Below are 57671 nucleotides of genomic sequence, written 5' to 3'. Positions count from 1 at the left end.
AAACCGCAGCCTTGACAGTCCATAGGCAATACAGGCGGAAGAAAAAACAGAGCCTGCCGTCGAAAGCAAGGAAATGGTAAAAGAATTTTTAAAGAAGACCGAAAAACGGATACCTCCAAATCCTTTCCAGCCGGTGGAGTAATTAGACGGAAAAAACTCTTTCGGAAACAAAGACCCGGCATTGGCAAAGATTTCATTACTGGGCTTAAAGGAGCTCATTACCATCCACAGCAGCGGATAAATCATAATAAATCCCAATACCACAGCCACTACATGAAAAAGTATGTGCCTTATTTTTTTTGTATTTCGCATATTTAACCAAGCCTTTCTCACAGCCTGCAAACTTTGAGCCGCAGGCACAAATTTGCGTCTGGCTGTATTTATTCCTCCTCTGAAGCACGGTATACCCAGCTGCCGGAGGACCGGAAAATCAGAACTGTAAGCAACGCTACTACAATCAGCATAAACCACGCCATAGCAGAGCCATAACCCATTTCCGAATACTGAAAGGAACGCTGATACATATAAACCGTATAGAACAGTGTCGAGTTCAAAGGTTTTCCTCCGGTAATAACATAACTCTGGGTAAATGCCATAAACGCATTGATGGTCTGCTGCACCAGATTAAAAAATATAACCGGAGTAAGCATGGGAAGGGTAATTTTAAAGAACTGCTTCATTCTCGAGCATCCGTCTACTCTGGATGCTTCATATAGGGTTACCGGTATTTGCTTTAGTCCTGCCAGAAATACCAGCATGGAAGAACCAAACTGCCAGACCGACAGTATAATCAGTGTCCAGATTGCAGTCCTGGTTCCGCTGAGCCATCCGATATCACTGGCTATGCCAAACTGCTGCAGCACACTGTTAATTACGCCGTCAGAAGCAAACATACGCCTCCACAGAACCGCAACCGCAACACTGCCTCCCATAATGGAAGGAAGATAATAAACCGCCCGGTAAACGGAAGTCGCTCTGCTGGTCCTTTGAAACAACATGGCAATCATAAGAGCCATGATCAGTTTTAACGGGACAGATACAATCGCATAAAAAAAAGTAACACCAAAGCTTTTCCAGAAAGTCGGATCCTGTGTAAACATTCTGATATAGTTATCCAGTCCGGAAAACTTTGGTGTGGAAAGAATATCATAATTGGTAAAGGAAAGTGCAAATGAGGCAATAATGGGAATCAGGGTAAAGGCAAACAGACCGATGATAAACGGCATGATAAAAACATACCCCGCTACCTGTTCTTTTTGTAAAAAAGTTATAATTCGCTTTTGGTTTTTAATCGGAATCCCTCCTCTCTAAAATTTTTATCACCAGGTTATTTCAAAATCCTGTTATCTAATCTATATACCATATAATTAATATAATTATAGAGAGGAATCTGGCTATAATAACAACCATGCCCCCCTGCACGCCGCAAGTTTGGGCCGAGGATTTCACACTAACAACAATGCCCTCCCAACGCGCCGCAAGATTGAGCCGAGGATTTCGCAGGCACTAGTGTGAAAATTGCTTTTTAATTTTCACACTAGTCCCTGAAATCAGAAACGAGTATTAATTATATGGTATATTCTTACTTATTTTACTGTCCCTTTTTAGCAAGAATCTCATTAGCTTCTTTCATAAATCTTGCCGCAGCGTCCTCCGGAGTCGATTCACGGTAGCGAACCGAATCCGTCAGGTCACCCAAAAGGGTAATAACTTCATTGGAACCGGCAGGATACGGAGGATCAATGGGAGTTGCAACTTTCGTTACCTTGGCAATATAATCAAACTGCTGTTTCTGGACTTCATCCAGGGAAGGTTCCATATATTTAGCCATTTTAGAGGAAATAGGCACTCCGCGTTCCGCTTTTAAATTATCCTGAGCCGTCTCTGAATTCGTAAAATAATTAATTACATCCACTGCCGTTTCCTTATTTTTTGATGCTTCCGTCACACACCAGAACATGGACGGCCTTAAGTACATACTTTCCTTAGCCGCATCGTCGGTTTTGGGATACATTGCAATGTCTATCTTATCCTTATTGGCACTTCTGATTGCTGAAATCTGATTGGACCCCGGAAATGTGATCCAGGATTTTCCGGTTGCCATAGGACTTCCTTCCACACCGGCTGTGGAGGCTTCCTGTAAAACATCTATGGTAAGACCCCAGTCACTGTTGATTTCTTCATCAATATCCTTAAAATATTGAAGCGCTGTCTCTTTACTAATGCCAAGCTTGCCGTTCTTGCTGTCAAACAGGACTTCCCCTTTATCCCTTGCCATCATCTGTACGGCCCATTCACTGGCGGGCATATCCGTGGATACACCTAACTTTTCTTTGATTTTCTTGGCCAGCTCTTTGATCTCACTGTAAGTAGGATGCTCTGATATCGTAAGTCCTGCCTTCTTTAGCATATCCGCATTATAGACCGAGCTTACAGCGTTTACTCCGGCAACCACGGCATACAAAGAACCATTCATTTTACCTGCCTCCAGAACACTGTCATTAACATCTGCTACCTTCAGTGCGCCGGAACTTACATAGCTGTCCAGATTAGCAAGCTGTTCCTTTTCCTGATATTGTGCCACATAGGCATAGTCCTGCTGAATGATATCCGGCAGGTTATCGGAGGCTGCCTGGGTAGCCATCTTATCCCAGTAACCGCTCCAATCCGAAAATTCGGTTTCAAAAGTTACATTCGGATGTTCCTTCGTATAAGCATCCAGTGCAGCTAACGTGGTATCATTGCGGACCTGATTGCCCCACCAAGCAATCCTGATCTTTTGGGTTTCATCCTCCGCCTTGGAGCTGTTACCTGCAATCGCACCACTTTGTGTCTTCTCACTTTTCCCGCAGGCACTAAAGCTGCCAATTACCAGTACTGAAACGAGAAGCAGGGCTGCCCCCCGTCTGAAAATAGTTCTGCTTTTTACCATAACCAATCCTCCTCTGATAAAATAAGGGATGAGCACAATGGCTTTACCCGGTTAAAATATTAATCTATTATTGAAAAATACAATAATAATCCTGTTTAAAAATCACCTGAACCCTTTACTCCAATGCCTCGCAAAGTGCCACCAAAGCCAAGGATTGTCCATATGCCATAGGAGCGATCATAATATTTTTATAATGTCCTTTATCCATTCCGATTCCGGTTCCGGCGGACACATTGAATACGGTGCCGTCACTGCCGATGTTTCTGCATATTGCTTCTATTGCCCTATCGGCTTTTATTTTGCAGGAGGCATCAAGAATTCCAAGCTTTATTCCTTTTAACATACCGGTAGCTATAGCTGCCGAACCGGATACTTCTTCGTAGCTCTCTTTGTCATCCAGAACCGTATGCCAAAGCCCGCTATCCCCTTGTAAAGCCATCAGACTGTTAACCTGTGCTTTGAACGTATCTTCCAGATACCTCTTTAAACCTGCGTCCATATCTCCGTGAAAGGCCTCAATAAAATCTACAATACCAAAAGTAAACCAGGAGTTTCCACGGCACCAGAATACTTCCCCGAAATTATTATTTTCTTTAAAGGTCCAGCCATGATAGAATAAACCGGCTTTTTTATCGTACAGATATTTAATATGTAACAGTACCTGATGGATCGATTCTTCAATCCAGTCTTTCCGGTTATATTTATGCCCCATTTTATTTAAGAAGAGCACCGCCATAAACAGCGTGTCAATCCATAACTGTTCTTCATGCCGTGCAGAGGCATTCCGGTTACCAATGGAACTGGTAACATGCTCAAAGCCATTTTCTTTTGTTTTAGGCAATTCATTCATTAGCCATTCTGCCCTTTCCATACAAAGAGCTTCATAATCTGCATTTTGAAATTTGTCCAAAAGATCTACTAAAGTAAGAAAAGGCGCCGTTGTATTAATATTAGCAGAGGGAAGCCCTTTTTTTATGTTAGCTTCAAACCAATTCTTAAAAAAATCCATGTACTGATCCTGCCCCTGTAGAAGCTGCAGTTTATTAAGGCCATACAATCCAACTCCCTGAGGCCAGTCCCATTCTTCAATGCCGAAATCACGTGCGACAAGACCGGTCTTTCTGGCATTTTCCGATGTTGTTTTATCACTGTCATAATCAGCGCCGCCCAGATTCATTAATTTCTCAACTAGGAGATTGATCTTTTCCTGTAATTCATTTGCCATTTAATCTGATATTCCTTTCTTTCCCATTTTCCATATGGATAAATCCCATCGGTTTACCTTTACAAAGATACCGTAAAAATACATAAAAAGAAATAAAAAAAACTTTGTTTTATGTTCAAAAAAACGACCTGTTATAAAAAAAGACTTTACCCAGTTATGAATAATTAATATACTGTTTTTAAATATGCAAACTGCTGAAAGGATAAACACATGAAGATAAGTTCCCCCTTTTTGAGTTTCAGAAATCTCCCTTTAAAATATAAATTGATTTTTATTACCCTTCTGGTCTCTCTGGTCATAAGCTGGGAATCCATTACGGGTTTACAGCATGTTATAAATAATTCCAATAAACTGATCTATGAACAGACTGCCAACTCCATGGGATATCTCTCCAAGGAAATAGCAAATGCCCTGGATACCGCAGAGAGTATCTCATTATCCATTTCCGTGAACCAGACCCTTCAGAAAAATATTTATATTTTAAATAACTCCTCTTATCTGAATATCCGTTCTGCTGCACAAAAGGAAATTCTCAAAGTCATATATACCAACTTTAATGCGGATGTAATTGCTACCTCTGTTCTGCCCGAAGCCAGTGACAGAATTGTCTGGGGGCAGAATTCTTCTCCTGAAAGCCCGGAAATAATAGCTGCCGCTAAGAAACTTGCACGGGAGAAAAACGGTTCCCCGGGGTGGCTGTCATCCGGAAGAAAGGACGGAAGTATATTATGTGTGCGCCAGATAAATCGAATCAAGGCTCTCTCACTGGAGCCCCTGGGTATTGTAATGATCCGGGTCAATTTAAACCGCATTGTTCGTGAAACTGCCAGAAGGGTTATGGGAACCCCTTCCTATACCATTAACATCCATGACGGTAATGTCCTGCTCTACCCCTCCGAACTGGTTGAATCGATTGCTGTTTTCCCGCCGCCTTTAGAAAATGAAACCAATACCTACTCCATCCAGAAATTTGCAGATAACAGGTACTTTGTGACCCGGATACCAATTGTGACCTCGTCCGTAAACTGGTCCCTCACCCTGGGCGTTCCCTATGATGATCTGTTTTATTCCGTAAAGGAAGCAAAAACGACCTATATTATCCGCATTATTACAGCCTTAATCCTTACTGTTTTTCTATCAGGGCTGTTATTCCGGGAAATTTCGGTGCAATTTAACTATTTACTGGAAAAAATGCGGCGGGTACGTTCCGGTAATCTGGAACCCTATCCATTTCCGAAAAAAAATCAACAGGATGAACTTGGCCAATTGAATCAATATTTTGATCAGATGACAGCTGATTTCAAAAAAGTAATCGATGATAATTATGTAAAAGAGCTTCTCCTGACCCAGACACAGCTAAAATCACTGGAACAGCAGATTAATCCGCATTTTCTTTACAATTCCCTGGATACGATTCATTGGTTTGCCAACCGCAGCGGGGAAAAAAATATATCCGTCATTGTTCAGGCCTTAGGAAATCTTTTGCGCAGCAGTCTTTCGGATAAACAGGATTTGATTCCTCTGGAAGAGGAGATAAAGGTTCTGGAAAATTACCTGCTGATTCAAAAGATACGCTTTCCTGATACCTTATCTGTTTCATTGGAAATTCCGGAAGAAACTCTGGCTTTTTTAATACCGAAGATGTCCATTCAACCATTGGTCGAAAACGCTGTAATCTATGGACTGGATGAAAATATTGATGGCTGCCATATTATAATCCGTGCAGAATTAAGGCAGGATTTCCTGCATGTAGAAGTGGAAAATAACGGTTCGGAAATAAATGAAGACATACTGGAGCTATTAAAAGAGCAGAAGGTAGCCGCCAAAAGAAACGGAGTAGGACTTACTAACATTGACAGCCGGATAAAGCTGCTATTTGATGCTTCCTATGGTCTGCAGTTTAAGAACGGCAAAAACTCTGTAACCGTATTCTTTGATATTCCTGCCAGAACGGAGTAAAGAAAAAAATAGGACAAAATACAATTTGAGAGGAAAGAAACCTTATGTTTACCATGATTGTTGCAGATGATGAAAAAGTCATCAGAGAATCCATAGTTGAATGTATTGACTGGGAATCCATTGATGTTAAAATAGTCGCCAGCTGTAGTAACGGCGTGGAGGTGATGGACACCATTATGGACGAGTCTCCCGATATTGTATTGACTGATATTAAAATGCCGGGCTTCACCGGCTTGGAACTTATTGAGAAAATAAGCAAAATGGATCCGGATGTGGAATTTATTATCCTGTCCGGCTATAAAGAATTTGACTTCGCCAAACAGGCCCTGCAGCTAGGTGTCAGATGTTATCTGTTAAAGCCCGCAGGTGAAGAGCAATTAATAACGGCAGTAGAAAATGCCAAAAGTAATTTTTTGCGTAAAAAAAACCACAGCTCCCTGGAAAGGGAACAGAAACGCCTCAGTGAACAGGCCGAAGAATATCACAGACAGCTTCTTTTGTATGATATCTTTGTTTCCGCTGTAAATCCTCTGGAAGCCTCTCATTACATAGATGTTAAAAATAAATCCGGCTACTTAATCGCTTATTTTACTTTTGTTGAAGAAAACTTCTTAATACCCTTTGCAGATGCCGTCTATGGGCTTTTGAAAAAGGCAGATGCCGAACCTATCATTGATTTTTTATATGTAAGTCATTCCATGGCGGTAATTTTAAAGGATAGCAGCGGACTTTCCGACAAGCTGCGACGCTTTAGTGAGACTGCATGGTTCACCGGCCAGACAATACGAATCACCTTTACCGGTAAGTTCTATGAATCCTTATCGGAAGGGTTAGGGCAGCTCACCTCCAATCTTATGAGGTATCCTAAAATTTACAGTATTAACCGACTTTTACACGTAAGAGAATTATACAATGCGTGCTTGTCCTTTGAAAAGATACAATATCTTACCGACCAATTACTGAATTTGATGGACAGAACAAAGGAAGAAGAAAAGATAAAAAGGCTTTTGAAAAACTTCTTTATGCCTATTGAGGATATGGAGCTTCTCCATAATTATGGAATTCATCTCCTGTCCCAGTTAATACGCAAATTGCCGGAAACTTTGTTTCATAAATCAGTGTACTACGATTTACTGGAGAAATTATCGGTATGTGATGATATCAAGACATACCGTGAAATCCTTACAGAACAGATTTTACTGCTGCTTTCGGACAGCAGAGATAAGAACTCCATTGTGTCCCAGGTGAAGCACTATGTGGAAGAAAACCTTTCCGACCCTGATATATCCCTTAAAAAAATAGCCCGGGAACAAATTCATATGAATGTGGATTATCTGAGCAGAATATTCGCAAAAGTGAACGGAGAAAAATTCTCCCATTATCTGAACCGCAGGAGAATTGAGACTGCCAAAGTCCTTCTTTTAAAGCAGGATACTGCCGTTGCTTTTGTTGCTGATAAAGTCGGCTGCGGAAATAATCCCAGATATTTCAGCCAGATATTTAAAAAATACACCGGCTATACTCCTTCGGCGTTTGTGGAACAATTTTCGGGAAAATAAAGAAATAAATTGGGCTAAGTATTTAAAGCAGCTTCAAATTCCAATAATTTCTGCTAATGCTCCTTAGCCCATACTTTTTATATGATACTTGCTTTTATCGGCATTAGAGGCACGGTAATCCTCATTATAGATTCATTATCCGGATTAAAGGTGCATGATATTATTTTACCGCGTCTCCTTCTTCTCCGGCAGCAGTAACTTATCCAGGACATTTTTATAGATTAAAACAATCTGGGCATCGATATAGCAATATTTATTAATAATATATTCATAGGTTTTCTGAAGAAGGATGAGGCTGATCAGAATGATTCCGGCAGCCGTTACGATAGGATGCAGTCCAAGGGTAACCAGGTACAGGACAGCCGCCAGTACGTAAACCACAAATATAATATAGGTTTTTATGATACGGACTGCTATCACCAGAGATTCATTTAACCGGGTCTGCATGTTCTTAATATCTCCTTTGTCCCTTCTTTCCACTCTCCTGTAGATATCCTGATATATCTCATCACTGTCAAAAAATTTCTCCTGCAGGCTTCTTTGACAGACATAAAAATACTTATAGTAGATATTTTCTCCGAATTCTCTGCTGATTAATTTACGAAATACGCTGGCCACTAATAACTTCCTCTCCCTGATAAAAGTTTCACTCCTAGAATAGTATCTGTAAGTTCCCTGATTGTAGCCTTGGTAAATTCTGAAAATCCCCAGAAATAAACAAGTCCAAATATTCACAAATTGTTCATAAAACATCCATACAATAATCATATATGTCCGATATAATACAATCATAGCAATTAAATAACAGCAAATTACAAGAAATAAATTTTTAAATTGTTTTACTTAAAAACGCTAACAAGATAATTTTTTTCATAAAACTAAGCCTGGTAGTAACCCTCCCCCCTCTACCGGGCTTCTCCTCTGTCTATTTCAATGCTTCTTTATTCTAATTTCCAGCTATAAAATATAAATTTCTACTTTTCTTAAGCCTCTTTATTTGATATAATGGCAGGTAGAGCAAACAAGGCCCTACTCCTGGACAACCTTGTAAATATAAAATTTTGGAGGCAGAATTATGTCTAAAGTTGTTGTTATGGACCACCCGTTGATTAAGCATAAAATTGGTATCATGAGGCGGAAAAATACTTCTACGAAGGAATTTCGAGATCTGGTATCGGAAGTTGCAATGCTAATCTGCTATGAAGCCACCAGAGAGCTTCCTTTAACGGATATAGAAATAGAAACTCCCCTCGTAAAAACAATTGCCCAAGAAATCGAAGGCAAGAAACTCTGTATCGTTCCTATCTTAAGAGCCGGTCTTCATATGGCTGACGGTATCTTAAATCTTATTCCCAATGCAAAAGTAGGTCACATTGGCCTCTACCGCAATGAAGAAACCTTAGAACCTGTTGAGTATTTCTGCAAACTCCCTGTTGATGCCAGTGAAAGAGAAATCTTTGTTGTAGACCCTATGTTAGCTACCGGCGGCTCCGCATCTGCAGCTATTACTCTTTTAAAGGAAAAAGGAATATCCAAAATCCACTTCCTATGCCTGATTGCCGCTCCCGAAGGTGTAAAGCGCCTGTCACAGGCTCACCCTGATGTGGATATCTTTATCGGTTCCCTTGATGAACGCCTCAACGAACATGGTTATATCCTTCCCGGTCTCGGAGATGCCGGCGACAGAATATACGGTACGAAATAATTATATACAGCATAATAAAAAAAAGTGCTTATACCTTTTGCTTTCTGCAAAGAATAAGCACTTTTTTCATTCTTTTCTTATAACTTATTTTTTCAGTCCGAATTTATACACTGTTACATAATCATATTCATTACCGGCCTTTAAAAAGCAGGAAGGAAATTCAGGCTTATGGCAGGAATCCGGGAAAAACTGTGTTTCAAAACATACGCCTGCACGTTTTCCATAGACGAAGTTCTTCTTTCCTTCTTCCTTTCCCTCGATAAAGTTTCCGGTATAAAGCTGCAGACCCGGCAGGTTCGTAAAGACTTCCATTAATCTGCCGCTCTCATCGCTGACAAGCTCTGCCACCTTCTCAACCTCCGTGCCGCTGATACTTAACACGTAGTTATGGTCATAGCCTCCTGCCTGCTTAAGAGGCTCATAATCTGCCTCAATATCCTCTCCGATAGTCTTCAATTTACGAAAATCCATAGGAGTGCCTTCCACACTTCTTATCTCTCCTGTCGGAATTAACTGTGCATCCGTAGGAGTAAAGCTGTCAGCCTTCAGCTGAACCTTATGGCTTAAAATAGAACCGGAAGCATGTCCGTTCAGGTTAAAATAAGAATGGTTTGTCAGGTTGCAGATGGTATCCCTGTCAGAAACCGCCATATATTCAATAACCAGCTCATTATCATCTGTTAAAGTGTAAGTTACACTGATATCCAGATTTCCCGGCAGACCCTGTTCCATGTGGGGACTTAATCTGGAAAATTCCACGGAATCCGCATCCTCTTCCTCAAAGGTTTCTGTTTCATACATAAACTTGTTGTAGCTCTTGGAACCGCTGTGAAGGTTGTTCTCTCCGTCATTTTTCTCAAGAGTATAGGTTTTTTCATTAATCACGACGGATGCACCGCCAATACGGTTAGCATTACGTCCGATAAAGGAACCATATCCCGGACTGTTGCTTTCATATCCGCTCACATTTTCATAGCCAAGTACCACATCGTCATATTTACCGTCCTTGTCCGGGACGATAATATTTACAATATTGGCACCATAATTTGTCAGGCTGACTGACATTCCCTTTTTGTTGATCAATGTATAAAGAGTGGCTTCTTCTCCCTCAGAAGTCCTGCCAAAAGAATGTTTTTTAATGCTCATAATGCTTCTCCTTCTGTTCTTTTATACCTATAAGAATAATCTATCTGTCTAAAAAGTTCAAGCATATCTTTTACAGTTTACCAAGGAAAAGTTAAATATGGGTAATTGACAGGCTTCTTTGCCAATGATATACTTTATAAGTCTTAAAGATAGTAAGTGGTCACAATCTGATCGTTGTGACATAATAGGGAAACAGGTCAAATTCCTGTGCGGTCCCGCCGCTGTATATGAGGAGTCTGCTATTCTCGTAAAACTGTCCGCAGTTTTACAATCACTGGGTTTATCGGCCTGGGAAGATTTGTAGCAGATGTGGATTCATGAGCCAGAATACCTGCTTATTATCCGTACCACCTAAGTTCCACGGAGGATGGAAGAAAAGGTACTTTTTTGTGCTGCTCTTCTCTCCCTTTATCATGTAAAGGGATTTTTTTGTGCTCTTATTTTGGAACAGAATACATTTATGAAAGAGGAGAATTCTATGGGAAACAAAAAAACCATGAAAAAATCGATTATCGGCGTTATTATTTTTGTAGTAGTAATTGCCGCCATGGCTGTTTTATACAATGTCTTTAAGCCGGACACTGCCGAAGGCTCAAAGCATATTGTTGCGGAAGTCGTTCTGGGGGATGGAACCAGCAAAGCCTTCGATATCAATACGGATGCCGAGTACTTGAGGCAGGCTTTGGAAGAGAAGAAATTAATCTCCGGAGATGAGACCGAGACTGGCTTATTTGTAAAGGTCGTTAACGGTGTTACCGCTAATGATGACAAAAAAGAATGGTGGTGCTTTACCAAAGGCGGCGAAGCTGTCAATACAGGAGTTGATACCACTCCCATCGCTGACGGAGACCACTTTGAAATCACGCTGACAACCGGCTATTAATATGCACACCAACGTCAAAAATATTACCCTGATCGGCTTGCTAAGCTCCATACTCTTTGCCCTGCAATATATTTTGCAGGGTATTCCCAATATTGAGCTGGTATCCCTTCTGATTCTGGTATATACCTGTGTGCTTAAGAAAAAAACTCTCTTTATTATTGCAGTATTTGTCCTGCTGGAAGGGGTTTTTTACGGCTTTGGAATCTGGTTTATCGGTTATTTGTACGTATGGTTTCTTCTTTATCTGATAGGAAGGCTCCTGTGCCGAAAAAACAATCCTGCCGATTTACCCTCCCTTACCTGGGCTCTGGTTTCAGGGGCCTTCGGCTTAAGCTTTGGTGCGCTGTTTGCACTGATAAACTTTTTTATAGGTTTTGTAAGCGGCGGTATAAGCGGCGGATTAAGCAGCGCCTTTGCCTATTGGGTTAGCGGCATTGTCTTTGACCTGATTCACGGTATCAGTAATTTTTTTGTAGCCCTCTTCCTGTTCAAACCTGCTTATAAGGTATTAAATACCCTTATGAAGAGCTACGAACGCAATTAATGGACATGCTTTCAGTATCCATGCCAATCATAGGATTGCTGTTAGAAGTATATCGCTGATTGATGTATTGTCAGAACCTTTGTCATGTAATAAAAGCAGATTAACAAATCAGAATAAATACAGAAAAAAGTTCCATCGCTTTCCTTAAGGCACTGTCTTAAAAAACAATGCGGGAAGAAAAGTGATGGAACTTTATATATATTCAAAATCCAGCGGCTACCTTAGCGGAAATGACATTGCCTTGATAAACTCCTCTTCAAAGGATGGCTGCAGAGCCAGTTCTATATGCTCTGCCCTTTGGCTTACCTCTTCCGCTTCTTCCAGGGACATTTCCTCCAGAAGAACCTTTGCACCGCCGGTTATTACACCATTTCCGATATATTCGACCCTATCTTCCCCAACAGAGGGCAGCAGACCCACTTCAATCGCCTTTTTTACAGAAAGTTTTCCACCGAAATTACCTGCGAGGTATATTTTATCCAGATTCTCAGCCTGTAAACCTGCCTTTTCCAGCAGTATGGCTGTTCCTGCCCTTATGGCCCCCAGTGCCAGCTGGAATTCCCTGATATCCTTTTGGGTAATGGAAACCTCCCTGCCCTTCTTTTCCCATAGCCGGTAAAGGTTTTCTTCTCCGGCCCTTCCAAGAAGTCTTCCGGTTTCATCAATCTTACCGTTGCGGTAAAGCTCGCAGATACAGTCAATAAGCCCTGAACCGCATATGCCCGTCGGAGAGGCTTCTTTGTTTTCTTCTCCGATAAAATGCACTGTCAGCCGTCCCTCACGGTATTCAGCCGAGGTTATGGCTCCCTCCTCCGCTCTCATGCCGCAGGAAATATTCCCTCCTTCGAAGGCAGGCCCTGCTGCCGCTGAACAGGTTATGAGCCTGTTTCCGTCACAGAGAACAAGCTCTCCGTTGGTACCGATATCCATAAGAAGTACTTTCTTTTGTTCTTTATAAAGCTCTGTACTTAAGATACAGGCCAGGGCATCTCCACCTACATGGCCGCTGATACCGGGCAGTACATAGACATGTCCTCCCGGATGCATGGTAAGTCCCGCTTCCCCCGGATTCAACCGGATACCGCTATAGGTTCCACTCTGAAAGGGAGCCCTGGCAAGGTCTTTTAAGGAACGGCCGAGCAAGAGGTTCGTCATGGTCGTATTCCCTGCCATTACCACCTTATCTATCTGAAAGGATGATATTCCCTGCCCTGCGGCAAGCTCCTTTATAAGAGTATTGGCAGCATCCTTTACCAGCTTTTGAAGCTTTTGCGCATTCCTGTCATCCTCAAGAGCAAAGGTAATGCGGGATACCACATCCCCTCCATACATTCTCTGGGGATTTGACATCCCTTTGCTTTGTAACAGCACCTTCTGCTGCCTGTCATAAAGGGCAGCTTCTATGTTGGTGGTTCCAATATCCATTGCCACCCCATAGGAAGCCCCTTTCAATGTATCCGGCACAGGCAGGTTCTTCCCCGAAGCTACAGTAGTACCGGCATTTACCCTTTCTAATATTACACAGGAATCCTCCTTTGGATAAAAGCAGCAGGCCAGCCTTATTCCTCTGGCCTTTTCTTCCTCTGTCAGAAACTGTTCCTCCTCTGCCAGGAACCTTCTGTCATTTCCTTTGCTTACAAGGACCTTGCATTTACCGCAGGTTTTTCTTCCGTTACATACTCCGCCCGTATCAATTCCTGAATTTTGAGCCATTTCCTGCAGGCTTATTCCCTGCTCCGCCTGGACTTTTTTATTTAATGGCAGAAAAGTTATTATCATCATTACACCCATGCATACCGCAGACATCCTTGCGGCATTCCTAAATAAGTAGTGAAAACTAATTAGAACTAAAAATAAATTAAGAAGTAAAAACAAATTAAGTTGTAAAAGCAAATTAAGAAGTAAAACCAAATTAAGAAGTAAAACCAAATTAAGAAGTAAAACCAAATTAAGTTGTAAAATTTTTTACAAAAAAAGGTTATCCCGAAGGATAACCTTTAAATCAATCTCGTTTAATACAATATAGCTATTTTCTGTATAAAAAATTAAAAATTAGATTCTTAAAATTTATATATCAAGAAAAAGGTACACTGAAACTTGATGATTATAATTTTGTTACGTTGGTTGCCTGAGGTCCCTTAGCTCCCTGAACTACATCAAAAGCAACTTCTTGTCCTTCTTCTAAAGACTTGAAGCCATCCATGTTAAGTCCTGAGTAGTGTACGAATACATCGTTACCCTGCTCGTCGGAAATGAAACCAAAACCTTTTTGATTGTTAAACCATTTAACTGTACCTTTGTTCATGTTAATTCCTCCAAATAAAATAATCTACATTTATAGTTCATTGCATCTTCTGCAACAAATTCATCATAACACTTTATTAAGGTTATGTCAAACATTTTTTTGGAAATTTCTATATGGTTTCTCGTTAAACTTACCAATAAAGTTTAAATTGAGATAATAATGGAATTGTTATATAATTTAACAGTATCATAACACATTTTTTTAAGCTATGATAAAACAAATATTGGGAGATAAAGAGGAGAAAATCATACGATTTGACTTAATTAGATAGGTTACATGATTCCGGTAAATAATCCTGCAGTACTGTTACACTGATTCTTAATAAATACGCATTAAAAGGGAGTTAACTATGCCAGAATTATTACTTAAGGACAAATTAAAGGAATTAAGGACCTCTAGGCACTATACCCAGACAAAAGTAGCAGAGTACCTGAATATGACACGGCAAGGGTATGCACACTATGAGGCTGGAATACGCACTCCCGATTACAGAACATTATTGAAACTGTCCAAGCTGTATAACGTTGATATAGAGGTTTTTATTAACTCAACTACGGTGCCTATGTACGATGAATATTTTCATGAGGATACAAATTACCTTAATAATACCGCAAAGGAGCAACCGCCGCAATATAAACCCCGGATAATACAGCTTACACCGGATGAAAAACGGCTTTTCGCCCTTTTTCGCAGACTTAACGATTGTGAAAAAAAGCAGTTATTGGCTTTTCTGGAGAAGAAAATCAATAAGAAAAAATAAGTAAGCCACAGTAAGGAGGTTTGAATTAAATTGGATTATTATTTACTGCTTATCTATTTCATACTTGTAAACACCTTTTCTTTTCTGCTTATGGGAATTGACAAATACAAGGCTAGAAAAAATAAATGGAGAATAAAAGAGAGTACACTTTTTCTTTCATCTGTAATCGGAGGCAGCCTTGGTTCACTCCTTGGAATGTTCTTTTTCCGTCACAAAACCAAACACAAAAAGTTTTTATTGGGTATGCCCTGCATATTACTAATACATATATGCTTATTGCTGTATTGGTTTCACTGACAAGCTACCATTTTTAAGCAACTGTTTTCCTATTAAGCCAGACAAAAAGAAGCTCCATGTCCATACTGCATGAAGCTTCTTATTTTTTCTGTCAGCACATAGCTGACTAACTGTAAAACATGCATCCCGCATATCTGCCTGCGGTACTGCTTAAATAGTAAGTTTAAAAATGCAGCGCATTGTTCAAATTATTCCTTAACTGTAATGCCAATTCCCAATTCAGTCAGCTGCTTAGCATCCACCACATTCGGAGCTTCTGTCATAAGGCAGGAGGCATCCTTCACCTTGGGGAAGGCGATTACATCACGGATACTGTCCTCCTTAGCCATCAGCATAATAAGGCGGTCCAGTCCATAAGCAAGACCAGCATGAGGGGGAACACCGTACTTAAAGGCATTTAAGAGGAAGCCGAAACGCTCATAGGCTTCTTCCCTGGTAAAGCCAAGTACTTCAAACATCTTTTCCTGGACATTGTTCTGATATATTCTCACACTGCCGCCGCCGATTTCTGTACCGTTCAGTACGATATCATAGGCTTTGGCACGTACCTTTTCAGGGTGGGAATCAAGAAGCTCCAAATCCTCCTCCATAGGCATGGTAAATGGATGGTGCTTTGCCGTAAATCTTCCTTCTTCCTTGGAATATTCCAGAAGAGGAAATTCCGTTACCCATAAGAATTTGTATACATCCTTATTCAGGAGGTCAAGGCCTCTTGCCAGCTCTAAACGTAAATTTCCAAGTACGTCAAATACAACATCGTCCTCATCTGCCGCAAAGAATAAAAGGTCTCCGGGCTTAGCCTGCATTTTTTCCGTAAGTGCCTTCAATTCCTCTTCCGTCATGAACTTGGCAAAGGAAGACTTATAGGTACCGTCCCCATTGATGCTAAGATATGCCAGGCCCTTTGCACCAAAGTCCTTTGCAAACTGAACCAGGGCATCTATTTTCTTTCTTGGCATCTCTCCCTGGCCTTCCGCATTGATACCTCTTACGGAACCGCCCTTATTAATAGCATCGGTAAACACGGAAAAACCGCATGACCTTACCGTATCCGATACGTCCTTTAACTCCATGCCAAAACGGATGTCCGGCTTATCGGAGCCGAATCTTTCCATAGCTTCCTTATAGGTCATCCTCTGAATGGGCAGCGGAACCTCAATACCGATGGTCTCCTTGAACATTCTCTGCAGAAGCCTTTCGTTTACTCCGATTACATCGTCCACATCCACAAAAGAAAGCTCCATGTCAATCTGTGTGAATTCCGGCTGGCGGTCCGCACGCAAATCTTCATCCCGGAAGCATTTTACAATCTGAAAATACCTGTCATAGCCGGAGCACATCAACAGCTGCTTGAATAACTGGGGTGACTGGGGCAGAGCATAGAAATTACCGGGATGTACACGGCTGGGTACCAGATAATCTCTGGCGCCTTCCGGTGTGCTCTTTGTGAGCATGGGAGTTTCGATTTCCAGGAAACCTTCTTCGGAAAGGAACTGCCTTGTAAGGGTAGCCACCTTACTTCTCATAATAAGGTTCTTCTGAAGATCCGGTCTTCTAAGGTCAAGATAACGGTATTTTAAACGCAGCTCTTCCTTTGTCTTACTGTTTTCCTCAACGGGGAAAGGAGGAGTATCCGCTTCTGAAAGTATCCGAAGGCTTTCAGCCCTTACTTCAAGCTCACCGGTCTCCAGATTTTCATTGATTCCGCCGGAACGAAGCTCAACCTTTCCTTCCACTGCAATTACGAATTCACTTCTCAGCTTTTCTGCTTTTGCAAAATCCTCCCGGCCTGTATCCCCTTCTTCAAATATAATCTGAAGAAGCCCGGAACGGTCCCTTAGATCGACGAATATGATACCGCCTTTATTTCTGCTTTTTTGTACCCATCCCATAACCGTTACTTTTTCACCGGTCATAGCCTTTGTTACCTCGGTACATCTGTGGCTTCTGTGCAAGCCCTTCATCGACTCTGCCATGATATCCTCCTGATATTCCTTACTTTAATTGCTATACAAATATTTTTTTACTCTTCGTAATCCACACAGATACGGCTGCCTACAATACTGCGTACAAAGGATGCCGCTTTTATATGCTCCTCATGATTCTGGTAAAAGTCCAGAGCTTCCTCACTGATAAAGGTACTGTCCAGCATCAAATCGCAGTTACCGCTTCCGGTAGGCAATGTCTTTGTTATTACTTTTAAGGACAGTATACCGGGTATTATTTCCTTTAAGGCTTCCAGCTTTTTCTTTGCTTCTCCGCCCAGCTTGTTTCTCTCTTCCTCTGTCAGCTCTTCTTTATACTTCCATAAAACAAGATGTCTTACCAAGTGCAAGCTCCTTTCTTTCTGCTTTCCTGCCGTTTTGCAGTGCAGCCATAAGCCAGTTGAATACTTCTGTAGTTACAGGATTTCTGCCGCCTTTCAAAAAGGGGCAGAAATTTTTAATTTTACATATCCTTTAAGAAAGCAATATAGCCCTTGTAGGTCTCATAAATGTCGACCTTGCTGGTGATTTCCCAGGGAGCATGCATATTGAGAACTGCAACACCGCTGTCTATTACTTCCATATTATAGTTAGCCATAATATAAGCAATGGTCCCGCCGCCGCCTTCATCTACCTTGCCAAGCTCCGCTGTCTGGAAGGACACCTTATTATCTTCCATTATCTTACGAAGCTTTGCCATAAATTCCGGATTGGCATCATTGGAGCTGGATTTTCCTCTGGAGCCGGTATATTTGTTAAATACCATTCCCTGACCGAAATAAGCAGCATTTTTCTTCTCCATTACCGCAGGGTAATTGGGATCAAAGGCAGCACTTACATCAGAGGAGAGCATATGTGAATTGGACATGGCACGTCTGACCTTTAATTCAGAATACTCACCGGTCAGGGCTGTCATCTCGGCAACCGTATTCTCAAAAAACTTAGAGTGCATACCGGAGGCTCCGACACTTCCGATTTCTTCCTTATCGACCAGGATGCAGGCACAGGTTCTGTCCGTCTCTTTTACGTCAAGAGTAGCCAGCAAGGAGGTATAGGAGCATACTCTGTCGTCCTGTCCGTAGCCCATTACCATACTCTTATCAAGACCGTAATCCCTTGCCTGTCCGGCAGGAACGATTTCTAATTCCGCAGAAAGGAAGTCATCCTCTTCGATATCGTATTTATCCTTTAATATCTTATTTATATTGGCTTTTACGGCATCTTTTTCTTCTCCCTTTAAAGGAATGCTGCCAACCAATATGTTTAAGTCCTCGCCTTCGACTACCTTGGCACCTTTCTTCTCAAGCTGTGCCCCTGATAAATGTATTAAGAGGTCTGTTACGCCGATAACCGGATCCTCCCTGTCTTCACCGATTACGATATTTAAAATGGTTCCATCCTTCTTCACCACTACACCGTGAATAGCCAAAGGAAGTGTGACCCACTGGTACTTCTTTATTCCGCCGTAATAATGGGTATCCAGTAAAGCAAGCTCCGTATCTTCATACAAAGGAACCTGTTTTAAGTCCATTCTGGGAGAATCAATGTGGGCTCCAAGAATCTTTAAGCCTTCCTCCAAAGGGCGGCTTCCGATTACAAAAAGGGCGATTGCCTTATCCATATTGGATATGTACACCTTATCCCCTGCCTTTAATTTTTTTCCCGTCCGGATATATTCCTTTAAATCCTGAAAGCCTTCTTCCTTTGCCAGCTTAATGCTCTCTCTGACACATTCCCTTTCTGTCTTACAGTTGGTGATAAAATCCTTATAACCTTCACTAAAAGCAGCAATGTCCGATAACTGCCCGTCTTCATATTTTAACCATGCATTCTTGTTAGTCATTTATTTTCCTTTCTATATTCAATTATTTTTTATTCAATCTATCCGTGGTTCATTATAATGCTTTTATGCCGAAATTTCAACCGCACAGACCCTTTAAACTCAGACAGCCGCTTTCATTTATAAATGCCTGCGTTATGAATCTGGTTTATTTTAAATTACTCGTTATATTTAAAATTTCAATTTAATCAGTATCACAAGCAGGCTCGTGATATGTATATGGATTAGATTAAAAATGCGTTGCATTTTTAATCTTTCTATTTAAGCAGTATCACAAGCAAGCTTGTGATATGCATGGGAATTAGCATCTCACGGCAAACGCATAAGACCAAATAATGGATATGCACAGATGACCAAGGAGGTTGTTTTGGAGATTTGTCTCAAGAGGTTCCTTATTCCACTTAAGGGGCAGGAAACGTGACTAGGTAAAGCAGTGCCACTGTTTGAGCTTGATAGCTGACACAGCCAAATTTGTTACAGCGAGTTTGGCACTGATCTACCTGCCAGTTACGTTTTCTGCCCCTTTAGTGGAATAAGGGTTCTCGCGTAACAAAACTCCAAAACAACCTCCTTGGTCATCGTCCGCTTTCATAAACTTATCATGCGTTTACCATGATTAGTATGTCCCATCATGGAGGATATTTTTCCAGCTGAAATTCTTTTTATTAATCTGTCTGGCATATCTGTCGATTTCTTTAAAGCTATCGGTATAAACGATACTTAAGAAATGAAGGAACAGCTTCATATCGAAATTCTTTACTTCTTCAATCATAAGCTGAATTGCCGCCTCCTTGTGATAGGAGCAGCGGTACCTTCTGTCGGATATCAAGGCTGCATAGACATCACAAATCCTCAGTATCCTTGCTCCCAGGGGAATCTGGTGTCCTTTCAGATTACCTGGATATCCGGAACCGTCATAATTTTCATGATGGTAGAGCACTGAATTTAGTACTTCTTCACTATAACCATATTTACGAAGGATATCGTACCCAATATCCGAATGCATACGGATATATTTCATTTCTTCTACGATCAGGGTATTTCTGTTACTGCCATACAGGTATTTTCCAAGCCTTAGCTTTCCGATATCATGTATAAATCCCGCATTTTTCATAGTATAGCAGAAATTTTCATCACAGCCTGCCTCCTGGGCCAGCAAATAAGCTATCTTACTTACCAGTATACCATGGTCAATGGCCTCCTCCAGATCATCCGTCAAAATATTACTAAGCTCCACATCTTCTTCTGCCATTACTTCTCGGGCTGATTCCAAAACAGACGCCTCCTTTCTCTAAAGCAGATGTTCATTTTCTGCCAAAAAGCTTTTCTTTCTCTCAATCATTTCATCGACTCTCTCCAGATAATCCTTAAGGCTTTTTACATTCTCCACCCGCTCGATACGGTTCTGATCGTGAAATACGAATTTTGACTGTGCCCCTGCTCCAAGAGCTACAATCGTCTGCTTTTCTTCCATTATGAGAATATTATAAAGGCCTTCCTTTCCCATTCTGGCATAGCCGGTATTCTCCAGGTTTCCCGCCATATTCTTCTGTCGGTAGAGGTAATAAGGCCGGTAACCTTCCTTCTGTGCAAAGTCCGCCGCCAGCCATGCCATTTTGGAAGCTTCTGCAAAGTCCGCTGTCTCATATTCCTCTTTTTTTACATTCAGCCTGGAAGCTCTTTTTAGAGCAAGAGTATGAACGGTAAGGCTTTCCGGATTCAATTTCCTGATTTCCTCAAGCGTGTATTCCACGTCTTCTTTTCTTTCTCCCGGAAGCCCGATTATAATATCCATGTTGATATTGTCATGGCCTGTTTTTCTTGCAAGGGCAAAGGCTTCCTCTATCTGCCTGACAGTATGCCTTCTGCCGATTAAATCCAGGGTCCTTTGCCGCATGGTCTGGGGGTTTATGGATATCCTGCCTACCCCATGGGCCTTTAACAGCTTCAGCTTTTCCTCCGTGATACTGTCCGGCCTTCCGGCTTCTACGGTGTATTCCATTGCTGCCGAAGGGTTCAAATAGTCATCAATACAAGAAAGCAGCCTGTTTAGCTGTCCTTCACTTAAGGTCGTTGGCGTTCCTCCTCCAATATAAAGGGAGGTAAGTTTTTTATTCTTAAGTACCGTTGAGGCATACTGTATTTCTTTCATCAAAGCGTCCAGATACCCTTCCACCAGCTTCCCGTATTTTTCAATGGAAAAGGAAGTGAAGGAGCAGTACAGGCAGGTACTTGGACAAAAGGGAATTCCAATATAGATGCTGTAGCCATTTTGATAGTCCATATCCTTTAACAGTTCATTTTCTCTTCCTGCAACGGTAAGGCTTAATTCCGCCTTCTTTTCAGAACAGTAATATTCCTCTGTCATGTACCGGTAAATATCTTCCTTTGCTTCTCCTGCCTCAAGCTTTTCCAGCAGGATTTTCGTGGGTCTTATTCCTGTCAGGGTCCCCCAGGGAAGCTCTTTTCCCGTCAGACTGTTCAAACAGCGGTACACCATTCTCTTTAAATGATTTCTGATTATCTTTTTTCTGGCAAGGATATCCCTTTCCTCTTCTGCCTCTTTTACTCTAACTTCCTCTTTGTACAACTGTCTCTCTTCCGTTTCGGCCAGAACACAAAGAGAAGAATCCACAGTATCCACGGTAATGGTAACGGATTCTTTTATAATAGCATTATCTGTATTTTGTCTTATAACCTTTACTTCTTCTTCCGGGTAAAAGGCTTTTACCAGAGGATAGACATCGTTCTCATAATCATCCCCATTTAATTTTATCTGAATCACCCTTGCCTCCTAAAATAAGGATTATTTTCTTTCTCATGGCCAATGGTTGTCATCATGCCGTGTCCCGGGTAGACCCTGGTATCCTCCGGCAGAGGAAGAAGCCTTTCCTCTATGCTTGCCAGGATGACCGTATCGCTTCCCGTAGGCAAATCAGTTCTGCCCACTGAGTTGCAAAATAAGGTGTCCCCTGAAAAGAGGGCCTTTTCCTCCGGTATATAATAGCAGACACTGCCTGCGGTATGTCCGGGTGTGTGGATAACCTCTATGGAAAAACCGGCGAGATTCAGTATATCCTTATCCTTCAGTACTCTGTCCCTTTTTGCGGCAATATCCCGGTTCAGCAGAAATGAGCCGTTTAAGTCAGGGTCTTCCATCAATTCCGCATCCGTCTCATGAATATAATACGGGATGGAATAAGTACTTCCCACCTCTTCCACTGCCATAATATGGTCAAAATGCCCATGGGTCAGTAGAATCGCCACAGGCATTAGCTGTTCCCCCGAGAGCTTTTCTATAATACGGTCCGCTCTGTCGGCAGGGTCTATAATAATTGTTTCCTTTGTCTCTTTATTAATCAGAAAATAGCAATTCGTACTTACAGGACCCAGTACAAGATTCTTTAACTCCATTGGTAACCTCCTTCATTTCCATATAAGCCGATTTCTAAATTTTTTTCTCTCCCAAGTGTTAAAGACTGGAATTCATGTCATTTTTATACCGGGAAGAAGCCAAAAAGGTATAATTCAGCTTATAAATCAGCCTGTGGTACGCTCAATGTCAAGTACACTTTCGATACTTCTGAGCTTACCTACAATATAGCGGAGCTGCTCCACACCATTAATTTCAAAGCCCACGCTTATGGTAGCAGTTCCCTGTTTACTGGTTCTTACAGTCATAGAGGTTACGTCAATCTTATTTTCCGTCAGTATCTTTGATACATCCACCAACACACCGTTGCGGTTATTGGCATAAATCTTAATTTCAGCGGCATAGAGCTCTCCCTGGGCTTTCCCCTGGGGCACATTCCATTCCGCTTCAATCAGCCTCGCCCTGTCTTCTTCAGACAGGTTCATCAGGTTCACGCAATCTGTCCGGTGAATAGACACGCCTCTTCCTCTTGTAACAAATCCAACAATTTCATCTCCCGGTACAGGGCTGCAGCATTTTGAAAAGCGTACCGCCACATCATGAATGCCTTCTACCACTATGCCGCTTTTATATTTCTTGACATCCGGCTTATTTTCCTTCACTTCCGTTATGGAATCTAAAACCTTATCATCGGTGATTTCTTTTTTATGCTTCTTATCAAATTCATCCTTCAGCTTGTTGATGACCTGGCCTTCCTTCAGTCCGCCGTGTCCAACTGCCGCATAGATGGAATCCCAGTCCCTGAAGCCATACTTTGACAAAACCTTGCTCATATATTCCGACTTCATCAAATCACTTAAGACAATCCCTTTGGTTTTGCAATAGGAAACAATCATCTCTTTTCCTTTTACAATGTTATCTTCCTTTAATTCCGTCTTAAACCATTGGTTGATCTTATTCTTCGCCTGGGTGCTCTTAACCAGGGAAATCCAGTCCCTGCTGGGTCCCTTGGAGTTCTGGGAGGTTATAATCTCAATTCTGTCTCCGTTTTGGATAACATAATCAATGTTGACTAATTTTCCGTTGACCCTTGCGCCCACCATCTTATTGCCGACTGCACTGTGAATACTGTAGGCAAAATCAATCGGGGTGGAGCCATTGGGAAGATTCTTAACATCACCGGTAGGGGTAAAGCAGTATACACTTTCAGAAAACAAATCCAGATCGCTTTTAAGAAGGCTTAAGAATTCCTTATTATCAGACATATCCCGCTGCCATTCAAGAATCTGCCTCAACCAGGTAAGCTTTGCTTCCTCCGTGTCCTGACTGTTCTTGCCATCCTGGCCTTCCTTGTATTTCCAGTGTGCAGCAATACCGTATTCCGCGGTGCGGTGCATCTCATAGGTTCTTATCTGTATCTCAAAGGGCTGGCCTCCCGGGCCAATAAGGGTGGTATGAAGGGATTGGTACATATTGGGCTTCGGCATGGCAATATAGTCTTTAAATCTGCCGGGTATGGGCTTATACATCTCATGGATGACACCCAGTGCCGCATAGCAGTCTTTTACGGATTCCACAACAATCCGCACGGCAAACAAGTCAAATATCTGGTCAAGGGTTTTATGCTGGTTCACCATTTTCTTATAAATACTAAAGAAATGCTTTACCCTGCCATCTATTTTTGCTTCGATTTCAGCCTGCTTTATATGAAAACGGACTTCTTCCACGATCTGATTGATAATTTCTTCTCTTTCGCCTTTTTTGGAGTTTATCTTCTCCGTTAAATCCTTATAGATTTCCGGCTCCAGATATTTTAAGGACAGATCATCCAGCTCTATCTTAATCTTCGATATACCAAGACGCTGTGCAATGGGAGCATAGATATCCATTGTCTCTCTGGCTTTTTCCTTTTGCTTTACGGGGGTCTGGTACTGCATGGTACGCATATTGTGCAGCCTGTCGGCAAGCTTTATCAGGATGACCCGGATATCCTTTGCCATGGCAAGGAACATCTTGCGCAGATTTTCGGCCTGAATTTCCACCTTGTCTTTGGAATAACTTAATTGAGTCAGCTTTGTTACACCGTCTACAAGTAACGCTATCTCTTCATTGAATTCCTTTGCCAGTTCCTCGACCGTGCAGACAGTGTCTTCCACCACATCATGCAGCAGCCCTGCCACTATGGTTTCCTTATCCAGTTCCAGCTCCGCCAGAATGATGGCCACACAAAGAGGGTGTATGATATAGGGCTCGCCGGATTTTCTCATTTGATTCTGATGGGCCTTTGCTGCAACATGGTATGCCTTTTCAATCACGGAAATATCTGCGGAAGGATGATAGCTTTCCACGATTTTTATCAGCTGACCGTACAACTCATCGGGACTTGTAAAATCAGCAGGAATAATTGACTCAGTATTCTTTTTTTTATATAAATCTTCATCCATCAATTTATTATTCGCATTATCTTCCATGAAATCACCACCAGTTCTTAAATTATCTCTTAATTATAAACAAATAACGAAAAAAAATCAATTCCTTTATTATTTTGGCATATTCTGTCGGTCAAGATTGACCTCTGCCCTTATTTTTCTTAACCCTTATGCAGGGAAATCCTAATAAAACAATAACTCTGCCCTATGGCCTATTGGGCGTGATTTCCAAAATCTAAAAAAGGACCTCTGCAAATAGTCTTCACGGTTTCTACCAAAAGATTCAACTATTTACAACAAGTCCTTTATTGTCAAGCCGTTGGTTTCCGGCTAACAGTACCTTTTATTTGCCTTCATATTTAATAACAGCATCTATATCATATCCCTTTAACTTGTCACGTCCATGAAGTCCTTCGAGTTCCATCAGGAATATAATTTTAACTACAATACCACCCATGCCTTCGATTAATTTAGTTATTGCTTCAATGGTTCCGCCGGTAGCAATCAAATCATCTATGATGGCAACCTTCTGGCCCGGCTTAATGGCATCCTTATGCATTTCAATGGTTGCTGTGCCGTATTCCAGCGCATATTCCATTTCAACGGTCTCGCAGGGAAGCTTACCCTTCTTACGTACAGGTACAAATGCTTTGTTCAGGTTGTAGGCAATGGGCACACCGAATATAAAGCCTCTGGATTCCGGTCCCACTATGACGTCAATGTCTTTTCCCTCTAATAATGCCTGCATCTGGTCAATAGACATTTTTAAACCTTCTTTATCCTGCAAAACACTGGTTACATCCCTGAATATAATTCCTTTCTCCGGAAAATCAGGTATACTCCTGACATAATCTTCTAACTTCTTCATGGTATCTGCCTCTTTCTTATTATATTATAAATTGTTAAATAGGTGATATTTTATCTGCCGGTAAGTACCATTTCCCGATACTTAACATGAAGTGTCAAAAATTTTGATTCCTGTCCGGTATTTTGACACCTGAGTCGAAATATTCTTAAAAACCCAACTTATATTATATCATTTTAACAAGTTCATTTCAAATAAAATCGATAGCCAACAACATATGAATCCAGTTAATGGAAAGGCACGAGGACAGGTACTGCCTTGCAGGGCTGGGAAATTGGTTGGGAGTTCGCTCTTCGAGAACCTTTATTCCACTAAAGCTGCAAAAAACGCAGCTGACAGTCAAAACAGCGCAAAACTCACTACGCTCAAACAATTGCGCTGTTTTTCCTAGCTGTGTTTCTTGCAGCTTAAGTGTCATAAAGAACCTCTCAAGGCAAACTCCCAACCAATTTCCCAGCCCTGCAAGGCAGTACCTGTCCTCTGGGTATCTATAATTTTTATTTTAACCATGATAACCATCTCTATTAAAATTAGGACGTACAATATAGAAAGCTGTTACAGGCATCCCACCGCATCGGCTCTGCACTGCCTGCAATGATGCATCTGAAGGATGGTCTGCCCGCACTCCTTCCGGAGCCTTGCAATCTCTTCCAGAGACGTTAGGGGAAGGTTCTCAAAGCCGCTGCCCCTTACCGGTATAAAGGGCATGATGTTCACGATGTAACAGCCCAGGGCCTTTACTTTTTCGGCTATCTCTGGGATATGCCTGTCATTGATACCCTTCAGTGCTACAATATTGACCTTACAGACAACACCGCCTTCAACTAATTTCTTAAGGCCTTCCAGTTGATTGGAAAGCAGGATTTCTCCTGCCTTCTCCCCAATGTATTCCACCCCTTCGTATCTGATATACCTGTAGATCTTTGCTGATATCGCCGGGTCCACCGAATTTAAGGTCACGGTCACATGGCTCACTCCAAGGGCTGTTATTTCCCCGGCATAGCGGGGAAGCATCAAGCCATTGGTGGACAGGCAGAAGGTAATATCCTTATCATATTGCCGGATAAGCTGTAAGGTGCTCTTCGTTTTCTCAAAGTCACACAGGGCATCTCCCGGCCCTGCAATGCCCACTACCGACAGGTTTGGCTGTTCTTCTTTCACCTGCCGGTATCTTTCCAGTGCTTCCTTGGGAGTAAGGATTTTGGTCGTGACGCCCGGCCGACTTTCATTGACACAATCGAATTTTCTTACGCAGTAATTGCATTGGATATTACATCCCGGTGCAACAGGAAGGTGTATTCTGGCATTTTCATGATTACATCCGTTATAGCATGGGTGTGATTTTGTCTTTTCCTCTGCTTTGATATCAGGAAAAATAAACTCCGGTAACGGAGCTGCCGCAATACCGGCTGCTTGTTCAGTCCTCATATAATTTACCTCCTTGCTGCGCAAGCTTTGCGCTTTCTGGTCCTGTTATTTTGCCTTTGACGGATATACCTTTACTTTCATACAGTCCTTGTATGTTTCGACGGAATATCTTAATTTTAATTCCGTCTGCTCATTTTCCAGCCATTTGGGAACATGGTCGCAGATAATTTCCAGGAGGCTGTACTGCTTGTTTTTTAAAAAGGGCAGCAATATCTGCTTGGAATTATAGGAAGTATGCCCCTTCATCACCTCACGCAAATCGGTGTGATAAATACCGGGTCTTAACTCAAATACCGCATTATGCTCCAGGGGTACTTCTTTCGCCGTCCGCTGGTGCTTAAGACATTCCCTGAGGTCCTCCAGAAAGATTTCCGGAACCCCCGGGATTTCCAGCATGGATACCTGCTTTTCTTCAAAAGCGATATAGTGGATTCCCCGTATGCGTTCTACGACTATTACCTTGCAGTCCTTCAGCCAATCACAGATTTCCCTGATTGCTGCATGCAGTGCCATGGAGTCCACTATCTTTTCCGTCCGAAATTCCATATATCTGATAATCGTCCATTCACACTGAATCCTGGAATACACCCGGATAATTCCGTCCCTGTCGAATCCGGATGTATTTCCGCACGAATTGACCAGTACAGCTATTTCCATAATTCCCCTCCATGCTCACTTTTTTCAATCTGGTTCCATCCTTTATCCTTTATCCTTTTCCCTTTATCCTTTATTTATCCTTTATTCTTTATCCTTTCCCCCCCTAGTCAGCCAGTCTATCAGCCTGCCTGAAATTCTAATTACATGCAGGAGGCACCGCAGCCGGAGCAATCACTTCCGGGGCTGCATTTTTTCTCTTTATAGCTTCCGTCATATAGGAAAAGGAATTTGGAATCATCGATGGGAAAGGTGAGCTTTTCTACGGCATTGTCAATGGTTACCTGATTTTCCTGAAAGGAGATAACCACCGGTACTTTCACCATATCTCCCGTCATCATATCCAGCCTTAGCTGCTGGTATATGACATTTCTCCCGGCAGCCGATATTTTATTGACCACAATATCACTGTTCGTACTTAAGGACTTCAGGCTTCCGTCCGGGTAAAACTTTACGGAATTAAAATCCGCATCCATTCCCATGGCATTCTGGTCAAAGGCAATGATTGTGCCTATACTGGTTTCAACAGAAACCGGCACTGCCGGTTCAAAAGATTCAACAGCCCCGTTTTCATACAGGCGAAAGCCAATCCGGACTGGATAGGCTCCTGCGGGGGTCTTTATTTCAATTCTTTTTCCCGGCCACAGAATCAGGCTTTTGGGATTTCCGTTCTGATAGAATCGGAGCCCTATTATCTTTGTGGTAAACCCGGCAAAGGGGAAGCGAAATTCCACCTCCTCCAAAAGCTGCTCTTCATCCTTTTCCGACCATCCGAAGCCAATCTGCCCGTTTAAGGGAAACACGCTGTCTATTGCTCCATTCTCATAAAAGGTGATTAATTCCGCAGGGATTAGTCCAAGGGGAGTTAAAACCTCCGCCCGTTCATCCAGAGCTATACTTTTGACCTTCCCGCTTTCATAAAAGGATATTGCCTTGTTCTCCCTGCTTCTCTCATCGGGTTTATGAAATCTCGGAATAAACCGGTGCTGCCCTATGCAGATTTCATTGTATTCCTCCAAGATGCAATCCTTTATCTTTCCCGAAAGATATGTTGTATAGCTTGTTATCCCTTTCATATTGTATTTTTCCTCAATAACCATAGCATCAGCCTCCTTTTGCCGAAAAGCCTGACCTTTCCCTCACAGGGTTCAGGCATCTTTACAGACTGCTTTCATAAATTTCGCTCCCTACCCGTTAAACAGCTCCTCTGCCGCTGCTGCATTTTCCTTGGCTGTTCTTTCCACGGGTGTTATCTTATAGACGGCAACAGCCTTTTTGTCATGAGCCGAACGGTAATTTTCCACCAGCGAGGAGGATATTCTGCTCTTATAAAAGCCAGGCATAAATTTCTCCACAATGGCCTGCAGGACCTCCGCACATTCCTTGAAATCCTCCACCTTTTCCGCCTTTCCAAAGAGCATAACACTCATGTAGGAGGTGTCGGCATGACAGGGAACCTGATCCTTTACCGTTCCGAACTCTTCATATACCGTAAAGCTTACATTACTATTATTAAGCAGGAGCTCCGTCTTCCTGCCAGAGCTTAAGCCATGGAAATAGATGGCTCCGTTTTTCCATATATAATTCACCGGAACACAGTACGGATAGGCTGCTCCTGCTATTCCAAGCACACCGGTTCTGGTTTTTGTCAGAAATTCTTCTATTTTGCTTTCCTCTGTGCAGATTCTCTGCTGATATCTGATCTGTTCCATATTACCCCCATGCATAAAGCAAGCCTGCTTGCAATACTGGTTAACTAAAAAGATTGAACATGTGACGTATTTTTTTATCCGGCTCCAATTGTATCCCCATACATTTGGCAAATTCCTTGGGAAACTGCTAAAGCAGCAGTGAATACTGCTTTTCGGATTATCACTCCAATTCTCATACATGCTTTAAGCCTGCTTCCAGTGCTGTTATTACTTCCTAAATCAATTCTTCATCATAACGGGCTGCCAGTTTTGATAAAAATAATGTCATCCACTTATTATCCTGCTCCATATAATCTGTACCGGCCAGAATTTCTTCCGCCCCCTGCACATATTGGGAGGGTTGCATTTCATCCCGGCAGTTTTCTATCAATTCCGTTATTATTTCCTTGGTATTTTCCAAATGGAATTGAAAGCCGAATACCCTTTTCCCATAAGCAAACGCCTGGTTTTTACAGGCTTCATTGGATGCTAAGAGCACTGCTTCCTCCGGCAGATCGGTAAAGGTGTCGCCGTGCCATTCAAAGACCACCGGATTTTTCGGTAAATGGGAAAAAAGCGCAAGAGCCAGGGCCTCTTCCGTGAAGGTTACAGGAAACCAGCCGATTTCCTTCCATTTATTTTGTACTACCCTTCCGCCTATCACGTCCGCAATCAATTGTCCTCCCAGGCATAAACCGATAACCACCTTCTTGCTGTCAATGGCTGCCCGGATAAATTCCTTTTCTCCGGCAAGCCAGGGATATTTCTCTTCCTCATAGATATTCATGGGCCCGCCCATAACCACAAGCCAGTCAAACTCTGCTGCATCAGGCAAAACCGGATTCTCATACAGCCTGGTACAGATTACCGGATAACTGTTATTTTGGGCCCAGGCAAGAATCGTACCGGGATTTTCAAAGGGTACATGCTGTAAATAATGTATTCTCATAGAAAGCTCCATTCCTCTAATATCTTAAAGATAAATTGGTATTAATACTTAAAAAATGCATCCCATTTTTTAATCAATCCCCATTTCATTTTTTTACTCCTGAACACTATACATCAACGGACAGCCCGGAATACAACCGGTTTACTGCTTCTCTTATTCCGTCTTCTATTAAATTATAGGTCGTATACACGTCGATGTTTTTCTCTTTCAGCGCCTCGGAGGGACAGATGCCTATTCTCATGCAAATAACACAGTTACAATCTTCAATTGCCTTGATGAGCTTATAGATTCTTCCATCCTCCTTGTCTTCCAGGCTTCCGTGGCAGTACTGTTCAATGGGCCTGCCTTCCAGGAAGGTAATAACACCATCCTCAAAATCATAGATATAAAATTTAGCGGCATGCCCAAAATGCTGGTCCGTCAGGGTTCCGTTCCTGGAGCAGACAGCAAAGCGGTAATGGACGGAATCCGGTCTTCTGTCTTCCTCCCTGTTTCCCGCAGGCTCATCAAAATCCAGAGACAGCCTGGTATTGAGGGTTTCTACTGTGTCGGCATTACAGGGCTTGCAGTAATAGGACTGGGGCAGTATAGTTTCACATTCCCGCCTGAGACCGTTCAGTTCATCCCCGCTGTAGGCTTCCAGTCCGTTGTAATCCTGCTTTCTCCCTGCCGGTTGCAAAAGAATATTGGTCAGTTTGCAGCCGCAGTCCCTGGCCATGCCAACAAGGTCGGGGATTTCATGATCATTTCTCCCTTTTATGGCTGCGATATTCATCCGTACCGATATGCCCATGGAGGCCAGATAAGTAATGCCTGAAATTTGATTCTGCAGCAGGATATTGGAGCCTTCCTCCCCATAATACCTCCGTCCCAGATAGGTAATATAATTATAAAACTTCGCTCCTGTCTCGGGACTCACGGTATTAACCGTTACCGTAATAAAATTAACTCCGAGAGAAATCAGGTGGCTGGCATAGATAGGAAGCAGCAGGCCGTTAGTGGACAGGCACAAAAGCATTTCCGGATATGTCTGGCGGATTGCCTTCAAGGTCTCCTTTACCGTATCAAAGTCGGCTAAGGGCTCCCCCGGGCCGGATATGGCAGCTACCGTAAGGTTCGGAATGGTTCTTTTTGCCTCATAGAGCCGCTCCATTGCCTCATTGGGAGTCAGCACTCTGTTACAGGAAGCTTTCTGGCTGTCACCGCAGCAATGGCCCCGGAAGGAATCCTCTGAATAATCTATATTGCACTCGGAAACCATTGGCAGGTGGATAACAGCACTGTGAAAGTCATAGTTATTAAAGCAGGGATGCCTGCTTTCATGCTTACTGTTATTATTTGAATTGTATGCCTTCCGGTTATCCAAAGCTTCACCACCTTAACATAATGACAAGTCAGTCAGCAGGTAACGCACATTACCACACATTCAGAACAGGTTCCCTGTTATGCTTATATTCCATATCGGCAAACCAGGCATTTGCTATTTCCTCTGCCAGAAGCATAGCGCCCCTGTAACCTACGATGGGGTGGCGGTATTTGCCCGCTCTGTCGTACACCGGGAAGCCCACCCGTACCATGGGAATATTGTAATCGATGGATATGAATCTTCCTTTGGAGTGTCCCATAATCAAATCCAGTTCAAGGCCCTCGTTTTTAATCCGGTTCTCCAGCTCCCACAAATCCGCATTCATAATGATTTCCATTTTATAATCCAGCTTCTCTTCAAATTCCTTGATTCTGGGATCATTTTTATATTTGGAATTATCATCCCCTAACAGGAGCAGCACCGGCTTCATCTCCATATCCAGACAGAACTGGGCCAGGCTGATGACAAGGTCGGGACTTCCATAAATGGCGACCTTTTTATCCGCCAGGAACATATGGGTCACATCCGTAATGGCATCAAGGGCAATCCCTCTTTCCACTACCAGGGACTCCGGAATCGGCTTTCCGGTAATGTCACTGACTTTCTTTAGAAAAGTGTCGGTATTACGAATACCGATGGGTGTGGGGCCTATAACGGCAGGGACTTCGAATTCATTCTCCAGATATTCTGCTGCCTTGCCCCCCTCATAGCGGTTAAGGGCAAAGGTCGCCCTGGCATTGGCCGTATCTGCAAGCTCTTCTATGGTTGTTTCACCATGGGATACATGATTTCCGCCCGGCATTAAGGGTGAATCAAAGGATTCAATTTCAAATAATACATTGGCTTCAACCTCCATTACCGCTAACAGGTGCTTCAATTCTGTTACATCTCCGGGGTTTACCCAGCCTGTAATCAGGTTAATCTTTTCGGAAGGTGTGGTTTTCTTAGCAAAATACTCCACAAATTCCTTCACTGCAATATCATAGCCCGTTATCATGCTGCCTACAAAGCTGGGAGAATGGATGGGTATTAAGTGAACCTCGCGCCCTGCAAATTTATCCTTTAGCAGGGTACTATTCAGCTTTCTTACAACACCGTCAATATCATCACCGATAACCTCCGTGGAGCAGGTGGAGATAATGGGAACCACCTTAACCTGGGGATATCTCATAAGCAGAACATCAACCGCTTCTTCCACACGGTTTAAGGCGCCGAATACTGCACCGTCTTCATGAAGGGAAGAGGAAGCCAGTTCAAAGCTCTCTTTAAAGTGCTGGGAAAACAACAGCCGGACAAACATGACACAGCCCTGTCCGCCGTGGACAATTCCGATACAGTCCTTGATACCGATACTGGCAAACTGAACGCCCGCCGGCTGGCATGTAAATATCGGATTGATTATTCCTGCACGCTCTTTGTTTTTCACGTCACAGTTCATAACACACCTCGCTTCTGCGCTGCTTTTAGTGCCTCCCAAGTTTGTGGTTGCAGCGCCGACACAAACTTGCCTCAGCTAATAAAGGGGGTCGGTCAGTTCCTTGTTCAGGGAGCCGGTAATCAGGAGAAAATCCAGACGTTCCTTTAACCCTTGCATCACTTCCTTTAAATTAGCCTTGTCAAGCTCTGATACCCAAGGAAAGAGCCTTTTATAGCTTTCAGCCAGATAAGCTGCATCCGCATAATAGCAACGTTCTTCCGGGGTATCCTTGCTTACAGGCTCACCGCACAACAGCTGCATTGTCTTTTGAATAATATTTTCATTCTGCCTTTCCCGGTCCCATGCACGGGAATGGAACTGCCACAGACATTTCTTCATAATAAAGTCAAGTAATACTTCTACCCTTTCCTTCAATAACGCTTCCTCCATCACAATTCACCTCCCTACATTGCCGTAACTTCCTGCACTGCTTCACTTTTTCTCGGGAATTCCGGGTACACTCTTTCCTTTATACGCTTTAAGGCATCATAATTCCCTGTATACTCACGAAGAACAGTGGAATTTTTCACTTCTTCGTTTAAGTTCACATCGGAGAGCAGGCGCTGGGTCATAAAGCCTTTATCAGTGGGGATTTCATCCTTACTGATATCCAGAAAAGCTAATTCATGGATGGGAGAATAGATGCCGTTATAGACATCCCTTGCAAATCTCACCCAGCCTTCAAAGCCCTTCCAGGGTCCGTTATGATAGGCATGGGCATTGAGGTAGGGAACACGTATCTTCTTGGCCACTTCGCCCGGCCTCTTGCCGGTGAATATGATATCCGGCTGAAGCTCCTCCATTGCCTCAAGCCCCTCCAGCTCATTGGGGTCATCGATGGCAAGGGCACCTTCCTCACATCTTGAGATTCCCTTTTCCATATCTCCCTGATGGCCGAATTTGGTATATACGGATACCACCTCAAGGCCCATTTCTTCGTGGATACAGTTTGCCCAGTGCCAGAGCTTGGAGCCTCCGGGCCATAAGCAGACTTTCTTGCCTTTTAATCTCTCCTTATACCATTCCAGCTCCGGTTTCCACCTCTCCACCTCTTCCTTTATAATCGCCTCCGCCCTGTCCTCAATGCCAAAGAACATGGCAATCTTGCGCAGGGAGGAGGAAAGAGGTTCAAAGCCAAAACCGTCGATATCCAGGCGGGGAATGCCGTACCGTACCCTTAATTCATTGCAGATATACTCTGCTGACCTGGCACATTCCAGGACATTCAGCTGAGCCCTGTGCATGCCCCTGAGTCCGTCGTAGCTTCCATTGCCGGTGAAGGTGGACAGTACCTGGATACCCATTCTCTTAAAGAAATCCTGCATGACCTCCTGGTCTCCCTGAATGTTGTATTCACCGACATAATTGATAACATAATCACTGGTAATCTCCGGCTCAAAGGTACCCACCTTCTGGTTAATCCAGGCAATGTTTATCTTATGGTGCCCTCCGGACTGGCTGGGACCGCCGAAGCCGGGAGAGTTGCAGACAAAGATATCCACCTCCGGCATTTCTTCCATTACTTCTGCCGCTATGGCATTGATATCATCCCCAATCAGTGCCGAAGCACAGGTCTGGTAAACGGTCATTCTTTTAATATTAGGAAATGCCTTAAAGGCCTCGATGATATTCTTTTTCAGAATCTTCTCCGCGCCGAATACGATGTGAGATTCCTTCATATCCGTTGCAAAGGTGTATTTTAACTGGAAGTTATCGTTGTCACTGAGATACCTTTTCGTCTGCCAGGTGTCGTAGGTACAGCCCACCGGCCCATGGCTGATATGAATCACATCCTTCATAGGTGTGCCGATAACATGCTTTGCTCCGCAGTATGCACAGCCTCTTTCTGAAATGGTTCCGGGGATTGTATTTAAATATCCAAGAGGAAGTGCATCTGCCAGGGTCTCACCATGCCCTTTGACAACGGCATGCTTTTCTCTTTCCGGTATACACTCACTGCATTTAAACAAATGATACGGCATATTATACCTCCTTACATAGTGCTAGTTGATTGCATCCTCACCCTGCTCATCGGTTCTGATACGAAGAGCATCCTCAACGGGACAGACAAAGATTTTACCGTCGCCGATCTGCCCTGTCTGGTTTATCTTAATAATAGTATCAATTACGGCGACCGCATTTTCATCGCTTACCACAAGGCAGAGATAGCGCTTGGGGATATATTTCATGCCCACGCCCTTGTTCTGTTCCAGAATCCCTTTGCGGTATTCGATATTTACTTCACCGTCTATGCCTTTTTGTTTTCCCCTGCCAAGTACCGGAATGGCGGTCATACTGGTTATGCCAAGCTGCACTAAGGCTTCCTTTGTTGCATTTACTTTCTTTGGCCGGATTATTGTTATAATTTCCTTCATACCCTCACCTACAATCCTGTCTCTCCGGTTCTTACCGTCATGACCTTATCGACCGGAGTAATAAATACCTTGCCGTCACCGAAATTCCCCGTGTAAGCTTTGTATTTGATAATTTTCAGCACTTCCTTTACCGCTTCATCCTCCACCACAAGCATTAGGATTGTTTTCGGCAATTCATCATAGTGGACGGAGCCTATGACGATACCGTTTTGTTTTCCCCTTCCGAAAGCATTAATCTTCGTCATGGAGTTAAAGCCTGCTTCAGCCAGTGCATCGGCAATGGTATCTGCCATTTCGGGCCGTACAATTGCTTTTAACATTTTCATATGAAATGCTCCTTTCCCATAAATCCGCGCAGTTCCCAGGCATATTTCAAGCCTGCCAGTGATTCTGCTTTAATAGAAACTTGAATAATGTAGCATTTTTTCAAATTAATCTGAGATTCCGTACTTCACTACCATTTTTTCCAGTTCATCCATGGTGAGGGGCTGGGGTATTACAAAATTCTTATTCTCGATGATTTTACGGGCCAGTTCACCGTATTCCTTTGCCTGATTTTCATCGGAATTATACTCGACAACAGTCTTCTTATTGAACTCTGCCTTCTGCACAATGTTATCTCTTGGCACAAAATGTATCATCTGAGTTCCGATGGAGGCTGTAAATTCCTCCAGGAATTCTCTTTCCCGGTCCACCTTGCGGCTGTTGCAGATAATGCCCCCAAGACGTACACCGCTTTGCTTTGCATATTTTAAAAGTCCCTTGCAGATATTATTTGCCGCATAGATTGCCATCATTTCTCCGGAAGCAACAATGTAAACTTCCTGGGCTTTACCGTCTCTGATGGGCATTGCAAAACCGCCGCATACAACGTCGCCTAAAACGTCATAGAAAACGAAGTCCAAATCATCGGTATAGGCACCGTTGGATTCCATCAGGTCAATGGCTGTGATAACACCTCTGCCTGCACAGCCGACGCCGGGCTCGGGACCGCCGGACTCTACGCAGCGGATGTCATGGTAACCGTTCTTTATAACCTTTTCGTTGGTTACCTTTTCAGCACCCTCCTCACGTAACACATCCATGAGAGTTTCCTGGGGTTTACCGCCTAAGATAAGACGTGTGGAATCCGCCTTGGGGTCACATCCGTGAATAAAAATTTTCTGGTCATAAAAATGAGCCATTGCAGCAGCCGTATTCTGCTGTGTTGTGGACTTACCGATTCCGCCTTTTCCATAAAACGCTATTTTTCTCATTGTTGTTTCCTCCTTTAGATAATTTTTGTTTATAATAAAAAAGAGGCATTATATTCATGAAAATGAATATAATAACCTCTTTGTTATTCCAACTGCATATTACCCATATTACCTGTGACAAATCCAATTGCATTTCTTAACGTTTGTCTCAGTTATCCTTTGGCTCTATCCCTGTTTGATTCCGGAGCTTTATGTTTTTCACTGATTTTATCTGAAAATTAAGTATAGTGTTACTATATTATCCGACGAACTTATCGTCAATGTAAATATATCCTAAAATATTTTCTGCAATTGACTATTGTTATATAGAACTTTTACATAGCGTTTTTATTTTGTCACATCTAGTTATATTTGTCACAAAGGAAGAGATAGATTAAGGGGAAATAGGACGTGGAGGCTGCTTAGTGTTTTTTCAAAATTCCTATAAATAAAAACCATGCAGATAAAGGGATTCACTGAACTGCTTCCCGTCAAGTAGATGTTAAAAAATAATAATTTTAATATTACTTATCTACCTAGAAGAGAGCATATCATTTATCCCAAATACATGCATGGTTTTTAATTTAATCAGGGGAGTATTATTTGCAGCAGCCCCTTCTATCGAAAGCTCAGATATTTAACAGCACTAAGCTGTGATTTCATGTTTTGTTTCTATATACTTGAACCTTAGTTCCAGATGATTTTCCCGGTCTCCTGGGTATCATAGCAGCCAAGGAGCTGTAAATCCATCTTAAATTCATCCGATGCCAGTATCTCCATAATCCTTTTATAGGGCTGTTTATCGGCATCTACCAGCCGCATGACCAAATCATAGCACTCCGTCTGGAGGGGAATGAAATCAATCCCTGCCACATTCATAAGGCCTGTTTCACTCCCGATACCAAGGTCGGCCTCTTTGTGGGAAACCAGGCTGGCGACCGCAAGATGGGATTTACATTCATGATGGTACCCTTCGATATAGTCACCGATCATCCCCATGAGCCGCAGCTTTTCATCCAGCAGCACCCTGGTACCGCTGCCTCTTTCCCGGTTTACAATCGTAATATCCCTTCGTTTTAAATCGGACCATCCGGTAATTCTCTTAGGGTTATTCTTCTGCACATAAAAGCCCTGCCTTCTCTTCCCGATTCTAATCGTCAAGGCCGGTATGCCAGGCATCATCTTTTTAATGTAGGAAGCATTATATTCATCCAAATCGCCGTCCCAAAGATGGGCGGTAGCAATATTGACACGTCCCTGGTACAGTGCATAGATGCCATTATAGCTGGCAAGATAAGAGCGGTAAAGCTGCATGGTATCGGAATATGCCCCCAGATGGTTTGCCAGTATATCCAGGGATATATCCTGCCCGCATATGATAAATTCATTGCCTCTGATATTTTCATCCACAGCCTGGTAGGTATTCTGCTTTTTTACCGCCTTGGGCATTGCTGCAGCACTGGGGATATCCCTCATAACTGACACAGTCTTTTGGGCCGTTCCGCTTAAATAAGTGTTTACTTCATTTCTGGTAACCCTTACCTGCTTTCCGACCTTTGACGAATTCAAATCTCCCCGTTTTATCAACTCATAGACAGTATTTCTGGATATTTTTAAGATATCGGCAACTTCCTGGGCACTAAGTAAGTCATTCTCCATAAGCTTTCCTCCGTTTAAATCACTCTCTGAAACACAATGGGTTAAATTGCTTGTCATTTCCGGTATTTATCAGACAATTAACGTTTATAGTCGTTTTATTATGTTTTGTATCAATTGTACTCAAAAGTAATTTTGTTTATCGTATCATACTATACTGCCTGTGACAAGGTTATTTTAAAACATTCCCCAAAGGATTTCCTTCACTTTTCGGAAGAAAATTATTGCTTATCCAAAGAAAACCAATTAATTCTCAGAAGAAATTTATTGCTTTTCTAAATGATACACATCACTTCTCAAGAAGATATTTATTGCTTTTCCAAATGATACTCATTACTTCTCCAGAATATATTTATTGCTTTTTCAAAAATATTCATCACTTCTCCGGAAGATAATTCTGTATGATTATCTGAAGGCTGCGGCTTCCGTTATATTCATTTACAGAAGGATAGTAGGTCAATGAAAGCTTTAGCTTATTATCTCTATTTTGGAAGGCCCTGTCCACCTCATTCTGGCCGTAGGCATCAGAAAGCGCCTCAAGAAAGCCCTCCGTATCACCAAAGTACAGGGCATCCATTTCCTTGCCATACTGATTTCTTACCAAAAGCTTTATGACATTTTTGTTCTTTCCAATGACTGCAAGCTTTATTACCTTCAGGCTTCTGTCTGCAAACAGCGGCTTTTCATTTCCCTTTCCAAAGGGTTCCAGGATTTTAATTTCTTCTATCAGCTCCTCTGTAATTAATCCCAGGGGAAGCACTACATCAATTACTACCTTGGGAATCAGGTCTTCTTCCGTCAGCGTGGTATTATTATTTAAGCTGATGCGAAAGGGCTCCACTGATTCGAAGGCAAGAGACATACCGGCAGCCATGGGATGTCCTCCGAATTTCACCAGGTACTTACCGGAAGCGGTAAGCTCTTCGTACATATTATACTTTTCTATGGACCGCCCGGACCCCTTTACCATCTCATGGGCACTGGTTAGTACAATAGCCGGCTTATTATATTTTTCTCTTATTCTTCCTGCTATGATGCCGGCAAGGCTTTCATGGCAGTCCTGCAAATAGACCACCAATACCCTGTCTTCCTTTAGGGCGGAGCTCTCTATCATGGAAACCGCCTTTAAAATGCCTTCTTCCGTCATCTGCTTCCGCAAATCATTTAGACCTTTCAATTCTTCAGCCCTTTTATCCGCCTCTTCCTTACTCTCCGACAGCAGGAGCCTCAGACCCTTTTTCGCAGTATCAAGCCTTCCTCCCGCATTAAGACAGGGGCCGATAACAAAGCCCAAATGGTAAGAAGACAGGTTCTCTACAGCAATTCCGTTCTTCTCCATAAGAGCCCTAAGACCTTGATTCTTTGTCTTTCTAAGAAGCTCAAGCCCTTTCTTTACCAGGATACGGTTTTCCCCTGTAAGCTCCATTACATCACAAACAGTAGCAATTGCAACAACTTCCCGCAAAGGTACCAGCTCTGCCTCTCCTATCTGTCTGCTTTTATAAAGGACTTCCATCAGCTTATACGCTACTGCCGCTCCGCAAAGCTGCTTAAAGGGATAGGGACATTCCTCCTGCTTGGGGTTTACAACAGCATCTGCCTCGGGCAGCAGATATCTTTTTTCCTCTTCCATTACAAAAGGAATATCATGATGGTCCGTCACAATAACCGTCATCCCAAGACGTTTTGCCTTCTTTACCTGTTCCAGGGCAGCAATTCCGTTATCACAGGTTATTATGGTATCTATCCCAGCTTCATAAGCCCCGTCAATTATATGCTCATTAATTCCATAGCCGTCCTTAATACGGTCGGGAATCTCATAATCCACCCTGGCTCCGCACAGAGTTAATGCCTTATAGAGTATATAGGTAGAAGAAACTCCGTCCACATCATAATCTCCGACGATCCGGATGGGAAGAGAGCTGTCTATCTTATCCTCTAATATTTTGCAGGCTTTCGTCAGATCCTTCATAGTGTAGGGACTGTATGTATTTTGATAGTCAGGATTCAGATAAAGGTCTATGTCCATTTCCTCTGTAAGGCCTCTGTTTACAAGTAGTCTTGCAAGGCATTCACTGATGCCATGTCTTTTCATAATGGCTTCAAAATCTGCCTTTTTATTCCTAAGTACCCACTTTTCCATGGTGTATCCTTTCTGTTAAGCTAGAAAACCGGGAAATGCCTGTACCGGGCTGCGAATCAGATTCAGACAGCCGGACAGGCATTCTTCCGGTTCATATATACATCAAAGAGTCGCTTCCAGTTCCTCTGCTTCCTCAGAAAGGGCTGCCTCTGCTGCCTTTATCATAAGGGCACATTCCACACGTTTTCTTTCCAGCTTACAGCCGATATCATATGCATCATTGATACTGCCATGGAACTTATAGGCATTGGCAGCACAGCCTCCGCTGCAATAGAACTTGGCAAAGCAGTCCTTGCATTTATCCTTGGAATATACATTACAGCCTCTGAATTCCTCCTGCAGCTCTATTTTCTTAATCCCTTCAAAGACAGTTCCCATCAGGTACTCTTCTTCCCCTACGAACTGATGACAGGGGTATAAATCTCCCCAGGGCGTTACTGCCAGGTATTCCGTTCCTGAGCCGCAGCCGGACAGGCGTTTTGCAACACAGGGACCTCCGGATAAATCTATCATAAAGTGGAAGAAATTAAAGCCATCTCCCTCCTGTCTCTTTTTCAGAATATAGGCTGCCAGTTTATCATACTCTTCATAGATTTTCTCCACATCCTCTTCCTTTATGGCATAGCTTTCTTCAGGAAGCGCTACCACAGGCTCTACGGATATCTGTTTAAAGCCCAGCTCTGCCAGATGCTTCACATCTTCGGAAAAGTCCAGGTTATTATGGGTAAAGGTTCCTCTTACGTAATAATTGTTCTGATTTCTGCTTTCCGCAAGCTTCTCGAATTTGGGAAGAATGACATCATAGCTGCTCTTTCCGTTTCTTGCAGGGCGCATAAGGTCATTTATTTCCTTCCGTCCGTCAATGCTTAATACCACATTTCCCATTTCCTTGTTGGCGAATTCCATAACCTCATCATTTAAAAGAATACCATTTGTAGTGAGTGTAAAACGGAATTTCTTATTATGGATTTTTTCCTGCTCTCTGCCGTATTCCACAAGCCTCTTTACCACATCAAAATTCATTAAGGGCTCACCGCCGAAGAAGTCCACCTCAAGATTCTTCCGGTTACCGGAACTGGCTATAAGGAAATCCAGTGCCTGTTTTCCCACTTCATAGCTCATCAGAGCACGTCTTCCATGGTACTCTCCTTCTTCCGCAAAGCAATATTTGCAGGCAAGGTTACAGTCATGGGCTATGTGAAGGCACAATGCCTTTACTACGGTTGAGCGGGATTTAAACTCCGATATGTAATTCTCGTAAATATCCTCTGTAAAAAGAGCTCCTTCTGTTATCAGCTCCTCCACTTCGCTTACTGCTTCTCTCACCGCAGCTGCTACCGTGCCTTCCTTTTTGCCGTATTCTTCAAACAGGCTGGCATACTCCTGTTTTTTATACTTTAACGATAATGTATTGATGATGGTTTCTTTCTCTTGTTCTGAAACCATATGCTTTCCATCTTTTTTCATTTCTTTATACAGCTCTATAATGTCATAGATCAAATCATCTACCACATGAATCATGCCGCTGTTAACATCCAGCACGATATTATATCCGTTGTTTTTATACTGATGAACCAATTTTTCCTCCTTCTATGTGCAATTCCATACACAAGGAATAAGCAGCGACCATAAGACGCTGCTTAGTTTCTATTTATGCAGTATCATAAGCAAGCTTGTGATATGCATGGGTGATTTATGGCAGTGCCACAACTGTATCCAGATGCGGCATGCAATGTAATCGGGTTTGCAGGATTGCTTATAAATATTTATAAGCAATTTTTCATTACTATGTATATTATACTTGCGTATAATTACTGATTCTCACAGCTCTGGTTTCCTACTGTGCAGGATGTCTTACATGCTGACTGGCAGGAAGTCTGGCACTCGCCGCAGCCGCCCTTTTTCATGGATTCTTTCAGGTTTCTTGTATTTAAAGTCTTAATACGTTTCATGATGTTCCTCCTTCTTATTCCTTGATATTTTATCATGTCAATATCCGCATCTATTATATCATATCCAAATGAAGATGAAAAGATTTTTTTTACTGCAGGCTTGCCTGCAGTACTGCCTAAATGAAAAGATGGAATGCCTTCAGGATAACATGCCGCCCAGCATTCCCCCAAATATACAGAGCAGCATTACGGTAAGGACCCTGGATGCCTCCATTCCCATTACGGAACCGGTAAGAACGGATATGAGAAACAGAATTACAAAATACAAGGCTCCGATTAACAGCCCCCAGAGAAACCTTTTCTGGGAAGCACTTTTACCAAACAGGAAGCCTCCTAAAAAGGTTGATAAAATATACGTGACTGTAATACCGCCGCTTAAAATCTTATTTGAAACATCCATTTTCAGCATTAGTAAGGACAGCACTAACAGCATAAGCCCTGTTACGACATAAGATAATAACAGATTCTTTAATATTACGGTAACCCTTGAATTCCGGTGAAGTACTTTGTCCATGAAACACCTCCGATTGCTTTATACAGTAATATATTAAGTTTTTCCTTTGTATATGCTTAAGACTGCTAAATTTAAGGTTGTAAAGTTAGGGCAAAAAGGTTAAAATGCTTGTATTGACAGATATGTTGAAAAAGCATTCAACTCTGGTTGTATGTAGAAAGGTGGTTCTTATGAATTATATTGATTTGCATGTACATTCCAATGCCTCAGACGGTACCTTGTCGCCCACAGAGGTTGTTGAGCTTGCAGCTTCCCTGTCCCTTTCTGCCATTGCTTTGACTGATCATGATACCTTATCCGGAATCGAGGAAGCCCAGGCAGCCGCTCTGGTAGTGTCCAGCTCTGCAAACCCCTTAAGGGTTATCCCTGGTGCAGAAATTTCTGTAGCTTACAACAATAGAGATGTTCATGTACTGGGTCTATTTCTTGATACCGAAAACAGCCTCTTAAAAGAAGCTCTCCATACCGCCCTCCTGAAACGGGATGAACGGAATGAAAAGATGACCGCCAATCTGCGCAGCGCAGGAATTGATATTACCGTAGAAAAATTAAAGGCTTCGGAAGGAGAAGCCGTTCTTACAAGAGCACATTTCGCCAAATATATGGTGGAACACAGATATACCAAGACAACCAAGGAAGCCTTTGACAAGTATTTAAACGATTCCTCTCCTTATTATGTTCCAAGGGATTATCTTTCCCCCGAAAAGGCTATCTCCCTTATCCATCAGGCAGGAGGCCTTGCCGTTCTCGCTCATCCTCTTCTTTATAAATACAATCTGGAACAGCTGGATGAGATGATCGCCCTCTTTGCAGAGTATGGCCTGGACGGCATCGAAGCAATCTATTCCATGAATACCGGCTTTGATGAGGGTATTGTCAGAAGGTTTGCCGGCCGTTATAATCTTGTCATAACCGGCGGCTCTGATTTCCATGGTAATAACAAGCCGGATATTGCTCTAGGCTCCGGAAAAGGCAACCTGCAAATACCGGAAGCCCTTTTAGAGCCTTTGGAAAACCGCTTAAAAACAAGGCCCCTGTAATCACAGGGACCTTTTATATTTCTCTTGTTTTCTTTGTTGTTTTATTCCTTTGTTTCTTTTGCAGTGATTGCGGACTGAGGCTTTTCAATCTCTGCAATGGCAGTTTTCTTCATAGGGATACGGCAGTTTTTGTTATTGCCGAATTCTACAATAACAACATCCTCCATTACATCGATAACAACTCCGAAAAAACCACCGGAAGTCAAAACGCTGTCACCGTTTTCCAGCGTAGACATCATTGCATCCATTTTCTTTTGCTGCTTTTTCTGGGGACGGATTGCCATAAAGTAAAAGATACCTACCATAACTACAATCCACATTACCAAGGTAGCTAAGGGCATAGCTCCCTGAGCGCCTCCTGTTAAAATTCCAAATTGCATATTGTTCCTCCTACAAAATAATTATTCTTATTTTTATTCCTCGCCTTGGGCAAAGCCATTCAGCTTGTTTTTCTTGTATTCCGCATACCTTTGTTCTTCAATGGCACCACGGATTTCTTCCATCATATTATTATAAAAATAAAGATTATGGGTTACCATAAGCCTTAATCCCAGCATTTCCTTTGCCTTTAGCAGGTGTCTGATGTATGCTCTGCTGTAGTGCCTGCATACAGGACAGCCGCATCCCTCTTCAATAGGGGCAGAATCTAATTCATACTTTGCATTCAACAGATTCATTTTACCATGATTGGTATAGGCGTGTCCATGCCTTCCGTTTCTGGCCGGGTAAACACAGTCAAAAAAGTCAACACCTCTTTCAACGGACTCCAGTATATTCTCCGGTGTTCCCACTCCCATCAGGTAAGTTGGCTTCTCCAAAGGCAGGTAAGGCATTGTCTCCTCTATTATATAATACATTTCTGCATGACTTTCACCTACTGCCAGCCCTCCTAATGCATATCCATTCAAATCCAGCTCCGATATCCTCTTGGCATGCTCGATGCGGATATCCCTATAGGTACCGCCCTGGTTAATACCAAAGAGCATCTGGTTCTTATTAATGGTATCCTCAAGGGTATTCAGCCTGTTAAGCTCTTCCCTGCAGCGGATAAGCCATCTGGTTGTCCTGTCCACAGAATCCTGCATATAGCTTCTTTCTGCCGGATGGGGCGGGCATTCGTCAAATGCCATGGCAATGGTGGAAGCGAGATTCGACTGTATCCTCATGCTCTCTTCCGGTCCCATAAAGATCTTTCTGCCGTCCACATGAGAGTTGAAATAAACTCCTTCTTCCTTGATCTTTCTAAGTCCGGCCAGAGAAAATACCTGAAACCCGCCGGAATCCGTCAGTATGGGTTTGTCCCATACCATAAATTTATGAAGTCCTCCGAGTTTTTTTATAACCTCATCCCCCGGTCTGACATGAAGATGGTAGGTATTGGATAATTCTACCTGGGTTTTCATCTCCTGCAAATCCTGAGTGGACACTGCTCCCTTTATTGCAGCTGTTGTTCCGACATTCATAAAGACCGGGGTCTGTATTGTGCCATGTACGGTGTGAAATTCTCCCCTTTTGGCTCTTCCGTCTTTTGCCAGTAACTTGTACATTGTATTCTCCGTTCTGTTTTTCCTGTAATTCCATTTAAGTAAGAAAAGTCTGCTGTTTCAAAACAGCAGTTAAGGTAACTACTGTACAAGTATACCTGTTACCGCAAGCTTTTTCAACTAAAATTTATAGTATTATTACCAATTTTATTGCTTTTTTGCCCCATTTTTGGTAATATGTTAAATAATTACATTAGAAAGAAGACCGTTATGTCTATTAGGAATAATCTCAGGGTTACGTTATTTGTATTATCACTCCTGCCAATTATTCTTCTGTCAGTATTATCCTTTCATATGATATCTGACAGGCTTATTTCGGCAGAGAAGGTTAATTTAAAACAAACGGCATCAACCAACAGCCAAGGCCTTAAGGCACTGTTAGAGAGCAGACAAACAGAAGCTCATCTCCTGGCTCAGGAGAGCAGCATCTATGAGTATGCCTCCTTTGCCCTGACGAAGTCTGCTTCAAAATCTGGCAGTCCCCTGTATGGCAATGCAATGGAGCTCCTTAACAGACGCAGCAGGACCCTGTCCTATTTTCAGAATATAAAGGTCTTTGATAAAAGCAATTCCGTAATCCTAAGCACTGACCGCTATGACATAAATACAAAAGCGCCGGACAACCTGTCCTTGACCTATATGAGAGCAACCGGAAACAATGCAAATGCTGTCAGCGGAATCTTAAAGAAAAAACTGACAGACGGTTCCTATCATTACTTTATTGAAATAGGCTGTCCCATTAAGGACCGGAACAATCACAAAAAAATTCTTGGGTATCTGGTCGGCACCCTGGACCTCTCAAGTCTTGATACCTACTTAAATTCAATGACCGCCGGCAAGGGCAGCTATACTTTCTGCCTTGATAAATACGGCAATTACATCTTTCATCCCAATAGCAGATATATCGGTACAAATATTAAAGATGACCATTTAAGCCGCCTGGTAACGGATTACTACAGCGGAAAAGCAGAAGAAACCGGGAGCTTTCAGTATACCTTTGAATCCACTGATACTATTTACGGATACAGTATCCTAAAGGATATGGGCTGGGTCCTTGTTATGAAACGGGATACCAGTGCCGTCACCAGTCTGGCAAGAATTATACTATACATATTTATGACAGGTATTGCAGTCTGCTCTTTGGTTATGCTCCTGGCAAGCGATAAAATCGCGACCTTTTATACGGAGCCTATTCTGGAGCTGAAGAACACCCTCCGAACGGCTTCGGAAGGAAATTTAAAAGCCCAGAGCAATATCAAATCACGGAATGAATTTGGAGAGCTTTCAAGAAACTTAAATAAAATGCTGCATATCGTAAGAAACAGCTATAATGAGCTGGCAGCCATGCATGAGGAGCTTATTATCAAGGAAGATCAGCTTCGCCAGAATTACAACCACATAGAATATCTTGCCTATCATGATGTGCTTACGGACCTTCCCAATAAAATGGCTTTTATTGAAAGGGTGAACCAGGCCATTTCCGCCTCTCCGGGCTCCAATAGGCTGCACGCTGTTTATTTTGTAGATTTGGATGATTTCAAGACTGTTAACGATACACTGGGCCATGAATATGGTGATAACCTCTTATCCCAGACCGCTGCCCACCTCCTTTCCCTGACTGCCAATGACGATATTCTTGCAAGGGCAGGGGGGGATGAGTTCCTGCTCTTTCGTGAGAACCTGGACAATGAGAAAGAAGCTACGGACTTTGCCGCTGCCATCATAGAGTCCCTAAAAACGCCCTTTCACATTAATGAGGAGGCAATATATGTTTCCCTCAGCATCGGTATTGCCCTCTACCCCAAAAATGGCCTTACCCATAATTCCCTGATTAAAAATGCCGATATAGCCATGTACAAATCAAAGGATACGGGAAAGAATAAATACACCCTCTTTGACGTGACCATGGAGGAGGAATTAAACCGGAATTCATTGATTACCGAGGTTTTGCGCCATGCAATAGCCAATGAGGAAGTCTACGTGGTATACCAGCCCCAGTACAATATCCGCAAGGAAAAGATGACAGGCTTTGAGGCGCTTATGCGTATACGCAATCCAAAGCTGGGGGAGCTGTATCCCCAGGAATTTATCCCCATTGCGGAAGAAAGCGGTATGATAACAGAGCTGGGAGAATGGATATTAAGAGAAGCCTGTCTTTTTAACAAAAAGCTGATTGACAGCGGCTTTGATTCCCTGACTGTTTCCGTGAATATATCCAGTGTGCAGTTAAGCAAGGCAAACTTTATAGAAATCATACAGAACATCCTGGAAGAAACCGGCCTGCCTGCCGGAAATCTGGAATTGGAGGTAACAGAAAGCACCCTTGTATCCTCCTTATCCAATGCCTCGGTACAACTATCCTCCTTACAGGAGCTGGGCATACTGATTTCACTGGATGACTTTGGTACCGGCTACTCCTCTTTAAATTATCTGACCAATATGCCCATCGATACCCTTAAGATGGACAAGTCCTTTGTCAACAATATCTGCAGCAACGAAAAGGATGCCCGTATTGCTTCCGGTATTATCAATCTTGCCCACAGTATGAAGCTTGAGGTTATTGCGGAAGGTGTTGAAAGAATTGAACAGCTGGAAGTCTTAAGAAAGAACAGGTGCGACATCATACAAGGCTATATCTACAGTAAGCCGCTGCTGCCTCACATACTCCTTGAAACCTTAATGCCAGATCCTGCAGATTCAGAGTTTAATGACCCTGCCTCCGCTTCCAAAGCATCCTCTGAAACGAGCTATGGAAACTCGGAATCTGTAAATTTATCATAAAATTTTCTTGACAATTGACACAATTTATTATAATATATAAGGGCAGTGCAGAGAGCATGGCAAATATTTAGGGGATTGGTCAAATGGTATGACAAGGGTCTCCAAAACCTTTAGCGGGAGTTCGATTCTCTCATCCCCTGTTGAACACTATCAGATTATGGTAGTGTTTTTTTTGTTGGTTTTATCAGTAGAAAGTCTTACATTGAAAGAATTTGTTAATAAAATCACTCAAGTGACCTTTAAATATAGTATTACTGAAAGACAATATCAAAGATTGGAAGCTGGTGATTCAAAACCGACATATGACAATCTTATATCTATCGCTATGTTTACAATGTTTCTATAGATTTTTTAGTTGGTAGAACTAATAACCCAAACATCAACCAATAATAAAAGCACTCATATTATTGAGTGCTTAATTTAATATTGTTCTGAATTTCTTCTTTCAAAATATTTCTATCCTATAATATAACATCAGCTGTTGCAAGTTCTATTACTGTATCGGTCAAATGTCATATTTTTCCTTGTGTTTTGGTATTATTTTATCTGCTATTGTCTGTAAAATAATCGAAAGTAAAATCCATCCTACAAACGCAATAGCATACTTTCCAAACATAATATTATCTGCATTTTTTGATGACCAATTATTGTCGATAGTGTAAAGAACACCCTCTGACGTTACATCCAATTTCTCACATATTGGTTTCAATAATGTCTTTGCTGTCTTTGTAATTCCGACCTTCTGTCCAAGTGGGAGTTTTACTTTTTTCCCATTTTCAATTTGTTTTGCGATACCTCGGGTCATTTGAGCCAGTAAACGGGTGCCGTCCTGTAATTCGATGATGTAATAGGGATTATAATCTGCAGAATAATCAAAAATATTTTTTTCTGCTTCGGCCAATCTCCTACCATCTGCACCTGAACTGCGTTTTTTAAAATATCCAACCCATGTAGCCAAACTGTAAACATTTGTTTTTTTAATACTTACCGGTACCACCGTTACATATGTACTATAGTTCAAGACATTTTCCCAATCTTGTCCCGTCTTTAATAATGGGATATCATCTCCTGCTGTCAGTCCAATATAATCTACAGTGGTATCTGCTTTTAACTGATCTGTACTTATGACTGTCTGTTCACGCCTGTCCCAAAGAATTCCTTCTAAATCAAAATTAAAATAAAACAGCAATGTGATGATTAATGCGACAAAAATCAAAAAATAATCAAATAACTTCCTCATTTTCGTTCCCATGTTCTTACCTCTCTCTTAACTTCTCTGAATCAAGAAAGTCGAGGCTCCTTTCTCGTTCTTCATGTTGATTCAGATTTGATACTCATATAGCATATTTGCAGGATTGTCATCAATCGCCAATTTCATCCCATAACCACATAACTATATCAATATTTGGTGTTTGGGTTTTACCTGAAAATAATCCTATGTTTGTTCCTCCTCATGGAATCCAATTTATGGACAAATATAATTATATGTCGTCAAAAATTGGTAAAATATAAAGTGAAATAGGGACTTTTTCCTATAGGTATTATTTTTCAAACTATTAATCAAACCTGTTTTTTATTCTTATTAATATCCGTCTTCATAATCTAATCTTGCTTCGGTCTCACAAGCTAATTCATCATAATAACGGACTTTTGATACAATATAAATCATTATCTGAAACTTCATTTTTACAGTTCTGGCACTCTATCATTTTACTCCTTTAAATTCCTACTTTATTGCATATGCCAATACATAGTATAAAATTAATTCCATAAAATACCATGTTTTAATTAAATTATATATCAGATGTCATAATATTCCAGCAGAAGAGCAGTAAATTAAAGACTCTCTTGTTAAAAATTAAAACCTCAGCAGTTGCGCAGTTGCCCGGAACAAGATATTTACTTAAAAATGTTTACACACTTAAGGCTGGCAGCTTCTAAACCAGCTTCCAGCCTTCTCAATTTATTTTCTATTTCATGGTATCCTATTACCTACAATATATCAGCGCTTAATCAAACACTGCTATCCTGTATGCTCATTACATTTCCGCTTTAATCAAACTCTTCGTAGACTGCCCAATTACCAGCTCTGCCGGGAAGTCTTTTCTTATATTTGTACTTCCGTATTCAATAATGTCAAATAATATCCGTATTGTCTCTTCTGCCATCTCTTCCACCGGCTGACGGATTGTAGTAATGGATGGAATATAGTAAAACGCAATGTCCATTCCATCGTATCCGGCTACCGAATAATCCTCCGGGATATTCTTTCCCGCTTCCGAGATAGCCTTACAGGCTCCCACGGCAATACTGTCGGATATGGCAAACACGGCGGTAAACTCCTTTTCGGCCTGAAGCAGCTCTTTGGTGACTTCGTATCCATATTTCATGGAAAAGGTATCTAAGGTATTATCCCTTTTATAGCGGACCAAATTTGGGTCACAGGGTATCTGATTGTCTTCCAGGGCCTTAAGATATCCCTGTAATCTTAATTTACCAATGCATTCCTCCTCCGGAGGGGCTGCAATGATTGCAATCCTCTTATGTCCCAGCTTGCACAGGTAATCCGCCATTTTATAACTTTCTTTATAATCATCCACCGTAACGCTGGAATAGCATTCCTTATCTATTTTTTCCGTAACACCGCCCGTACTTAGGATAAATGGTACTTTCAGCTGGTTTAATTTTTCTTCGGAGTGGGAAAAATATCCTCCTAAAAAGACAATTCCTTTTAACCGTTTTTCCTTTTCCAGTAAAAGTGCAACCTCAATTTCATCCTCCTGTTCTTCCACCCGATGCAAAAGAAAGGAATATTTATTCCTATGTATTTCATGTTCCAGCACTTTTAACATATTGTTAAAGAATGGATTGCTGATACCTTTAATTAGTACGGCTATGGTATTGGATTCTGAACGTTTCAGATTTCTTGCACTATTATTTGGAATATAATTATGCTCCGCAATTGTCTGCATTATTAAATTTTTGGTTTTCTCATTAATATCCGGATGATTATTAATGGCCCTGGATACGGTACTGACACCAACTCCGCAAATCCTTGCTATATCCTTTATTGTAGCAGTCTCCATTATTCTACTTCCTTTGCAAACATTTTACGTACCTACTTTAGGATTATAACAATTAATACAGAATAAAGCAATGTATTATAGCCTTACGGAATGGAATTGTATGGAAAAATTCTATCCTTTTACTGCTCCTGTAACCACACCTTCAATGATGAATTTCTGGCAGGTCATATAGAATATAACAATGGGGATAATCGCCAATACCAGCATCGCCATCATGGCCCCCATATCAATTGACCCATAACCGCCCTTCAAATATTGAATTGCAACCGGAATGGTCTTATATTCTGTTCCGATAAGCAGATATGGCAGTAGATAATCATTCCATATCCACATGGTATTGAGGATTCCGACTGTCACAACGATTGGCTTTAATACCGGCATTACCACCTGGAAAAAAGTCTGCAGGGGGCTGCAGCCGTCAATCATAGCTGCTTCCTCCAGTTCAATGGGAATGGATTTTACAAATCCGCAAAACATAAAAACAGAGAGGCCCGCTCCAAATCCCAGATAAATGACAATGAGGCCCACAGGGTTATCCAGGTGCAGCACATTGGCAACCTTTGTCAGCGTAAACATAACCATCTGGAATGGCACGATCATTGAAAAAGTAAAGATATAATAGAGGGAATTCGTAACTTTATTCTTTACCCTGGTGATATACCAGCTGGTCATGGACGTAAATAACAGAATTACGGCAACCGACGCAATTGTAATAAAGAAGGACCAGCCTGCCGCATGAAAAAAATTTATTTTCTCAATTCCGCTTACATAGTTCTTCAATTCTACAAAGGTTTCTTTCGTCAGAAGCTGAAAGGGTGCCTCACTAATAAAGAATTTCCCCTTGAATGAGTTCATCAGCACTATAAATATCGGTGATAAAAAAACAACTGATAATAATAACAGGATAAAGAATAGAAGCAGGTCGCTTTTACTGCGAATGCCGTTTTTTTCACTCATCAGCTTTCCAACTCCTTTCTCCTGGTAATTCTCAACTGGATAAATGCAATGACTGCCACAATTACAAAGAATACCACTGCCTTAGCCTGACCAACTCCCTCACTGCCTACGGACCCGTAAAAGGTATTAAAAATATCCAGGGCTAACATTGCCGTCTTTTTCGAAGGTGCTCCGGCGGTTAATGCAAGGTTCTGGTCAAACAATTTAAAGGAATTTGACATGGTTAAAAAAATACAGATTGTTACGGAAGGCATCACTAACGGAATGGTGATTTTTTTTAGGATCTGGAAGGAACCAGCTCCGTCAATTCTGGCAGCCTCCGTAATATCCCTGGAAATATTCTGGATTCCGGCAATATAAATAACCATCATGTAACCTATCATCTGCCAGTTCATCAGTATAATCAGTCCCCAGAAACCATATTCCTGCCGGTAGGTCAAAGTAACACCATAATGGTACAGCACACCGTTAATAATTGTCTGCCAGATATATCCCAGGACAATTCCTCCGATCAGATTTGGCATAAAAAATACCGTACGAAAAACATTGGTTCCTGTAACCTTTCTTGTGAGAAGCAGCGCCAAAGAAAAAGCGAATAAATTAATTGTGATTACCGAAACCACTACAAATCTCACAGTAAACCAAAGAGCATTTAGAAATTCCTGATTTGTAAATGCCTTTCTGTAATTATTAAGCCCTACCCACCTGGCATCAATTACTGTAGTAAATTCCGTAAAGGACAATATGATTCCTAAAATAAACGGAATCAGAAAGGCAATTGTAAAAGCAATCAAGGTAGGTAAAAGAAATATCGGAAAATATTTATTATGATGTCTTTGCATGCTTTCTCTCCTATCGTAAAGTGGTAAATACCTGATACAGCTGCATACCCGCCATATGCAGCTGTACCTTGTTAACCTATGCTTTGATCAGAAAGCTATTTTGCCCTTTCAGATTTCCAGGACTCTTTTACTGTTGTTACAACATCTTCCCATGTTTTGCTGCCCTGAACATACTCCAGAAGTGCATCCCCAAAGCTGTTTTTGAAATCCTCGCTGGGGAAAGCCGCAAAGGTCCAGGGAACGGAGGCAGTGCCTTTTTCCATCCAGGCTAACACTTCCTTCGCCAGAGGGTCTGCCGGTTTCTCAGCATCTGTAAAGGTATTGAAGGGTGCAATAAAACCTAATTTATTTGTTACATAATCCTTACCTTTGTCACTGGTAAACAGCCATTCGATAAAATCGATGGAAGCCTTCTGCTTTGCGGCAGAAACCTTATTATTGACTGCAAAGTAATTCTCTGTACCGATACATAAGCCCTGTTTTTCTTCTCCGCTCATTCCGGTATAGATGGGCATGAATTTAATGTCACCCTCCTTTACCACATTTCCGTCTACCGTACTTATTTGCGACCAGGCCCAGTTACCATTTTGAACCATTGCAGCCTTGCCAAGTGCAAACTCAGCCATGGAATCATTCACTGTCTTGCTTCCTAAAAGACCTTTTTTGGTACAGGAGTTATCAATATAAAGGTCAAAAATGTTTTTATAATTTGCTGCATATTTAAATTCAATTTCCTTTGCTGCCAGACCAGCAAGAATGCTGTTGTCAAAGGAAGTATTATCTTTAAATTCATAATATAAGGGCAGATTGGCAAGATGCGTCTGCCATCTCCATTGCTCTCCGGCACCTAATGAGGTGGAAGCAAAAACACCCTCGATACCAAGTGCATCCTTATGGGCAGTCATGTCCTCCGCTACTGATTTCAGAGCGGCGAAATTGTTAATCTGATCCATTGATTTAATATCTGTAGCCTTGTCAGGTAACGCAAAATATTTCTCCATAATGGCATTATTGTAAATGATGCCATAGCCTTCTACAACATAGGGAATACCATAAACCCCTTCACCTGAGGTTACCGCCAGGCTTTTATCGGTCAGGTAGCTGTAAAGCTTCGTATCTTTTAAATCCAGACAGTAATCTTTCCAGGATTCATACCCTACCGGTCCATTAATCTGGAAAATTGTAGGCGGATCAGATTTGGCAATTTCGGATTTTAATGTCTGTTCATATGTACCGCTTGCAGCTGTAACAACCTTGACTTTAACACCTGTTTCGGCCTCATAATCTGCCGCAATCTGATTATAAATATCCGCAATCTCAGGCTTAAAATTCAGGTAATAAATTTCATCTGCTTTTTCATCGGTAGCTGCAGTTTTATTACCCTCATCACCGCTCGTTGTCGCCGTCGGTGTTGCCTCAGCCGCATTTTTAACCGTATTCTTTGCATCATCCCCACTGCATGCAGCTAAAGTACCTGCCATCATAACCAGTACCAGTACGAGTGCAAATAATTTGTAACCTTTCTTCATACTAACCTCTCCTTTTTGTGTGTACTATAAACCCAGTACATATCCACATATTATTATTTTCAGAAACGTTCCCGGTATCATTTCCGGTAACGTTTCCAATAATTTGATTTTACCATATTTTTGAAATAAAGCAATGGCTTTTTATAAAATTTCCCATATATTTTAAATTATATACGGAATCTATTCACCATTATATTCAAATTTCTTATCTTATCCATCAAAATATTGGTTTTTTTGACCAAAACCTACATAACACCTGGCACCTGCTTATTCCTTATCCCTAATGCCAATGCACCTGTTTCAGCGCATACGTAAAAGCAGCCTTATTGCAATAGCATATTTTTGCAATAAGGCTGCTTTTACACAACACTGGTTCTTTCTTATGAACCCTTCTTACCCGAATCCTCCGTACCGGCATCTTTTCCCTTCGCCTGTGCATCGCCGCAGCCGCTTTTATTCTTTACATTACGGAAAAGTTCAAAAGCTCCTGTACTGGCTAACCCGCTTGCAAGACCGCCAAGCAATATTTCCGGTGAAAACTTCCAGTTGTTCATCCATATATTTAAGAAGGTTCCCACCACCCCCATAATTAGGGGGATATATTTGTTGGGGATTACCGTAATACTATGCTTTATGATGTAACCCAGGCAATAACAGATACCCACGATAATCAGCACCACATATTGATTTAAGAATTCCATAGCTTCCCCTTTTTCTGATGCCTAACATATAAGCATCTTAACAAACCAATCCACGTGCATATCACAAGCTATACTGTTCTGATAGAAATTTGAAAAATGCAACGTAATTTTTAATAATCCCTGCATACCGCAAATCTGCTTTTGATACTGCATAATTAGAAATTTTACGAATGTACCGCTTTTTCAATCTATTTGCCTGTGAAGGATAAGGGGAGCTGCAAGGCTTGCAGCTCCCCTTATCCTATTATATTCACTTAATTTGTTTTCTTTCCTTTTTTTTGGGGTGTTATACGGATACTCTTCCGTCCTTTCGGTTGGTATCTATCTTTTCTGTTTCTATTCTTAATTTAATATACAAGGAACTGACTATTAAAATCAGGAATCCTAGGATATTCAGTATTTGCTGGGGGTAGATATACCTTCCATAAATGGTCACCGGATTACTCTCAAAGAAATTAAGCAGTTTTCCGCCCACTATGGACACCAGAAATCCCCATAATCCGGATATGGAGGATACCAGGGACAGCCATATCATTCGTTTATCACTCTGAAAGAAATCCAGCTGCACTCCAAAAAGCCCAATTCCTACAAATGCCCATGCGGTGGAGGCAAGCACCGACCCGATAATATGTAAGGGATAGGCATTGCCGGGTACTGTTACACCTATGATCAATACATTCAGTCCCAGAATGGTAAGGCTATAGCGCAGTATCCTCGCCATTCCGTACTTATCTGCCATTCTTCCGAATTTAGGTGTGATGTAAATCCTGTACAGGTTGCAGATAAAGCCCACCAGCATCATAAAAGTATAAGGAAGCTTCAGTATATTTACCTGGTAGCTGGCAACAAAGGGAACGGATATATAAAATCCGGTAATATAAAGGCTCTGCAGGATTAATGCCTTCCGGAACTTTCTGTTTTCAAAGGCTTCCGTAATTTCCTTCAGAAGGCTCTTGCGATTCTCCTTCTCCGTATCAGCATCCTTTTCCTTGGCCTTTTTGGCAAGGCGCCCGTGCATTTCTTTTCCTGACTCATTCAGAAAAGAGGTTCGCGGCTCTTTCATCTTAGACATTGCTGCTACATTTATAATGACCAAAATAAATATCAGAAGGCCCACAATGAGAAAGCCTGTCCGTATGGCATTTGCTTTAAAATAATCCAATACCATGCCGGCTGCCAGCATAACCCCGGAAACGACAAATACTGCAATAGAGTCTTTTATGGAAAAATATTTTCCTCTGAGCCTGCTTGGTACAAGACTTGCTATCCAATCCTGGGAAGCTGGTGTTCCAATCTGAACAAATATCTGGCCGATAAAGTACAGCACGATTATTGCTATGGCCTTATATCGGTTGTCAATATTTAAAAAGGGTATAAAATAAATTGTGGAGAACAATATTCTTTGCAGGGAAGTAAAGCATACCAAAAATTTATACTTTTTTATACGTCCCATAAATTGTATTAAAAAAATCTGTGACAAGGCTGCCAGGCTTGCTAAGGATGTAATAATTCCGATATTGGCATCGGATATCTTACAGTATGTCATCAGGCTGGCAAGGAAAGTACCGCCTGCCAGCTGAACAATGGTCTGGGCCGCACTATCCCCGATGGTATAGTTCACCCTGCTTTTCTTATAGTCCTCTTTGCTTTCCGGAAGAGCCATAAAGTATATCCGGCGAAACTTGGCAAGCAGATACTGATTGATATAGTTTAAATTATGAGACATGAAAGATATTGCCCTCCACACACTTTCCATATTATCTTGTTTTATAGTGTCAGAGAGTAATTATAGCGTAGGAGGGGCACCTTTGTAAATTGATTTCATTTGTCAATATAACCAAATACATGTAGTTTCTTATAAATTTCTATCCTTTAATAGCTTATAGTGTAGTATCATAGACCTGGTAATATCCCTGCGGAAAGCCGCAGATGGGGCATATGGCA

52 protein-coding genes, 1 tRNA gene and 1 riboswitch (2 of these 54 only partly in view) are annotated in these 57671 nt (G+C 42.0%); of the genes, 10 read left to right on the top strand and 43 right to left on the bottom strand.

Annotated elements, in window-relative coordinates; translation table 11 throughout:
- The 4 genes from BUB77_RS11120 to BUB77_RS11105 all read right to left on the bottom strand — a co-directional run.
- Positions 1-312, bottom strand: partial view of a carbohydrate ABC transporter permease gene (locus tag BUB77_RS11120; protein ID WP_073275840.1) — the start only. It extends 531 nt beyond the left edge of the window; 312 of the gene's 843 nt are visible here — the first part of the coding sequence; it begins with the start codon at positions 310-312; its stop codon lies off the left edge, out of view.
- A gap of 68 nt (positions 313-380) precedes the next feature.
- A complete protein-coding gene (locus BUB77_RS11115; RefSeq protein WP_084124116.1) occupies positions 381-1226 on the bottom strand; it encodes a carbohydrate ABC transporter permease in 846 nt (281 codons plus the stop codon).
- 365 nt (positions 1227-1591) lie between these two features.
- Complete coding sequence (locus BUB77_RS11110) at positions 1592-2932, bottom strand: ABC transporter substrate-binding protein (RefSeq protein ID WP_073275767.1); 1341 nt, start codon at positions 2930-2932, stop codon at positions 1592-1594.
- 115 nt (positions 2933-3047) lie between these two features.
- The gene (locus BUB77_RS11105; RefSeq protein ID WP_073275765.1) at positions 3048-4157 is read right to left on the bottom strand and encodes a glycoside hydrolase family 88/105 protein; all 1110 of its coding nucleotides are present in this window, start codon (positions 4155-4157) and stop codon (positions 3048-3050) included.
- A gap of 210 nt (positions 4158-4367) precedes the next feature.
- Here BUB77_RS11105 and BUB77_RS11095 point away from each other — a divergent pair, with 210 nt between their 5' ends.
- On the top strand, positions 4368-6116 hold the full coding sequence (locus tag BUB77_RS11095; RefSeq protein WP_073275761.1) for a sensor histidine kinase: 1749 nt from the start codon (positions 4368-4370) through the stop codon (positions 6114-6116).
- A 44-nt stretch (positions 6117-6160) separates the two neighbouring features.
- Positions 6161-7675 carry a response regulator transcription factor gene (locus tag BUB77_RS11090; RefSeq protein ID WP_073275759.1) on the top strand — a complete coding sequence of 505 codons (1515 nt, stop codon included), beginning with the start codon at positions 6161-6163 and terminating at the stop codon, positions 7673-7675.
- Between the two features lie 165 nt (positions 7676-7840).
- On the opposite strand, the gene BUB77_RS11085 is transcribed toward BUB77_RS11090, so the two are convergent.
- Positions 7841-8293 (bottom strand): hypothetical protein, encoded by a 453-nt coding sequence (locus tag BUB77_RS11085; protein ID WP_073275757.1) that lies wholly within the window; start codon positions 8291-8293, stop codon positions 7841-7843.
- A 457-nt stretch (positions 8294-8750) separates the two neighbouring features.
- On the opposite strand from BUB77_RS11085, the gene upp reads away from it, so the two are divergent.
- Positions 8751-9380 (top strand): uracil phosphoribosyltransferase, encoded by a 630-nt coding sequence (gene upp, locus BUB77_RS11080; RefSeq protein WP_073275755.1) that lies wholly within the window; start codon positions 8751-8753, stop codon positions 9378-9380.
- Between the two features lie 84 nt (positions 9381-9464).
- On the opposite strand, the gene BUB77_RS11075 is transcribed toward upp, so the two are convergent.
- Positions 9465-10526: an aldose epimerase family protein gene (locus BUB77_RS11075; RefSeq protein ID WP_073275753.1), complete on the bottom strand. Its 1062-nt coding sequence runs from the start codon at positions 10524-10526 to the stop codon at positions 9465-9467.
- Positions 10527-10663: 137 nt separating this feature from the next.
- A riboswitch (cobalamin riboswitch) is annotated at positions 10664-10879 on the top strand.
- Positions 10880-11004: 125 nt separating this feature from the next.
- Here BUB77_RS11075 and BUB77_RS11070 point away from each other — a divergent pair.
- Positions 11005-11409 (top strand): DUF4430 domain-containing protein, encoded by a 405-nt coding sequence (locus BUB77_RS11070; RefSeq protein WP_084124130.1) that lies wholly within the window; start codon positions 11005-11007, stop codon positions 11407-11409.
- Between the two features lies 1 nt (position 11410).
- Positions 11411-11953, top strand: coding sequence for a hypothetical protein (locus BUB77_RS11065; protein WP_073275751.1), 543 nt, complete (start codon positions 11411-11413; stop codon positions 11951-11953).
- Positions 11954-12169: 216 nt separating this feature from the next.
- Here the strand turns inward: BUB77_RS11065 and BUB77_RS11060 are convergent, their stop codons facing one another.
- Both BUB77_RS11060 and BUB77_RS11055 read right to left on the bottom strand, forming a co-directional pair.
- Positions 12170-13744 (bottom strand): ASKHA domain-containing protein, encoded by a 1575-nt coding sequence (locus BUB77_RS11060; RefSeq protein WP_170866635.1) that lies wholly within the window; start codon positions 13742-13744, stop codon positions 12170-12172.
- A 313-nt stretch (positions 13745-14057) separates the two neighbouring features.
- A complete protein-coding gene (locus BUB77_RS11055; RefSeq protein ID WP_033165096.1) occupies positions 14058-14258 on the bottom strand; it encodes a cold-shock protein in 201 nt (66 codons plus the stop codon).
- A gap of 349 nt (positions 14259-14607) precedes the next feature.
- Between BUB77_RS11055 and BUB77_RS11050 the strand changes: the two genes are divergently transcribed.
- Entirely contained in the window at positions 14608-15018 is a 411-nt protein-coding gene (locus BUB77_RS11050; RefSeq protein WP_073275747.1) for a transcriptional regulator, read from the top strand.
- 30 nt (positions 15019-15048) lie between these two features.
- On the top strand, positions 15049-15315 hold the full coding sequence (locus BUB77_RS11045; protein WP_073275745.1) for a DUF1294 domain-containing protein: 267 nt from the start codon (positions 15049-15051) through the stop codon (positions 15313-15315).
- A 188-nt stretch (positions 15316-15503) separates the two neighbouring features.
- Here the strand turns inward: BUB77_RS11045 and aspS are convergent, their stop codons facing one another.
- The 25 genes from aspS to BUB77_RS10915 form a co-directional block, all read right to left on the bottom strand.
- Positions 15504-17291: an aspartate--tRNA ligase gene (gene aspS / locus BUB77_RS11040; protein ID WP_073275743.1), complete on the bottom strand. Its 1788-nt coding sequence runs from the start codon at positions 17289-17291 to the stop codon at positions 15504-15506.
- A 47-nt stretch (positions 17292-17338) separates the two neighbouring features.
- A complete protein-coding gene (locus BUB77_RS11035) occupies positions 17339-17644 on the bottom strand; it encodes a Dabb family protein (RefSeq protein WP_073275741.1) in 306 nt (101 codons plus the stop codon).
- Between the two features lie 119 nt (positions 17645-17763).
- On the bottom strand, positions 17764-19143 hold the full coding sequence (locus BUB77_RS11030; RefSeq protein ID WP_073275739.1) for an aminopeptidase: 1380 nt from the start codon (positions 19141-19143) through the stop codon (positions 17764-17766).
- A gap of 613 nt (positions 19144-19756) precedes the next feature.
- Positions 19757-20413, bottom strand: coding sequence for an HD-GYP domain-containing protein (locus BUB77_RS11025; protein ID WP_242962462.1), 657 nt, complete (start codon positions 20411-20413; stop codon positions 19757-19759).
- A gap of 18 nt (positions 20414-20431) precedes the next feature.
- On the bottom strand, positions 20432-21925 hold the full coding sequence (gene hemZ / locus BUB77_RS11020) for a coproporphyrinogen dehydrogenase HemZ (RefSeq protein ID WP_073275737.1): 1494 nt from the start codon (positions 21923-21925) through the stop codon (positions 20432-20434).
- The gene (locus BUB77_RS11015) at positions 21922-22554 is read right to left on the bottom strand and encodes an MBL fold metallo-hydrolase (protein ID WP_073275735.1); all 633 of its coding nucleotides are present in this window, start codon (positions 22552-22554) and stop codon (positions 21922-21924) included. The genes hemZ and BUB77_RS11015 overlap by 4 nt, the downstream gene beginning before the upstream one ends.
- 126 nt (positions 22555-22680) lie before the next feature.
- Positions 22681-24984 carry a RelA/SpoT family protein gene (locus BUB77_RS11010; protein ID WP_073275733.1) on the bottom strand — a complete coding sequence of 768 codons (2304 nt, stop codon included), beginning with the start codon at positions 24982-24984 and terminating at the stop codon, positions 22681-22683.
- A 301-nt stretch (positions 24985-25285) separates the two neighbouring features.
- On the bottom strand, positions 25286-25810 hold the full coding sequence (locus BUB77_RS11005; protein WP_073275730.1) for an adenine phosphoribosyltransferase: 525 nt from the start codon (positions 25808-25810) through the stop codon (positions 25286-25288).
- 552 nt (positions 25811-26362) lie between these two features.
- Positions 26363-27235 (bottom strand): nitrogenase cofactor biosynthesis protein NifB, encoded by an 873-nt coding sequence (nifB, locus tag BUB77_RS10995; RefSeq protein ID WP_073275726.1) that lies wholly within the window; start codon positions 27233-27235, stop codon positions 26363-26365.
- 45 nt (positions 27236-27280) lie between these two features.
- Positions 27281-27892 carry a Fe-only nitrogenase accessory AnfO family protein gene (locus BUB77_RS10990; RefSeq protein ID WP_073275724.1) on the bottom strand — a complete coding sequence of 204 codons (612 nt, stop codon included), beginning with the start codon at positions 27890-27892 and terminating at the stop codon, positions 27281-27283.
- Positions 27893-28032: 140 nt separating this feature from the next.
- Positions 28033-28989: a membrane-binding protein gene (locus BUB77_RS10985; RefSeq protein WP_073275722.1), complete on the bottom strand. Its 957-nt coding sequence runs from the start codon at positions 28987-28989 to the stop codon at positions 28033-28035.
- Positions 28990-29076: 87 nt separating this feature from the next.
- A complete protein-coding gene (locus BUB77_RS10980; protein ID WP_073275833.1) occupies positions 29077-29601 on the bottom strand; it encodes a pyridoxamine 5'-phosphate oxidase family protein in 525 nt (174 codons plus the stop codon).
- A gap of 214 nt (positions 29602-29815) precedes the next feature.
- Positions 29816-30529, bottom strand: coding sequence for a type 1 glutamine amidotransferase (locus BUB77_RS10975; protein WP_073275720.1), 714 nt, complete (start codon positions 30527-30529; stop codon positions 29816-29818).
- 106 nt (positions 30530-30635) lie between these two features.
- Positions 30636-31895, bottom strand: coding sequence for a NifB/NifX family molybdenum-iron cluster-binding protein (locus BUB77_RS10970; protein ID WP_073275718.1), 1260 nt, complete (start codon positions 31893-31895; stop codon positions 30636-30638).
- 49 nt (positions 31896-31944) lie between these two features.
- Positions 31945-33333 (bottom strand): Fe-only nitrogenase subunit beta, encoded by a 1389-nt coding sequence (gene anfK, locus BUB77_RS10965; RefSeq protein WP_073275716.1) that lies wholly within the window; start codon positions 33331-33333, stop codon positions 31945-31947.
- A gap of 75 nt (positions 33334-33408) precedes the next feature.
- A complete protein-coding gene (gene anfG / locus BUB77_RS10960; protein WP_073275714.1) occupies positions 33409-33762 on the bottom strand; it encodes a Fe-only nitrogenase subunit delta in 354 nt (117 codons plus the stop codon).
- Between the two features lie 14 nt (positions 33763-33776).
- Positions 33777-35354, bottom strand: coding sequence for a nitrogenase iron-iron protein, alpha chain (gene anfD / locus BUB77_RS10955; protein ID WP_073275712.1), 1578 nt, complete (start codon positions 35352-35354; stop codon positions 33777-33779).
- 21 nt (positions 35355-35375) lie between these two features.
- Positions 35376-35747: a P-II family nitrogen regulator gene (locus BUB77_RS10950; RefSeq protein WP_073275710.1), complete on the bottom strand. Its 372-nt coding sequence runs from the start codon at positions 35745-35747 to the stop codon at positions 35376-35378.
- A gap of 8 nt (positions 35748-35755) precedes the next feature.
- Positions 35756-36073 (bottom strand): P-II family nitrogen regulator, encoded by a 318-nt coding sequence (locus tag BUB77_RS10945; RefSeq protein ID WP_073275708.1) that lies wholly within the window; start codon positions 36071-36073, stop codon positions 35756-35758.
- Positions 36074-36178: 105 nt separating this feature from the next.
- Positions 36179-37003, bottom strand: coding sequence for a nitrogenase iron protein (gene nifH, locus BUB77_RS10940; protein WP_073275707.1), 825 nt, complete (start codon positions 37001-37003; stop codon positions 36179-36181).
- Between the two features lie 666 nt (positions 37004-37669).
- Positions 37670-38641 (bottom strand): substrate-binding domain-containing protein, encoded by a 972-nt coding sequence (locus tag BUB77_RS10935; protein ID WP_073275705.1) that lies wholly within the window; start codon positions 38639-38641, stop codon positions 37670-37672.
- Positions 38642-39014: 373 nt separating this feature from the next.
- Positions 39015-40781 (bottom strand): single-stranded-DNA-specific exonuclease RecJ, encoded by a 1767-nt coding sequence (recJ, locus tag BUB77_RS10930; RefSeq protein ID WP_073275703.1) that lies wholly within the window; start codon positions 40779-40781, stop codon positions 39015-39017.
- Between the two features lie 102 nt (positions 40782-40883).
- Positions 40884-42359, bottom strand: a complete 1476-nt coding sequence (gene scfB, locus BUB77_RS10925) for a thioether cross-link-forming SCIFF peptide maturase (protein ID WP_073275701.1) — start codon at positions 42357-42359, stop codon at positions 40884-40886.
- Positions 42360-42592: 233 nt separating this feature from the next.
- Positions 42593-42733, bottom strand: coding sequence for a six-cysteine ranthipeptide SCIFF (scfA, locus tag BUB77_RS10920; protein WP_073275699.1), 141 nt, complete (start codon positions 42731-42733; stop codon positions 42593-42595).
- 139 nt (positions 42734-42872) lie between these two features.
- Positions 42873-43247: a TIGR04086 family membrane protein gene (locus tag BUB77_RS10915; RefSeq protein WP_073275697.1), complete on the bottom strand. Its 375-nt coding sequence runs from the start codon at positions 43245-43247 to the stop codon at positions 42873-42875.
- 170 nt (positions 43248-43417) lie between these two features.
- On the opposite strand from BUB77_RS10915, the gene BUB77_RS10910 reads away from it, so the two are divergent.
- A complete protein-coding gene (locus BUB77_RS10910; RefSeq protein ID WP_073275831.1) occupies positions 43418-44287 on the top strand; it encodes a PHP domain-containing protein in 870 nt (289 codons plus the stop codon).
- A gap of 41 nt (positions 44288-44328) precedes the next feature.
- Here the strand turns inward: BUB77_RS10910 and yajC are convergent, their stop codons facing one another.
- Together yajC and tgt are read right to left on the bottom strand one after the other, a co-directional pair.
- Entirely contained in the window at positions 44329-44667 is a 339-nt protein-coding gene (gene yajC / locus BUB77_RS10905) for a preprotein translocase subunit YajC (RefSeq protein WP_170866634.1), read from the bottom strand.
- A 33-nt stretch (positions 44668-44700) separates the two neighbouring features.
- A complete protein-coding gene (tgt, locus tag BUB77_RS10900; protein WP_073275695.1) occupies positions 44701-45834 on the bottom strand; it encodes a tRNA guanosine(34) transglycosylase Tgt in 1134 nt (377 codons plus the stop codon).
- 207 nt (positions 45835-46041) lie between these two features.
- Here tgt and BUB77_RS10895 point away from each other — a divergent pair, with 207 nt between their 5' ends.
- Positions 46042-48612, top strand: coding sequence for a bifunctional diguanylate cyclase/phosphodiesterase (locus BUB77_RS10895; RefSeq protein ID WP_073275693.1), 2571 nt, complete (start codon positions 46042-46044; stop codon positions 48610-48612).
- Between the two features lie 69 nt (positions 48613-48681).
- Positions 48682-48752: transfer RNA gene (locus BUB77_RS10890), tRNA-Trp, on the top strand.
- A 365-nt stretch (positions 48753-49117) separates the two neighbouring features.
- Here BUB77_RS10890 and BUB77_RS10885 read toward each other — a convergent pair.
- The 8 genes from BUB77_RS10885 to BUB77_RS10850 form a co-directional block, all read right to left on the bottom strand.
- Entirely contained in the window at positions 49118-49864 is a 747-nt protein-coding gene (locus tag BUB77_RS10885) for a hypothetical protein (protein WP_073275691.1), read from the bottom strand.
- A 787-nt stretch (positions 49865-50651) separates the two neighbouring features.
- Positions 50652-51698 (bottom strand): LacI family DNA-binding transcriptional regulator, encoded by a 1047-nt coding sequence (locus BUB77_RS10880; protein WP_073275689.1) that lies wholly within the window; start codon positions 51696-51698, stop codon positions 50652-50654.
- 111 nt (positions 51699-51809) lie between these two features.
- On the bottom strand, positions 51810-52655 hold the full coding sequence (locus BUB77_RS10875; protein WP_073275687.1) for a carbohydrate ABC transporter permease: 846 nt from the start codon (positions 52653-52655) through the stop codon (positions 51810-51812).
- Positions 52655-53497, bottom strand: coding sequence for a carbohydrate ABC transporter permease (locus BUB77_RS10870; protein ID WP_073275685.1), 843 nt, complete (start codon positions 53495-53497; stop codon positions 52655-52657). Before BUB77_RS10870 ends, BUB77_RS10875 begins: the two co-directional genes overlap by 1 nt.
- Positions 53498-53592: 95 nt before the next feature.
- The gene (locus tag BUB77_RS10865) at positions 53593-55026 is read right to left on the bottom strand and encodes an ABC transporter substrate-binding protein (RefSeq protein WP_073275683.1); all 1434 of its coding nucleotides are present in this window, start codon (positions 55024-55026) and stop codon (positions 53593-53595) included.
- 380 nt (positions 55027-55406) lie between these two features.
- Positions 55407-55727, bottom strand: coding sequence for a phage holin family protein (locus tag BUB77_RS10860; RefSeq protein WP_073275681.1), 321 nt, complete (start codon positions 55725-55727; stop codon positions 55407-55409).
- A gap of 286 nt (positions 55728-56013) precedes the next feature.
- Positions 56014-57453: an MFS transporter gene (locus BUB77_RS10855; protein ID WP_073275679.1), complete on the bottom strand. Its 1440-nt coding sequence runs from the start codon at positions 57451-57453 to the stop codon at positions 56014-56016.
- A gap of 154 nt (positions 57454-57607) precedes the next feature.
- Positions 57608-57671, bottom strand: partial view of a rubrerythrin family protein gene (locus BUB77_RS10850; RefSeq protein ID WP_073275677.1) — the end only. It continues 476 nt past the right edge of the window; the window shows 64 of its 540 coding nt (coding positions 477-540); its start codon lies beyond the right edge, outside the window — the gene reads right to left on this strand; the stop codon is at positions 57608-57610.

Source organism: Anaerocolumna jejuensis DSM 15929, assembly GCF_900142215.1.
GTDB lineage: Bacteria > Bacillota > Clostridia > Lachnospirales > Lachnospiraceae > Anaerocolumna > Anaerocolumna jejuensis.
The sequence above is the reverse complement of the archived record's forward strand: the minus strand, read 5'-3'. Positions and strand labels throughout refer to the sequence as shown.

Bases quoted from the DNA above. Each gene is read 5' to 3' on its own strand.
- BUB77_RS11115 (WP_084124116.1), bottom strand. From the start codon at position 1,226: ATGCCGTTTATCATCGGTCTGTTTGCCTTTACCCTGATTCCCATTATT.
- BUB77_RS11110 (WP_073275767.1), bottom strand. From the start codon at position 2,932: ATGGTAAAAAGCAGAACTATTTTCAGACGGGGGGCAGCCCTGCTTCTC.
- BUB77_RS11105 (WP_073275765.1), bottom strand. From the start codon at position 4,157: ATGGCAAATGAATTACAGGAAAAGATCAATCTCCTAGTTGAGAAATTA.
- BUB77_RS11095 (WP_073275761.1), top strand. From the start codon at position 4,368: ATGAAGATAAGTTCCCCCTTTTTGAGTTTCAGAAATCTCCCTTTAAAA.
- BUB77_RS11090 (WP_073275759.1), top strand. From the start codon at position 6,161: ATGTTTACCATGATTGTTGCAGATGATGAAAAAGTCATCAGAGAATCC.
- upp (WP_073275755.1), top strand. From the start codon at position 8,751: ATGTCTAAAGTTGTTGTTATGGACCACCCGTTGATTAAGCATAAAATT.
- BUB77_RS11075 (WP_073275753.1), bottom strand. From the start codon at position 10,526: ATGAGCATTAAAAAACATTCTTTTGGCAGGACTTCTGAGGGAGAAGAA.
- BUB77_RS11070 (WP_084124130.1), top strand. From the start codon at position 11,005: ATGGGAAACAAAAAAACCATGAAAAAATCGATTATCGGCGTTATTATT.
- BUB77_RS11065 (WP_073275751.1), top strand. From the start codon at position 11,411: ATGCACACCAACGTCAAAAATATTACCCTGATCGGCTTGCTAAGCTCC.
- BUB77_RS11060 (WP_170866635.1), bottom strand. From the start codon at position 13,744: ATGGGTGTAATGATGATAATAACTTTTCTGCCATTAAATAAAAAAGTC.
- BUB77_RS11055 (WP_033165096.1), bottom strand. From the start codon at position 14,258: ATGAACAAAGGTACAGTTAAATGGTTTAACAATCAAAAAGGTTTTGGT.
- BUB77_RS11050 (WP_073275747.1), top strand. From the start codon at position 14,608: ATGCCAGAATTATTACTTAAGGACAAATTAAAGGAATTAAGGACCTCT.
- aspS (WP_073275743.1), bottom strand. From the start codon at position 17,291: ATGGCAGAGTCGATGAAGGGCTTGCACAGAAGCCACAGATGTACCGAG.
- BUB77_RS11030 (WP_073275739.1), bottom strand. From the start codon at position 19,143: ATGACTAACAAGAATGCATGGTTAAAATATGAAGACGGGCAGTTATCG.
- BUB77_RS11015 (WP_073275735.1), bottom strand. From the start codon at position 22,554: ATGGAGTTAAAGAATCTTGTACTGGGTCCTGTAAGTACGAATTGCTAT.
- BUB77_RS11010 (WP_073275733.1), bottom strand. From the start codon at position 24,984: ATGGAAGATAATGCGAATAATAAATTGATGGATGAAGATTTATATAAA.
- BUB77_RS11005 (WP_073275730.1), bottom strand. From the start codon at position 25,810: ATGAAGAAGTTAGAAGATTATGTCAGGAGTATACCTGATTTTCCGGAG.
- nifB (WP_073275726.1), bottom strand. From the start codon at position 27,235: ATGAGGACTGAACAAGCAGCCGGTATTGCGGCAGCTCCGTTACCGGAG.
- BUB77_RS10990 (WP_073275724.1), bottom strand. From the start codon at position 27,892: ATGGAAATAGCTGTACTGGTCAATTCGTGCGGAAATACATCCGGATTC.
- BUB77_RS10985 (WP_073275722.1), bottom strand. From the start codon at position 28,989: ATGGTTATTGAGGAAAAATACAATATGAAAGGGATAACAAGCTATACA.
- BUB77_RS10980 (WP_073275833.1), bottom strand. From the start codon at position 29,601: ATGGAACAGATCAGATATCAGCAGAGAATCTGCACAGAGGAAAGCAAA.
- BUB77_RS10975 (WP_073275720.1), bottom strand. From the start codon at position 30,529: ATGAGAATACATTATTTACAGCATGTACCCTTTGAAAATCCCGGTACG.
- anfK (WP_073275716.1), bottom strand. From the start codon at position 33,333: ATGAACTGTGACGTGAAAAACAAAGAGCGTGCAGGAATAATCAATCCG.
- anfG (WP_073275714.1), bottom strand. From the start codon at position 33,762: ATGGAGGAAGCGTTATTGAAGGAAAGGGTAGAAGTATTACTTGACTTT.
- anfD (WP_073275712.1), bottom strand. From the start codon at position 35,354: ATGCCGTATCATTTGTTTAAATGCAGTGAGTGTATACCGGAAAGAGAA.
- BUB77_RS10950 (WP_073275710.1), bottom strand. From the start codon at position 35,747: ATGAAGGAAATTATAACAATAATCCGGCCAAAGAAAGTAAATGCAACA.
- BUB77_RS10945 (WP_073275708.1), bottom strand. From the start codon at position 36,073: ATGAAAATGTTAAAAGCAATTGTACGGCCCGAAATGGCAGATACCATT.
- nifH (WP_073275707.1), bottom strand. From the start codon at position 37,003: ATGAGAAAAATAGCGTTTTATGGAAAAGGCGGAATCGGTAAGTCCACA.
- BUB77_RS10935 (WP_073275705.1), bottom strand. From the start codon at position 38,641: ATGGAGAATGACTTACTTAGTGCCCAGGAAGTTGCCGATATCTTAAAA.
- recJ (WP_073275703.1), bottom strand. From the start codon at position 40,781: ATGGAAAAGTGGGTACTTAGGAATAAAAAGGCAGATTTTGAAGCCATT.
- scfA (WP_073275699.1), bottom strand. From the start codon at position 42,733: ATGAAACGTATTAAGACTTTAAATACAAGAAACCTGAAAGAATCCATG.
- BUB77_RS10915 (WP_073275697.1), bottom strand. From the start codon at position 43,247: ATGGACAAAGTACTTCACCGGAATTCAAGGGTTACCGTAATATTAAAG.
- BUB77_RS10910 (WP_073275831.1), top strand. From the start codon at position 43,418: ATGAATTATATTGATTTGCATGTACATTCCAATGCCTCAGACGGTACC.
- yajC (WP_170866634.1), bottom strand. From the start codon at position 44,667: ATGCAATTTGGAATTTTAACAGGAGGCGCTCAGGGAGCTATGCCCTTA.
- tgt (WP_073275695.1), bottom strand. From the start codon at position 45,834: ATGTACAAGTTACTGGCAAAAGACGGAAGAGCCAAAAGGGGAGAATTT.
- BUB77_RS10895 (WP_073275693.1), top strand. From the start codon at position 46,042: ATGTCTATTAGGAATAATCTCAGGGTTACGTTATTTGTATTATCACTC.
- BUB77_RS10885 (WP_073275691.1), bottom strand. From the start codon at position 49,864: ATGGGAACGAAAATGAGGAAGTTATTTGATTATTTTTTGATTTTTGTC.
- BUB77_RS10880 (WP_073275689.1), bottom strand. From the start codon at position 51,698: ATGGAGACTGCTACAATAAAGGATATAGCAAGGATTTGCGGAGTTGGT.
- BUB77_RS10875 (WP_073275687.1), bottom strand. From the start codon at position 52,655: ATGAGTGAAAAAAACGGCATTCGCAGTAAAAGCGACCTGCTTCTATTC.
- BUB77_RS10870 (WP_073275685.1), bottom strand. From the start codon at position 53,497: ATGCAAAGACATCATAATAAATATTTTCCGATATTTCTTTTACCTACC.
- BUB77_RS10865 (WP_073275683.1), bottom strand. From the start codon at position 55,026: ATGAAGAAAGGTTACAAATTATTTGCACTCGTACTGGTACTGGTTATG.
- BUB77_RS10860 (WP_073275681.1), bottom strand. From the start codon at position 55,727: ATGGAATTCTTAAATCAATATGTGGTGCTGATTATCGTGGGTATCTGT.
- BUB77_RS10855 (WP_073275679.1), bottom strand. From the start codon at position 57,453: ATGTCTCATAATTTAAACTATATCAATCAGTATCTGCTTGCCAAGTTT.